58 protein-coding genes and 1 tRNA gene (1 of these 59 running past the window's edge) are annotated in these 57671 nt (G+C 40.4%); 3 read left to right on the plus strand and 56 right to left on the minus strand.

Annotated features, from left to right (window positions below):
• Positions 1–97: 97 nt before the first annotated feature.
• The 20 genes from ACTQXY_RS05790 to mgtE all read right to left on the minus strand — a co-directional run bounded on the left by ACTQXY_RS05790 (position 98) and on the right by mgtE (position 20867).
• Positions 98–1036, minus strand: a complete 939-nt coding sequence (locus tag ACTQXY_RS05790) for an ABC transporter permease (protein ID WP_441658697.1) — start codon at positions 1034–1036, stop codon at positions 98–100.
• Positions 1033–2370: an efflux RND transporter periplasmic adaptor subunit gene (locus tag ACTQXY_RS05795; RefSeq protein ID WP_441658698.1), complete on the minus strand. Its 1338-nt coding sequence runs from the start codon at positions 2368–2370 to the stop codon at positions 1033–1035. The genes ACTQXY_RS05790 and ACTQXY_RS05795 overlap by 4 nt, the downstream gene beginning before the upstream one ends.
• A 4-nt stretch (positions 2371–2374) precedes the next feature.
• Positions 2375–3214 carry an ABC transporter permease subunit gene (locus ACTQXY_RS05800; protein WP_441658699.1) on the minus strand — a complete coding sequence of 280 codons (840 nt, stop codon included), beginning with the start codon at positions 3212–3214 and terminating at the stop codon, positions 2375–2377.
• Entirely contained in the window at positions 3211–4053 is an 843-nt protein-coding gene (locus ACTQXY_RS05805; protein WP_441658700.1) for an ABC transporter permease subunit, read from the minus strand. The genes ACTQXY_RS05800 and ACTQXY_RS05805 overlap by 4 nt, the downstream gene beginning before the upstream one ends.
• Before the next feature lie 3 nt (positions 4054–4056).
• The gene (locus tag ACTQXY_RS05810; RefSeq protein WP_441658701.1) at positions 4057–5400 is read right to left on the minus strand and encodes an extracellular solute-binding protein; all 1344 of its coding nucleotides are present in this window, start codon (positions 5398–5400) and stop codon (positions 4057–4059) included.
• A gap of 105 nt (positions 5401–5505) precedes the next feature.
• Positions 5506–5784: an accessory gene regulator B family protein gene (locus ACTQXY_RS05815; RefSeq protein ID WP_441658702.1), complete on the minus strand. Its 279-nt coding sequence runs from the start codon at positions 5782–5784 to the stop codon at positions 5506–5508.
• A gap of 92 nt (positions 5785–5876) precedes the next feature.
• A complete protein-coding gene (locus ACTQXY_RS05820; protein ID WP_441658703.1) occupies positions 5877–7175 on the minus strand; it encodes a GHKL domain-containing protein in 1299 nt (432 codons plus the stop codon).
• Positions 7176–7177: 2 nt separating this feature from the next.
• On the minus strand, positions 7178–7897 hold the full coding sequence (locus tag ACTQXY_RS05825) for a LytTR family transcriptional regulator DNA-binding domain-containing protein (RefSeq protein WP_441658704.1): 720 nt from the start codon (positions 7895–7897) through the stop codon (positions 7178–7180).
• Positions 7898–7910: 13 nt separating this feature from the next.
• Positions 7911–8387, minus strand: coding sequence for a DUF1653 domain-containing protein (locus ACTQXY_RS05830; RefSeq protein ID WP_441658705.1), 477 nt, complete (start codon positions 8385–8387; stop codon positions 7911–7913).
• 24 nt (positions 8388–8411) lie between these two features.
• Positions 8412–9626, minus strand: a complete 1215-nt coding sequence (gene ilvA, locus ACTQXY_RS05835; protein ID WP_441658706.1) for a threonine ammonia-lyase — start codon at positions 9624–9626, stop codon at positions 8412–8414.
• A 26-nt stretch (positions 9627–9652) separates the two neighbouring features.
• Positions 9653–10585 carry a signal recognition particle-docking protein FtsY gene (ftsY, locus tag ACTQXY_RS05840; RefSeq protein WP_441658707.1) on the minus strand — a complete coding sequence of 311 codons (933 nt, stop codon included), beginning with the start codon at positions 10583–10585 and terminating at the stop codon, positions 9653–9655.
• 8 nt (positions 10586–10593) lie between these two features.
• Positions 10594–14154: a chromosome segregation protein SMC gene (gene smc / locus ACTQXY_RS05845; RefSeq protein ID WP_441658708.1), complete on the minus strand. Its 3561-nt coding sequence runs from the start codon at positions 14152–14154 to the stop codon at positions 10594–10596.
• Between the two features lie 7 nt (positions 14155–14161).
• Entirely contained in the window at positions 14162–14857 is a 696-nt protein-coding gene (gene rnc, locus ACTQXY_RS05850; protein WP_441658709.1) for a ribonuclease III, read from the minus strand.
• 56 nt (positions 14858–14913) lie between these two features.
• Positions 14914–15144: an acyl carrier protein gene (gene acpP, locus ACTQXY_RS05855; RefSeq protein ID WP_441658710.1), complete on the minus strand. Its 231-nt coding sequence runs from the start codon at positions 15142–15144 to the stop codon at positions 14914–14916.
• A gap of 29 nt (positions 15145–15173) precedes the next feature.
• Positions 15174–16199, minus strand: a complete 1026-nt coding sequence (gene plsX / locus ACTQXY_RS05860) for a phosphate acyltransferase PlsX (RefSeq protein ID WP_441658711.1) — start codon at positions 16197–16199, stop codon at positions 15174–15176.
• A 189-nt stretch (positions 16200–16388) separates the two neighbouring features.
• Positions 16389–16568 carry a 50S ribosomal protein L32 gene (gene rpmF / locus ACTQXY_RS05865; protein ID WP_004612498.1) on the minus strand — a complete coding sequence of 60 codons (180 nt, stop codon included), beginning with the start codon at positions 16566–16568 and terminating at the stop codon, positions 16389–16391.
• A 3-nt stretch (positions 16569–16571) separates the two neighbouring features.
• Positions 16572–17099: a YceD family protein gene (locus ACTQXY_RS05870; protein ID WP_441658712.1), complete on the minus strand. Its 528-nt coding sequence runs from the start codon at positions 17097–17099 to the stop codon at positions 16572–16574.
• A gap of 77 nt (positions 17100–17176) precedes the next feature.
• Positions 17177–18367 carry an acetate kinase gene (locus ACTQXY_RS05875; RefSeq protein WP_441658713.1) on the minus strand — a complete coding sequence of 397 codons (1191 nt, stop codon included), beginning with the start codon at positions 18365–18367 and terminating at the stop codon, positions 17177–17179.
• A gap of 24 nt (positions 18368–18391) precedes the next feature.
• The gene (pta, locus tag ACTQXY_RS05880) at positions 18392–19387 is read right to left on the minus strand and encodes a phosphate acetyltransferase (protein WP_441658714.1); all 996 of its coding nucleotides are present in this window, start codon (positions 19385–19387) and stop codon (positions 18392–18394) included.
• A 148-nt stretch (positions 19388–19535) separates the two neighbouring features.
• Positions 19536–20867: a magnesium transporter gene (gene mgtE / locus ACTQXY_RS05885; RefSeq protein WP_441658715.1), complete on the minus strand. Its 1332-nt coding sequence runs from the start codon at positions 20865–20867 to the stop codon at positions 19536–19538.
• A 144-nt stretch (positions 20868–21011) separates the two neighbouring features.
• Here mgtE and ACTQXY_RS05890 point away from each other — a divergent pair, with 144 nt between their 5' ends.
• Positions 21012–22238, plus strand: coding sequence for a nucleotidyltransferase (locus ACTQXY_RS05890; RefSeq protein WP_441658716.1), 1227 nt, complete (start codon positions 21012–21014; stop codon positions 22236–22238).
• 26 nt (positions 22239–22264) lie between these two features.
• Here ACTQXY_RS05890 and ACTQXY_RS05895 read toward each other — a convergent pair whose 3' ends face one another.
• From ACTQXY_RS05895 to gpr, 35 genes are all read right to left on the minus strand, one after another.
• A complete protein-coding gene (locus ACTQXY_RS05895) occupies positions 22265–23122 on the minus strand; it encodes a DegV family protein (protein ID WP_441658717.1) in 858 nt (285 codons plus the stop codon).
• A gap of 19 nt (positions 23123–23141) precedes the next feature.
• On the minus strand, positions 23142–24506 hold the full coding sequence (locus tag ACTQXY_RS05900; RefSeq protein WP_441658718.1) for a DUF711 family protein: 1365 nt from the start codon (positions 24504–24506) through the stop codon (positions 23142–23144).
• Between the two features lie 30 nt (positions 24507–24536).
• Positions 24537–24809 carry an ACT domain-containing protein gene (locus tag ACTQXY_RS05905; protein WP_004612488.1) on the minus strand — a complete coding sequence of 91 codons (273 nt, stop codon included), beginning with the start codon at positions 24807–24809 and terminating at the stop codon, positions 24537–24539.
• Positions 24810–24825: 16 nt separating this feature from the next.
• A complete protein-coding gene (locus ACTQXY_RS05910; protein ID WP_441658719.1) occupies positions 24826–25623 on the minus strand; it encodes an MBL fold metallo-hydrolase in 798 nt (265 codons plus the stop codon).
• Complete coding sequence (coaE, locus tag ACTQXY_RS05915; RefSeq protein ID WP_441658720.1) at positions 25620–26222, minus strand: dephospho-CoA kinase; 603 nt, start codon at positions 26220–26222, stop codon at positions 25620–25622. Before coaE ends, ACTQXY_RS05910 begins: the two co-directional genes overlap by 4 nt.
• The gene (gene polA / locus ACTQXY_RS05920) at positions 26222–28840 is read right to left on the minus strand and encodes a DNA polymerase I (RefSeq protein ID WP_441658721.1); all 2619 of its coding nucleotides are present in this window, start codon (positions 28838–28840) and stop codon (positions 26222–26224) included. The genes coaE and polA overlap by 1 nt, the downstream gene beginning before the upstream one ends.
• A gap of 41 nt (positions 28841–28881) precedes the next feature.
• A complete protein-coding gene (locus ACTQXY_RS05925) occupies positions 28882–29334 on the minus strand; it encodes a DUF1893 domain-containing protein (RefSeq protein WP_071143959.1) in 453 nt (150 codons plus the stop codon).
• Positions 29324–29869: an ECF transporter S component gene (locus ACTQXY_RS05930; RefSeq protein ID WP_071143958.1), complete on the minus strand. Its 546-nt coding sequence runs from the start codon at positions 29867–29869 to the stop codon at positions 29324–29326. Before ACTQXY_RS05930 ends, ACTQXY_RS05925 begins: the two co-directional genes overlap by 11 nt.
• Before the next feature lie 17 nt (positions 29870–29886).
• Positions 29887–30990: an aldo/keto reductase gene (locus tag ACTQXY_RS05935; RefSeq protein WP_441658722.1), complete on the minus strand. Its 1104-nt coding sequence runs from the start codon at positions 30988–30990 to the stop codon at positions 29887–29889.
• 63 nt (positions 30991–31053) lie between these two features.
• Positions 31054–32769 carry an asparagine synthase (glutamine-hydrolyzing) gene (gene asnB / locus ACTQXY_RS05940; RefSeq protein ID WP_441658723.1) on the minus strand — a complete coding sequence of 572 codons (1716 nt, stop codon included), beginning with the start codon at positions 32767–32769 and terminating at the stop codon, positions 31054–31056.
• Positions 32770–32990: 221 nt separating this feature from the next.
• The gene (locus ACTQXY_RS05945; protein ID WP_441658724.1) at positions 32991–33248 is read right to left on the minus strand and encodes an AAA family ATPase; all 258 of its coding nucleotides are present in this window, start codon (positions 33246–33248) and stop codon (positions 32991–32993) included.
• 187 nt (positions 33249–33435) lie between these two features.
• Complete coding sequence (locus ACTQXY_RS05950) at positions 33436–34053, minus strand: DUF5028 domain-containing protein (protein ID WP_441658725.1); 618 nt, start codon at positions 34051–34053, stop codon at positions 33436–33438.
• A gap of 16 nt (positions 34054–34069) precedes the next feature.
• On the minus strand, positions 34070–34717 hold the full coding sequence (locus ACTQXY_RS05955) for an ATP-binding cassette domain-containing protein (protein WP_441658726.1): 648 nt from the start codon (positions 34715–34717) through the stop codon (positions 34070–34072).
• A 2-nt stretch (positions 34718–34719) separates the two neighbouring features.
• Positions 34720–35256: a hypothetical protein gene (locus ACTQXY_RS05960; protein ID WP_441658727.1), complete on the minus strand. Its 537-nt coding sequence runs from the start codon at positions 35254–35256 to the stop codon at positions 34720–34722.
• A gap of 12 nt (positions 35257–35268) precedes the next feature.
• Complete coding sequence (locus tag ACTQXY_RS05965) at positions 35269–35550, minus strand: hypothetical protein (RefSeq protein WP_441658728.1); 282 nt, start codon at positions 35548–35550, stop codon at positions 35269–35271.
• Positions 35537–36400, minus strand: coding sequence for a hypothetical protein (locus tag ACTQXY_RS05970; protein ID WP_441658729.1), 864 nt, complete (start codon positions 36398–36400; stop codon positions 35537–35539). Before ACTQXY_RS05970 ends, ACTQXY_RS05965 begins: the two co-directional genes overlap by 14 nt.
• A 16-nt stretch (positions 36401–36416) precedes the next feature.
• The gene (locus tag ACTQXY_RS05975) at positions 36417–36905 is read right to left on the minus strand and encodes a DUF5027 family lipoprotein (RefSeq protein ID WP_441658730.1); all 489 of its coding nucleotides are present in this window, start codon (positions 36903–36905) and stop codon (positions 36417–36419) included.
• A gap of 385 nt (positions 36906–37290) precedes the next feature.
• Positions 37291–38538: a GHKL domain-containing protein gene (locus tag ACTQXY_RS05980; RefSeq protein WP_441658731.1), complete on the minus strand. Its 1248-nt coding sequence runs from the start codon at positions 38536–38538 to the stop codon at positions 37291–37293.
• 4 nt (positions 38539–38542) lie between these two features.
• The gene (locus ACTQXY_RS05985) at positions 38543–39247 is read right to left on the minus strand and encodes a LytTR family transcriptional regulator DNA-binding domain-containing protein (RefSeq protein ID WP_441658732.1); all 705 of its coding nucleotides are present in this window, start codon (positions 39245–39247) and stop codon (positions 38543–38545) included.
• 71 nt (positions 39248–39318) lie between these two features.
• Positions 39319–39401, minus strand: a tRNA-Leu gene (locus ACTQXY_RS05990).
• 182 nt (positions 39402–39583) lie between these two features.
• On the minus strand, positions 39584–40852 hold the full coding sequence (locus ACTQXY_RS05995; protein WP_441658733.1) for a diaminopimelate decarboxylase: 1269 nt from the start codon (positions 40850–40852) through the stop codon (positions 39584–39586).
• 159 nt (positions 40853–41011) lie between these two features.
• The gene (gene rpsO, locus ACTQXY_RS06000; protein ID WP_004612466.1) at positions 41012–41278 is read right to left on the minus strand and encodes a 30S ribosomal protein S15; all 267 of its coding nucleotides are present in this window, start codon (positions 41276–41278) and stop codon (positions 41012–41014) included.
• 134 nt (positions 41279–41412) lie between these two features.
• A complete protein-coding gene (locus ACTQXY_RS06005; protein ID WP_441658734.1) occupies positions 41413–42348 on the minus strand; it encodes a bifunctional riboflavin kinase/FAD synthetase in 936 nt (311 codons plus the stop codon).
• Positions 42349–42365: 17 nt separating this feature from the next.
• Positions 42366–43277: a tRNA pseudouridine(55) synthase TruB gene (truB, locus tag ACTQXY_RS06010; protein WP_441658735.1), complete on the minus strand. Its 912-nt coding sequence runs from the start codon at positions 43275–43277 to the stop codon at positions 42366–42368.
• Positions 43278–43290: 13 nt separating this feature from the next.
• On the minus strand, positions 43291–44232 hold the full coding sequence (locus ACTQXY_RS06015; RefSeq protein WP_441658736.1) for a DHH family phosphoesterase: 942 nt from the start codon (positions 44230–44232) through the stop codon (positions 43291–43293).
• Between the two features lies 1 nt (position 44233).
• A complete protein-coding gene (gene rbfA / locus ACTQXY_RS06020) occupies positions 44234–44605 on the minus strand; it encodes a 30S ribosome-binding factor RbfA (protein ID WP_441658737.1) in 372 nt (123 codons plus the stop codon).
• A 16-nt stretch (positions 44606–44621) separates the two neighbouring features.
• The gene (gene infB / locus ACTQXY_RS06025) at positions 44622–47102 is read right to left on the minus strand and encodes a translation initiation factor IF-2 (protein ID WP_441658738.1); all 2481 of its coding nucleotides are present in this window, start codon (positions 47100–47102) and stop codon (positions 44622–44624) included.
• A 14-nt stretch (positions 47103–47116) separates the two neighbouring features.
• Positions 47117–47446, minus strand: coding sequence for a L7Ae/L30e/S12e/Gadd45 family ribosomal protein (locus ACTQXY_RS06030; protein WP_004612460.1), 330 nt, complete (start codon positions 47444–47446; stop codon positions 47117–47119).
• On the minus strand, positions 47427–47681 hold the full coding sequence (gene rnpM, locus ACTQXY_RS06035; protein WP_004612459.1) for an RNase P modulator RnpM: 255 nt from the start codon (positions 47679–47681) through the stop codon (positions 47427–47429). Before rnpM ends, ACTQXY_RS06030 begins: the two co-directional genes overlap by 20 nt.
• Before the next feature lie 38 nt (positions 47682–47719).
• Positions 47720–48841 carry a transcription termination factor NusA gene (gene nusA, locus ACTQXY_RS06040; RefSeq protein WP_373206905.1) on the minus strand — a complete coding sequence of 374 codons (1122 nt, stop codon included), beginning with the start codon at positions 48839–48841 and terminating at the stop codon, positions 47720–47722.
• Between the two features lie 18 nt (positions 48842–48859).
• Positions 48860–49327: a ribosome maturation factor RimP gene (gene rimP / locus ACTQXY_RS06045; RefSeq protein WP_044987108.1), complete on the minus strand. Its 468-nt coding sequence runs from the start codon at positions 49325–49327 to the stop codon at positions 48860–48862.
• A gap of 141 nt (positions 49328–49468) precedes the next feature.
• Positions 49469–51703, minus strand: coding sequence for a DNA topoisomerase (ATP-hydrolyzing) (locus ACTQXY_RS06050; protein WP_441658739.1), 2235 nt, complete (start codon positions 51701–51703; stop codon positions 49469–49471).
• A gap of 13 nt (positions 51704–51716) precedes the next feature.
• On the minus strand, positions 51717–53639 hold the full coding sequence (locus ACTQXY_RS06055; RefSeq protein ID WP_441658740.1) for a DNA gyrase/topoisomerase IV subunit B: 1923 nt from the start codon (positions 53637–53639) through the stop codon (positions 51717–51719).
• A gap of 73 nt (positions 53640–53712) precedes the next feature.
• Positions 53713–54894 carry a stage II sporulation protein P gene (locus ACTQXY_RS06060; RefSeq protein ID WP_441658741.1) on the minus strand — a complete coding sequence of 394 codons (1182 nt, stop codon included), beginning with the start codon at positions 54892–54894 and terminating at the stop codon, positions 53713–53715.
• Positions 54895–54951: 57 nt separating this feature from the next.
• Complete coding sequence (gpr, locus tag ACTQXY_RS06065) at positions 54952–55920, minus strand: GPR endopeptidase (RefSeq protein ID WP_004612453.1); 969 nt, start codon at positions 55918–55920, stop codon at positions 54952–54954.
• A 176-nt stretch (positions 55921–56096) separates the two neighbouring features.
• On the opposite strand from gpr, the gene rpsT reads away from it, so the two are divergent.
• Positions 56097–56360 carry a 30S ribosomal protein S20 gene (rpsT, locus tag ACTQXY_RS06070; protein WP_022250056.1) on the plus strand — a complete coding sequence of 88 codons (264 nt, stop codon included), beginning with the start codon at positions 56097–56099 and terminating at the stop codon, positions 56358–56360.
• Between the two features lie 111 nt (positions 56361–56471).
• On the plus strand, positions 56472–56972 hold the full coding sequence (locus tag ACTQXY_RS06075) for a DNA-deoxyinosine glycosylase (RefSeq protein WP_441658742.1): 501 nt from the start codon (positions 56472–56474) through the stop codon (positions 56970–56972).
• Positions 56973–57013: 41 nt separating this feature from the next.
• Here the strand turns inward: ACTQXY_RS06075 and ilvC are convergent, their stop codons facing one another.
• On the minus strand, positions 57014–57671 hold the 3' portion of the coding sequence (gene ilvC / locus ACTQXY_RS06080) for a ketol-acid reductoisomerase (protein ID WP_004612450.1). It continues 359 nt past the right edge of the window; 658 of the gene's 1017 nt are visible here — the last part of the coding sequence; the start codon falls outside the window, past its right edge — the gene reads right to left on this strand; it ends in the stop codon at positions 57014–57016.

Genomic DNA, 57671 nt, shown 5'->3' on the forward strand with positions numbered 1-57671 from the left:
GTTAGTTCGTAACGTCTTGACATAATATCAGCCCCTTTTTCTTTATTTTACCATGAAAGAAGGGCTATAAACAAATATTTTGTGCACTTTTTAATTTTCAAACACGCTCTAATATATTATATCCTATTACACGCTTTATTTCGGACGATATCCTTGTATCCAATATTGTCTTTTGTATTGTACTCAGTCTATTGAAATTGTCCTTTTGTTCTTTCATATAATCTGTCCAAAATTCAAAATTAGACCATCGTTCTGGAATCATATCCGCTGGAATCTGAATCTGTTTTAAACAGCAGAACAATACAATCACGCCCACTATGAAAAAAACTCCAAACCAAATATATCTTTCTATTCTAGCGCCACTTCCTCTTGCCTCATTCCACACTAGTTTTAACAATAATATTGCCATAAGGACCGGAATCCCTAAAAGGAATGATTCTAAAGTAAACATAATCAGAGTGTAGTCAATTACGTTTCCATTGCCATACTTCATTTGCAGAGACTCTTCCTGCATTTTCACAGAGTTTTCTCCACTTATATCAAATGCTACCCTATGAAAAGAAACAATATTTTCCTTTAAAGGCTCATATACAAAAAGCTTTTCTTTATGGTCAATTACACCGACGATCTTATAAGAAGCTTCCTGATATTTAATCGAAAGTCCTTCGACATTTGTATCACCAAATAACTCATATGCTAAGGAAGAGCTAATCAGACAACTATTATTGCTTTGTGCATCAAGCACCGGAGCATCTGAAAATAACAAATCACTTCGACCATGCAATGCCAGTACAGAGGCATCTGTAACTCGTGAAAGCGCCGTATTTTCTACTGTCATTCCTGCATATTCCGACCAAAACGTACATCGATTGTCTTCTGTCTCAGACATTGGAAATCCTGCTTCTCCAACATTTACAAAAGACAATATCTGTGTGTATTCCTCTAGCCTCTGCATATGATGTGTTGCCAATATATAAGAGCAGATTGTCAAAAATGCAACAATCCCAAAAACAATCTGCTTTTTATGCGCTCTCACTGTTTCTGCGGTTTTACACGACCGCCTTCTTGAATCTGTTTTGTGGAAGATATGATAAATTTTTGTTCGACTCCCAAACCTTCTAATGCCACATAGCGTTCTCCCTTATATTTTACGTTCACATTTACGCGTTGTGCAACAGATTCTGTCCCAAGAATTGTTTTCTTTTCATCAATTGCATAGACATAATATTGCTCATCTTCTCCTTGATGCAGCGCCTCTAATGGAACACATTGCGCATAATTTTCCTTTTTAGTATTAATTTTAACCTCAATAGCAGTTCCAATTGATAACGTATTTTTCGGAATCAAAATACTTGCTTCTATTTCATTTCCGTTCTCTACATTCTCCTGTACTGCCATAATCTCAAGTTCTCCAACTGCTTGAATCTCCTTTTCCATAAGCGCGTCGGATACCAATTCCACCTCTGTACCATTTGTGATATATTCCTTGTACTCTGCCGGAAATGGTATTTTGAGTATCATATCTGCCGATGCATCTGCAATCATGACATCTGCTGTTCCGGTGGTCATCCCGCCTGTCTGAATATTCACCGCTGAGACGACTCCGTTAATGGGAGATGTCACTTTTCCTTCCATTGTTTGAAGCTCTTTCAAAACCGAAAGCTGCTTTTCTATATTTTTCTTCATCAGCTCTGTCTGTTCAACAGTAGTATCCTTTGCTTCTGGTAAATTTGCGGAATCAATCGCTTTTTGTGCCTGATAAAGAGACTCATCCTTTGCTGCAATTGCCGCCTCATATGATTTCTTCGCTTCCTGAAGGCTCTGCAAAAGCTCTTGTTCCGTTTTTTCTGGGTATAGCGAAGGATCATTCTGAAATTTTCTATACTCATTTTCTGCTGTTGTCCAATCTGCTTCTGCCGCAGCAATCTCTCTGTCTGCAATCTGTGCCGCTCGTTCGTAATCTGCCACAGCCTGTGACTGCGCGGCTTGTTTGGACTGCTTCGTCACTGCCTGCACACTTTTTGCTGATTCAATCTGTAGTTCAATCCCTTTTAACTCATTTTCTTTTTCTTCTATCTCTTTTCCAAGCTTCTCTAAATTCAATTCATACAGTGTATCTCCAATTTTCACTGCCTGTCCTGCCAATACGTGAACCTTTTTGATAATCTTCTGTTCTTCTGTAGATACCGGAACAATTTCTCGCGCTTCCACAACACCACTTCCGCTAATATCCGGTCCCAGCTCCATTTCTTCTGCTTTTCCAAGCATTACTTTTGGAGTGCTTATATTGTATGCTGCTCTTGATAAAATCGTAAAGGCAGCCATAACTCCAAAGAAAATTGCAATTACTTTTATTAGTTTTTCTTTCATCTGTCTACTCCTTCATGCTCATATAAGAAATTCCTTTTTCCAAATACTCCTGTCCTAAAAAGAAAACAAGCATTGTTGGAATTAGGGAAATTACAGATGTTACAAATGCAATTCCTGCATTGTCCGCCTCAATCACCGGCAAAAATATGGACATAGGCCACAACGTCTTGTCTTTTAGAAAAGTAAGTGGTTGTTCAATCAGATTCCAGCACTCCAAAAAACTCAGAACCATCGCCGAAAAGACGCCCGATTTCCCAAGCGGTATCCCAATTTTAAAGAAAATGCAAAATTCTGTTGCCCCATCAATCCTTCCAGCCTCAATCACTTCATTCGGAATCTCTCGAAATGAATTATACATAATAAAAACCGGAAAGGTCGAAAATATACTTGGCAAAATCAATGCCCAAAGTGTATCCAAAAGCTGTAATTTGTCCAATACTAAATAATTGGACAGCATCATCACTTGGAACGGCATCATCATCAGAATAATATACAGCATAAACAGACTCCTGCGGAATGGGAATTTATACTTTGCAAATCCCCATGCGGCAGGTACTGCAAATAATAGCTGTCCAATCAAACTACCCAATGTAATTTTTACAGTATTCCAAAATGTTACAAAAAATTCTGGAGTATCTAGAAGCATTGCAATCCAAGAGCGTAACGTTGGCTCTGTTGGAAGCAGATGCCATTTTGCATATCCACCTGTTCCGTCTATAAGTGGCGAAAGCAGCTCTGTAAGTTCTGCATTCCCCATAAAAGAACCTATACATACAAAAACAATTGGATAGCAGCAAAAAAAGATCAATACAAGCAGTATCGTCTTTGACAATATTCCTTTCATTCCTGCTTTCCTCCTATTTTCCAAAGGCTCAATATCAAAATTATCATAATAACCGATAAGCTGACAGCTCCGGCAGCCATCTTATCTAATTCCAAATCCCGAAACCAGTTATTAAACAAATGTTGTAATAGGTACATACTTCGGTTTGGATAATCTCCTGCGACCAAATATGCTTCCCGAAAAACCTTGAAAGAATTAATAATAGACAATACAAGTACTGTAAAGAATGTACTTTTCAGATTGGGCAACGTGATGCGAAGAAAACACTGCCACTCTCCTGCCCCATCCACCTTTGACGCCTCGTAAATCTCATTTGGAATCATGGCAATTCCCGCCAGCCAAAGGATAATACAGTATCCTAAATTTTTCCAAATGTAACTGAACACCAATACATAAAAGGCGCAAGAATCATTCATCCAATCCACGCTATCCATTCCAAAAATGTGTAATATTCCATTTACAAATCCGGCTTTATCAAACAAAAATTGCCACAAAATCACAACGGATGCAACCGGAATTACCATTGGTATCAAAAAACCAGTTTTAAAAAACTTTGTGTGAGCAGTCTTTTTTGCGAGCAGTACCCCAATCCCCAATGATAGAACAAGTAGAATTGGAATACAAATTCCGACAAACCGTCCGGTATTTGCTATCGCCAAAAGAAATGCCTTATTCTGAAAAATATTCACAAAATTCAAAGCTCCCACAAACTTTCCAGAAGCCGTCTGCATAAAAGCCCTCTTCAAAACATCCATATATGGAATCAATACAAATACCAATACACCAATAAAACTAGGGAGGATAAATAAATATCCCACCCATTTTTTTTTCTTTTTCATAAGTTACTCCGCCTGATAAATCTCTACTTTTTCAATAATTGCATTGACTACTTGGTCTAACGCTTCCTCCCCATAAACATATTTTTTTGCCTGTGTCAGAATTTCCTCAAACACCGTCAGCTCCACAGAAGGCATCGTGTCTGCTTCACTTAAGAAGTTTACAAACTCCTCTGCCTCATCCGCGTTCAGCTTATTAATACGAATCCCTTCCGTGCTGTCCTGTTCTGGATACATGGTTGTCAACTGTTCCTTTGTCTCTGATATTGGGAGTGTATTCATAAAACTTGTCTTATTCACACTGAACGTCCAATCATACCGATCCATATTCTCAGAAGATAAAAAGTACGATACAAAGGCTTTCGCAGCCTCTTTATTTTCGCTAGATGCAGTTACACCAAATATCCACTTCGGAATAAATTGTTTTCCATTTTCTTTATTCAGATATTCGTAGAACACAGGCGTATTTGCACTCACACTTTTCAATTGAGCCAATATCTGCCCCATACCTAACACATCTACAGAAATGACATTCTGCTGAAATGCCATAGTCAAACCGCCGTCTCCAAAATAGTTTGGATATGTATCTATCATTTCTTTAAACGGAGGTACTTCTTGGTAATATGGTAATTCCAAATCAATATTGGATGCATCAAAAAGTATTTTTGTTTCCTCCAAGAATGTCACCAAAGCCTCTTTATTGACTGCGTTTTCTTTTGTAATAATATCATTCCACGACGTCATCAGAAGTAACGGAATACTTTGTGTTGCATTACACGCAATTCCTTTAATCTGTTCCTCTGTCCGTGTCTGAATTGTTCCTGAGATGTCCGCCACTTCCTCTGATGTCACTGCATCCTCTCTTCCCATGATAATTGGTACTGAGAAAAGCGATGGTACTGCATACAATTTATCTTTCTTTGCATATGCCTGAAGTATATTCTCAAACAAGTCTTCTCCGCTTTCTTCTACTGTTTTTATCGTGTCACTCAAATCCTCCAATACACCTTTTTCTATATAATCGTTGACTGGAAGACCGTCCATTAAAATAATATCAGGACCATTTCCCGCCATAATCTCTGTATTCAGACTGCGAACCGCATCTGAAACGGTCATTCCGTCTTCGCCACTCATTCCAACTTCTAAAACCGCATTGTAATCTCGAAACTTTTCATTAAACAGTGTAATACTTTGTTTAAGATTTTCATTTTCCCGCAGTGTATACAATCGAACTACATCAGATTTTTTGTTTCCCTGATTATGCTTATCCGCCTTGTCTTTTGTTTCCCCATTTGCACAGCCAGATAAGACCATTGCAAATAAAATAAGTATGCCTATTAATCGTTTCATTATTATTTATTCTCCTCCGCTTTTTTATTATTGTCCCAAATATTATCTCGTTCAGCAAGTTTCTCTTGTTTTGTTAGAATTCCCTTATCCATTTCGTATACCTGCTCACACAAAACACAAATAAATTGATACCAAAATACATTGAAGCGGTGTCTTTGCATGGTATCCTCCGCTTTCCTTTCGTAAAATCTGAAAATTCGATAAATATAGCAGCACTTGAATTGGAGTGACAATGAGACACCCAATAAGACATAATACCGTGTAACTTCCAATATTCAATATCCATTTTTGAAATAAATAGATACACCATTCTATATCGTCTTTCTGTATTATTTTCTTATCCCACAAAAAAAATGCCATTCTTTCTGTTACTTTTAGAAGCATATGTATTTCTCCTTTGTAACTTTAGAATAACATTTTTTTTATTTTTATCAATAATTTTGTTCCCAATGGACAATTTTTGTTCCCAACGGATATCAATTCCAAATAGCAGTAAATTGAAAGATTCCATTTTCACATGCAATCTCACCTGTTCCCCCACTGTCTTCTACCGCCTGCAGTGCATTTTTTAAGCCATATCCATGAAGCAGCCTATCTTCCTTGGTTGATGCAAATTGTTCAAAATGACTCTGTTTTTCCCCATTTGTTGCATTTTGAATAGATAAGATCGTTTCAAGATTGTCTGACAAAAATTTCACCTTGATATATCGCCCCATCTCCTGCTTTCGGCATGCTTCAATCGCATTATCTAAAATATTAGATAAAATTACAACTATTTTTTCCTGCTTAATATCAAATGTATGCAGATCATTCAATTCAAAAAAAACCGGAATCTGTTCCCTTTTACAGACATTGTATTTTTGATTCAGTAACGCGTCGATAATGGGATTCTTTGTATAAACTGCCTGCATTTTTTCCTCACTTTTTTCTGTTAATTGCCCAATATATGCCCTTGCCTCTTCTGTATGCTTAGGATTTTTCAATAACTCTTGAAGTGTATATAGATGATTTTGAAAATCATGTGTCAATTTTCTTTGCTCCTGCAAATGATTCCGTACTAATTCTGCCTGCTTCTCTTCTGCCTGTATTTGCTGAGTGAGAATTAGATTACTAATTTCTATCTGTTTCTTTTTCTCCAATTCTGTCTCTAAATATGCATAAATAAATGTTCCTGCAAGTAATAACACAATATCCAAAAATAGTATAAATGTAATCTCATTGTTCTTTATAAGGTCATACACGACAACTGTCAAATTCAAAATCATACAAATCGGAACAACCAAAATCTGTCCCCACTTCAAAACAGAAAATTTCTCATCCTTCCGCCTGTTTTCCACTATCTTAGAAAAGATAATACAACTGTAAATCAACATGATTTTTGATAAGAGAGCAACTATGATATATGCAAGTTTGCTGTTATATAATGTGCCTATATCCGTATTTAAAATTAGTAAACTTCCTGCCATCCCCAAATAATCCACTGCGTACAAAAGAATGTAATACATTGCAACTAAAAACAGTTTCTTTAGTTTTTCTCCCTGATAAAGCAATTGAAGAAAGAAAAAGAAATTGAATATAGCTAACACAGATTTTATCGTTGTTGTTCCAACAAAATTAAAAAAGAGACCTAACATTTCAAAAAAAATAATACCGCCGATGATGGCAATAATCATTACCTTTTTCCCATGGAATCTTTTTTCAAAATAAACATTTGCAACTATTAAAAATCCGATTAATTCCATAAAAACAAAGATACAATCCAAAAGTAGTACCATTTCTACCGCCCTTTCCACATCACATACTGATGTACAATTTCTGAATACCGCTCTTTGCTGCACGGCAGTTCATTTCCATTGTCTAAAAAAAGTATCCGATTTTTAATCTTTATTACATGCTCCAAATTGACAAGATAACTCTTATGACTTCGCAAAAATCCTTTTTCACAAAGCATTTTCTCCATATCTGATATCTTACCATACTGCTTATATTCGTCTTTTTTTGTATGTATCAGCAGATACCGTTTATAACTTTCTACATATACAATATCTGAAAGCCGCAATTCTATCTGCACATTTTCAGTTCGTACTTCTATTGTCTCCATATGAAGTTTCAACTCTCTCATTACATCATTCATAGCTAAATAAAATGTCTGTTCCAAATCTTGTTTCAATAAATAGCGAAACGCATTAACCACGTATCCATAAGGCGCCATTTCTATATGGGCAGAAATATAGATAATCGGTGTGTCTATTCCCTGTCCTCGAAGTTCCTTCGCCACTTCAACTCCATTTTTCTCCACCATATTCATATCTAGAAAGATTAAATCGTATACCGATATATCACTTTGCAAAAATGACTCCGCATTTTCATAACAGTGTACTTCTACCGTCATATCTCTGTCCATATAATAGTCCGTGGTCAGCTGTTGTATCTTGTCTAAAAACACAGTCTCATCATCACAGACTGCAATTTTCCATATTTTTGTCTTTGCTCCCATTTTTCTCCCTAGCCTACCTTAATCTCCCGCTCTCGTACCGCATCACAGTCCGCAGATATTGCATCACCGCCGCATACCGTTCTTCCAATTCCCCATCATTCTCTACAAAATCAAGGCTCTGCGCTACGATTCCGATAAATTCTTCCGTAATCTCGGATTTTCTCTTTTGCAAAAAATCTATTTTTTCTTTTGTCGAAGACAAATCTAAAAACTCCCAGATAAGGGAACGGTCATCCTCTCTCCTGCCTTCCTCATCTGTTTCTAATTCAAACCGATATTCTTGCTCTATTTCTGGATATTTTTCTTTATCCACTTTGCTTGTGAACATCTCTAGCGGTCTTACATACAATTCCTGTTCGCCATATAATTGCCTGTACACAACCATCTCTTCCATCGTCTCCGAATGCTTTGCGATTCCAATAACCTGATACCGTCTTCCTTTAAAGTGTCGATAGCATTCCCCTTCTTTTGGTCTTCTATTATACTCCATATATCTTTCCTTTCCGGATGATTTCTAATACAATTTTGCACTGATGCTTTTCGGATTATATCCATTGTCTTCCAGTGCCTTTAGGATTTCTTTCTTGTGCTCTGTACCAAATGATTCCATCGTAATACGAAGCTCCACTGCTGCATTACGGTTTGTGCTGACAAACTGATTGTGTTCCAGTTTGATAACATTTCCCTGCGCTTTTGCGATTGTGTCTGCGACACGTACCAATTCTCCCGGCTTATCCGGAAGCAATACTGATACAGAGAAGATTCTGTCTCTTTGGATCAGACCGTGCTGCACAATAGACGACATTGTGATGACATCCATATTTCCGCCGCTTAGAATCGATACGACTTTCTTTCCTTTCAAATCAAGCTGCTTTAAAGCGGCAACAGACAACAATCCTGAATTTTCTACGATCATCTTATGATTTTCAACCATATCCAAGAATGCTCCAATTAATTCATCATCCTCCACAGTCACAATCTGATCTACATTTTCTTTCACATATTCTAATGTATTTTCACCGACTGTTTTTACAGCAGTACCATCCGCAATTGTATTTGCACTTGGCAGCGTCACAACATGTCCGGCTTTGAGCGCCGCTTTCATACTTGCCGCCTCCGCAGGTTCTACACCGATGACTTTAATCTTTGGATTCAGCATTTTCGCAAGTGTTGACACACCTGTGATCAGACCGCCGCCGCCGATTGGTGCCAAAATATAGTCAACCGTCGGAAGTTCCTGAATAATCTCCATTGTGATTGTGCCCTGACCGGTTGCAACGTCCAAATCATCAAACGGATGTACAAATGTATATCCGTGTTCTTCTGCCAGTTCATATGCTTTTGCACAGGCGTCGTCATATACATCCCCATGTAAAATCACTTCTGCTCCATAGCTTTTTGTACGATTCACCTTGATAAGTGGTGTCACAGTCGGCATAACAATTGTCGCTTTGCAGCCAAATGCTTTCGCCGCATATGCGACGCCCTGTGCATGGTTCCCGGCAGAAGCTGTGATCAGACCTTTTGCTCTTTCTTCTTCAGACAAGGTGCTGATTTTATAATATGCACCGCGCAGCTTATATGCTCCGGTATATTGCATATTTTCCGGTTTTAAATACACTTTTCCGCCTGTCTGCTGACTTAAGTAGTCACTGTATACCAGCTTTGTTGGATTCGTTACTCGTTTTACAATTTCACTTGCCTGCTCAAATTTTTCTAATGTCAACATATGGATTCCTTCTTTCTTTATTTTTATTACTCTTTGGTGAGAAACAGTGCATCTACAAAGTCATCGGAGTTAAATTTCTGCAAATCATCAATACTTTCCCCGACACCGATGTATTTTACAGGGATACCAAGTTCTGATTGAATGGCTACTGCAATTCCGCCTTTGGCTGTTCCGTCCATCTTTGTCAGCACGATACCTGTGATATCTGCAACATCTTTAAATTCTTTTGCCTGTGCTAACGCATTTTGACCGGTTGTTCCATCCAACACAACCAATGTCTCACGATACGCATCTGGATATTCTCTCTCCAAGACACGGTTAATTTTTCGAAGTTCTTCCATCAGGTTCTTTTTATTATGAAGACGTCCTGCCGTGTCCACCAAAAGAACATCTGCTTTTCGTGCCTTAGCCGCTGCAACCGCATCATATACAACCGAAGCCGGGTCAGATCCTTCCTGACCGCCAATCAATTCTGCCTCGGCACGGTTTGCCCATTCTTTAAGCTGCTCTCCTGCTGCCGCACGGAATGTATCTGCTGCTGCAAGTACGACTTTCTTATTCTGTGCCCGTAGTTTTCCGGCAAGTTTTCCGATGGTCGTCGTCTTTCCGACACCATTTACCCCAATGATTAATACAACCGATGTACGATTCTCGAACTCATATGCGGCTTCCCCGACATCCATCTGTTCTTTGATACTGTCAATTAAAAACTGCTTACAGTCTGCTGGCTCCTTAATATGGTTTTCTTTGACTTTTTTCTTCAGATCCTCAATAACTTCCATTGTCGCATGGACGCCCAAATCTCCCATAATAAGAATCTCTTCGAGCTCTTCATAAAAGTCGTCGTCGATGTTTGAAAATCCATTAAAAATACTGTCAATTCCGGATACAATATTATCCCTTGTCTTTGTAAGTCCGGCTACCAATCGTTTAAAAAATCCTTTTTTTTCTTCTCCCATAACTCCTCCTAATTCGTCAATTCTTTATCTAGTAAATCTACAGATACAAGGGTCGATACCCCTTTTTCCTGCATCGTAATTCCATATAGTCTATCTGCCGCAGTCATCGTTCCTCTACGATGCGTAATCACAATAAACTGCGTGTTTTTTGTCAGTTTATGCAAATATCTCGCATAACGGTCGACGTTCGAGTCATCCAGTGCAGCCTCAATCTCATCAAGCAGGCAGAACGGGGATGGTTTCAAATTCTGAATTGCAAACAACAGCGAAATGGCTGTCAATGCTTTTTCGCCACCCGAAAGCTGCATCATATTCTGCAGTTTCTTTCCAGGAGGCTGTGCAATGATGCGGATTCCCGCCTCCAGAATATCTTCTTCCTCCTGAAGTTCCAATGTCCCTTTTCCGCCTCCGAATAGCTGCTTGAACACCTTATCGAATTCCACACAGATTTCCGCAAAACGTTCCCTGAACTGTTTTCGCATGGCTGCATCCAGCTCCTCGATAATCTGTTTTAATGTCGCTTCCGCCTCAATCAAGTCATCATGCTGATTCTTTAAAAATGCATATCTCTCTGATACTTCCTTAAAATCCTCAATCGCATTAACATTGACATTTCCAAGTAAACGAATCTCATTTTTCAAAGCCTGTATCTGTTTTTTGATAAACGTAAGATCCGTCAGGTTCTCATCTTTGATCTTCAACGCCATATTGTAAGTCAGCTCATATTCTTCCCACATATAGTTGATCTGCTTTTCTGAAGCCTGCTCAAATGCTTCTTTCTGACTGTTCAAACGAAATGCTTCTTTGTCCAGATCTGACATGTGTTTGGAAAGTGCTTCTCGCTCTGCAAGAAATGCTTTATGTTTCTTTGTGAGTTCTTCTTTCTGACTGCTATAAGACGCAATCTCTTTTTGAATCTCCTCAAACAATTCTTTCGAATTTGCAATCGTCAGCCGAATGTCTTCAATCTGGGTCTCTTTTTTCCTAATCTCTTCGGATGCATCCCCTTTATTAGCACGAAGTGCAGACAATTCCTCGTTGAATTTCGTGATCTCCTCCTGAATACGCTGCTCATTTTCTAACAGGAACTGATATTTCTGTTCCATTGCAGCATAAGCGAGATGCACTTTCTCAGATTCCAAAAGCTGTTTACTTTCTCGTTCACGTTCCTGATCTAACTCTTTTTGATAGCTTGCAATCTGTTCCGTCAATTCTTGTTCTAATTTTTCGGAAGTTTCCAATTCTACCTGAATCGATGCATGATTTTCTCGAATTTCCTTTATCTGCCGTTCCAACTCAGCTCCTTCTTCATGAATCTTGCTTGAAACCGCCTTCGCATCTGCTTTCTTTGCCTTAACCTGCTCTGCATTCATCTTTGCCGTATTCTGGATGACATAAGCCTTCTGAAGTTGCTGCTTGATAACCTCTATCTTACTGTAGTAGTCCGCTCTCACCTCTTTTTCGTGTTCCACTTCCTGCTCCATCTGATCCATCTCGCTTTTCAGCTTTTCGACAGTCTTTTCAAATTCTTCAATCTCACGACGTCTGCTCAAAAGATTGCTGGAATTGCGGAAGGCTCCACCGGTCATTGCTCCGCCTGGATTAATCAACTCTCCTTCTAAAGTGACAATGCGAAGTGTCTGCTTATATTTTTTTGCCAGCGCCACCCCGTGGTCAATATGCTTTACAACAACTGTTCTTCCAAGCAAATGATCGGCAAGCCCTCTGTATATTTCTTCCACCTTGACAAGTGTATTCGCAAGCCCGATCACCCCCTCCTCTTGAAGAGCCTCGTTTTGTCGAATACCGGCAGTTCCATTGATACTCGTCAGCGGGAGAAATGTCGCCCGACCGAATTTATTCTGCTTCAAAAACGTAATCATCCGCTTTGCCGTCTCTTCATTATCTGTTACGATGTTCTGGATACTTCCTCCAAGGGCAGTCTCCACCGCAATCTCATACGCTTTGTCCACTTTGATCAGATCTGCAACAACACCTAAGAGTCCTTTTTCCTGCTCTTTCTTTTCCATGACTTTTCGGATGCTGTTCCCATATCCGTCATAGCGCTCTGTAATATTCTTTAACGACTCTAATCTAGATTGTTCCCGGTGAAATGCAGTCTGTCCGATACGCAGCTGTTCGTTCTTTTTGGCAATCGTCTGCTGCAGGGCGGCTATCTTTTCTTCATATGTTTTATTCTCTGTGACATATCCGGAAATCGTCTGTGCAATTTCCTGAAGCTCTGCCTCGAACTTTGCAATGAGCTCATCGTGCTCGGATGCCTCGCTTTCCACGGCAATTAATTTTTGATGCATCTCCGAACGGCGCACCTGAATCTGTTCCATCATCGAGTCATAGCGCTGTTTCTTTACCTTCGTAGCTGTGCGATTATTCAGAATCTCCATAATCTGATTCTGATTCTCATCAATTGCCCCTGTAAGTTCCGCACTCTTTGTTTGAATTTTCAAAAGCTGTTGCTGTGCTGCCTTCTCCTGTTCCTCCTGCTCTGACAACTTTTCCTGAATCTGAAACTTATCTTTTCCCATCGCCGAAAGATTCTTTTCCCTCTCAGACATTTCGTTATAAATCGTCTTAGAGCGCTGTTCAATGTGCTCATCATTCATTCGTGCCGTGTTAATCTGCTCTTTCAGGACCTCAATCTGACCTTCCAGCTGCTGCTTTAATAATGTGGTCTCATTCAACTGACTCTTAGCCTTCTCCATCGCAGCGTCAATCTCATCGGTCTTTAGTTCAATCGCCTCATATTCTGTCTTCGTATTTTCATATCGTGTCGTTGCCTCTGCAAGCTCTTTTGTTGCATTCGTAAGCTTCTCAGCTACTCCTGCAATTTCTTTTTTAAGTCTCTCAGTTTCCAGCAAAAACAGGTTGATATCATATGTTTTCAAAGATTCTTTCTTTTTCAGATATTCTCTAGCCACTTCAGATTGTTTTTCCAAAGGTCCGATCTGTTTTTCCAGTTCGGCAAGAATATCATTTACACGAACGAGATTCTGCCTTTCTTCCTCCAACTTCTTCACAGACATATTTTTTCGCTTTTTGAATTTTACAATTCCGGCAGCTTCGTCAAACAGCTCTCTTCGTTCCTCAGGCTTTCCACTTAAAATCTTATCGATCTGCCCCTGCCCGATAATTGAGTATCCTTCTTTTCCAATTCCGGTGTCATAGAACAATTCATTGACATCCTTCAATCGGCAAGGACTTCCGTTGATCAGATATTCACTCTCACCGGAGCGGTAAATCTTACGAGCAACTGTCACTTCCTCAAAATCAATCGCAAGCTGATGATCTGAATTGTCCAGAGTGATTGCAACAGATGCATAGCTTAATGGTTTTCGATTCTCAGTGCCTGAGAAAATAACATCCTGCATGTTCCCACCTCGAAGCTGCTTTGCGCGCTGTTCACCAAGCACCCAGCGCACGGCATCTGCGACATTACTCTTTCCACTTCCATTCGGTCCTACAATCCCGGTAATTCCATTATGGAACTCGAATAAAATCTTATTTGCAAAGGACTTAAAGCCCTGTACTTCAATACTTTTTAAATACATCCTACACCTACTTTATGTTCTTCTCATGCAACTTTAAAATCGCATGGTATGCCGCTTCCTGTTCTGCTGCTTTCTTTGTCCTTCCAGTTCCCTCTCCATAACACTCCTCGCCAATATGAACAGCAACCGTAAACGATTTATTATGATCCGGTCCCTCCTCTTTTATAAGATGATACACCACTCCATATGGGAAATGCGCCTGCACAATCTCCTGCAGGATAGTCTTGCTATCATAAAAGAGTTTCTTATGCTCCAGATCATTCAAGACAAATTTTAAGATAAACTCTTTTGCATTAGCAAAACCACCATCTAAATAAATTGCACCGATGAGTGCTTCCAGTGCATCGGATGTGATGGAGTCCCGCTCTCTTCCTCCTGTATTCTCTTCTCCTCGTCCCATAAACAAATATTGGCCAAGCTCAAGCTCTCTTGCACAGAACGCAAGGGAAGGCTCGCAGACCATGCTTGCTCTCGTCTTTGTCAATTCTCCCTCAGGCATCTTTTGATCTGCAAAGAACAAAAATTCGCTGGATACAAGCTCTAGTACCGCATCTCCCAAGAATTCCAGACGTTCATTACACTTATATTTCGGCAAATGTGTTTCATTCGTATAAGAGCTGTGCATCAATGCTGATTTTAACAACTCCTGTCTGTGGAAAGTATATCCGATTCTTTCCTGTAACTCTCTCATTGTCTGTTCCATAAAATCTTCCTTTCTAAACGCGAAAAAGCCCTACGCAGGGCTTTTTCATGATTTGATTAGTTAATCGCATTCTTAATCTGTTCTACTGCGTCACCAACTGTAACGATCTTTTCAGCTTCCTCATTGTCGATCTCAATGTCAAAGGTTTCTTCAATTCCCATAATAATCTGGAAAATATCTAACGAGTCTGCGCCCAGATCATCCACAAATGTTGTATCCATTGTGATATCTTCTGCTCCTACATTTAATACATCCACAATAATTTCTTGTAATTTTTCAAATTCCATTTCTTTCTCTCCCTTTGTCTCAGAATCTTTTATTCCTGATTCTCATTTTCTTGTTTTTGTATACGTTCTTTTATTTTTTCATTAATTCCCTGCTCTTTGAACGTTACACATTGAATAATTGAGTTGGATACCTCTTTTGCCTTGGAACTTCCATGTGTCTTTACTACAAGTCCATTCAAACCAAGCAACGGTGCACCACCGTGTTCACTTGCATCAAAGCTTTTTAATGTCTCTTTCAGTGCTGGTTTCACTAGCAAAGCACCTATCTTACTTCGAAGCGAAGTCATCATACCTTTTTTCACTTTGCTGATTAGCACTGCACCGACTCCTTCATAAAGTTTTAAGATAACGTTTCCGACAAATGCCTCACATACAATTACATCTGCCATTCCATGTGGAATCTCGCGTGCTTCAATGCTTCCTATAAAGTTGATATCCTCACATTCTTTTAGCAGCGGGAATGTCTCTTTTACAAGTGCGTTCCCTTTTTCCTCTTCTGCACCAATATTCACAATCGCAACCTTCGGATTCTTCACACCCACAACATGTTCCATATAGATCGAACCCATCTTTGCAAATTGTACCAAGTGAGAAGGTCTTGCATCTACATTAGCGCCACAGTCAATTAGCAATGAAACACCTTTTTCTGTCGGCAATAATGGTGCAAGCGGTGGTCTCTCCACGCCTTTGATACGACCGACTAAAAGCTGTCCTCCGACAAGAATCGCTCCTGAACTTCCGGCAGAGACAAATGCATCCGCCTCTCCTTTTTTTACCATATTCATCGCGACTACGATTGATGATTGTTTTTTCTTACGAATTGCCATGACCGGCGGTTCTGCTGTCTCGATCACTTCTGGCGCATCTATAACTTCAATCTGTTCCCTATCGTAAGTATATTTTTCTAATTCTTTTTGTACAATATTCTCCTGACCTACAAGAAAGATCTTAATATCTTTTCTCTTGCTGATGGCATCCATTGCACCTTTTACAATCTCTACGGGTGCGTTATCTCCACCCATGACATCTAATGCTACTTTTGTAATTTCTGACATGCTATTACCTCCTGCACTGCTAACAGTAATTTTACTAGACATCACTCTAAAAATCAATATAAACTTTTTTGGAGTTTCCATAGTTTTTTTCGACAATCACTCATTTGCCGCCGGATTTATAGGCAACTTTCAAAATCCTTTCTAATGAAAAGAAGGTTATCAACAGATAACCTTCTCCTACGCTTTTCATTAGTCAACGCTAACAATCTCTTTTTTATTGTAAGATCCGCAAGCTTTGCATACTCTGTGTGGCATCATTAATTCTCCACATTTGCTGCATTTTACTAAATTTGGAGCGCTCATTTTCCAGTTTGCTCTTCTTTTATCTCTTCTAGCTTTAGAAGATTTATTCTTTGGACAGATTGACATAGATTACACCTCCTTAAAATTCTTAAAAACATCGCGGATAACTGACATTCTAGGGTCAAGGCTTGTATCTTCACAGTCACAAGTTCCCTTATTTAGGTTTTGACCACACATGTTGCAAATTCCTTTACAGTCTTCGCGACATAGAATTTTCATCGGCCATCCTATCAAAATCTCATTATAGAGTAATTTGTCTACGTCAAGATTATATCCGTCAATATAATTTTTTTCATCTAATTCCATCGCCTGTTCTTCATTTGACTCATCCAAGTCTACATTCTTCGTAAATTCCAAAACAAATTCTGTTGGAACCGTCTCTAAACAACGATCACACGGAATCTCCAACACAAGTCTGCTCTCTCCTGTAATCATGAGTTCGCGATTCTTCACATGTTTCACAACGATGTGAACATCCTCTTTCTCAAGAACCGAAAAGCATCCGAATTCTGAATGAAATTCTGTCATCTCCACCGAAGTAGTCTTATCAATTGTCTTATGATGTTCAGACAATACGTCTGATAGGTTTATTAACATATTGTTACTCCTATTCATACCTAAACTATTATAGCATGTAAATGATATTTGTCAACACTTTTATCAGAAAATTCCATTTACACTAAAGCAACTGTCTCACGTGCAATGGCAAGCTCTTCATTTGTAGGAACGACCATCACTTTTACTTTTGAATCCGGTGTAGAGATTGTAATTTCTTCTCCTCTTATAGCGTTTGCTTCTTTATTAAGCTCCACACCTAAATATCCTAAGTAAGCACATACTTTTTCTCTTACAATGCAGACATTTTCACCGATACCTGCTGTAAATGCAATTGCATCTACACCATTCATCGCTGCAACATAGCTTCCTACATATTTTGCCACACGGTAACAAAATACGTCCAAGGCGATCTGTGCTGGTCTGTTTCCGTCTGCTGCTCCTGCTGTCAAATCTCTGAAATCGCTTGACAAATTGTTAGAAAGACCATACACACCTGATTTTTTGTTTAACATTGTCATCAGTCCGTCAATATCAAGATTCTCTTTTTTCGCAAGAAACTCAAGGATTGCAGGATCAATGTCACCAGAACGTGTTCCCATTACAAGGCCTTCCAACGGAGTGAGTCCCATAGAAGTATCTACAGATTTTCCATTTTCTACAGCGCAGATACTTGCACCATTTCCTAAGTGGCAGACAATCGTCTTTGTTTCTTCATATGGTCTGTTTAACAATTCTGCTGTTCTTTTTGACACAAAGCTGTGGCTTGTCCCATGAAAACCATAGCGTCTTACTTTATATTTTTCATAATATTCATATGGAAGTCCATACATATATGCTTTTTCTGGCATTGTCTGGTGAAATGCAGTGTCAAACACACCTACCATCGGTGTCTCAGGCATCAATTTCTGACATGCTCGAACGCCAATCAAGTTCGCAGGATTGTGAAGCGGTGCAAGGTCATTGCACTCTTCTACTGCCTTGATCATCTCTTCTGTAATCACTGCTGAACTTGCAAATTTTTCCCCACCATGCACTAGGCGGTGTCCCACGGCTCCAATCTCATCAAGACTCTTCACAACACCGCTGTCAGCATCTGTCAATGCATCGATCACAAACTGAATTGCCTCTGTGTGTGTTGGCATTGCCTTATCTTCTGTTTTCTTTTCTCCGCCTGCCGGCTGATAAGTAAGACTTCCGTCAATTCCGATTCTCTCGCAAAGTCCTTTTGCCAAAACCGCTTCTGTATCTGAGTTAATTAACTGGAATTTCAAAGATGAACTTCCACAATTGATTACTAAAACATTCATGTTTCCTTCCTCCGTACTTGTTTATTATTGAGCCTGCGCTTGAACAGCTGTGATTGCTACTACACCTTCGATATCAGCAGCACTGCAGCCACGTGACAAATCGTTAACCGGTTTTGCAATTCCCTGTGTCAAAGGTCCGTACGCTTCCGCCTTTCCAAGTCTCTGTACTAATTTGTATCCGATATTTCCTGCATCCAAGTCAGGGAAAATCAGTACGTTAGCATGTCCTGCAACCTTGCTTCCAGGAGCTTTTGATTGTCCGATCTCCGGAACGATTGCAGCATCTAACTGAAGCTCTCCATCTAACTGAAGTTCCGGTGCCATCTCTTTTGCAAGACGTGTAGCCTCTACCACTTTATCGACATCTGCATGTTTTGCACTTCCTTTTGTAGAGTGAGAAAGCATAGCAACTTTTGGTTCTTCTCCAACTAACAATTTAAATGATTCCGCTGAAGAAAGCGCAATTGCAGCTAATTTTTCCGGATCTGGATTTTGCTCTAATCCTGAATCACCAAAGATAAATGTTCCGTTTGCTCCCATATCGCAATCCGGTACTACCATCACAAAGAATGCAGATACTAATTTTGTTCCCGGCTTTGTTTTTAAAATCTGTAAGCATGGTCTCAATGTATCTGCTGTTGAATGACACGCTCCAGATACCATACCATCAGCATCTCCCATTTTTACCATCATAACCCCATAATACAGATAGTTTGTAAGCAGCAATTCTCTTGCCTGCTCTTCTGTCATTCCTTTTTTCTGTCTCAACTCTACTAATTTTGCAATATATGCTTCTGTTTTTTCATATGTTGCTGGATCAACAATCGTTGCTCCGCTGATATCAAATCCCGCTCCGTTTTTCTCAATTTCTTCTTTGCTTCCCACGAGAACAAGATTAGCTGTACCTTCTTTGAGCACTGCCTCTGCTGCCTCGTAAGTTCTCTTGTCTTCTGTCTCCGGAAGTACAATTGTTTTTTTGTCTGCTTTCGCTTTTTCTTTAATTACATCAATAAATCCCATGATTTAAAGACTCCTTTCCATCTTTCCATTTTTCTCACATATTTGTATTATAACGCAAACGTATTTTGTATACAAGAGGGTTTCATGTCTCTTTTTAAGTACAATACAAAGACAGGCAGTCACCGCACCGGATAACTGCCTGCTGTCATTATATATGAAAAATTCTCGTCACAATCGTAAAGTATACGAAAATTGTTCCGGTATCCACAAGTGTTGTGATCAGAGGTGCTGCCATAATCGCCGGGTCAAGACCGCATTTCTTCGCAATCAACGGAAGTGAACATCCGATTGTCTTTGATAAAATCACGGTGCACATCAAGGTGAGTCCTACTGCAAATGCAAGCATTGGATCTTTGTACATTAAAACAATACGAATTCCATTCACAATCGCAAGTAAAAATCCCGCCAATAAAGCAATCCGAATCTCTTTAAACAACACTTTAAAAATATCGCCAAACTCAATCTCATCCACCGCAAGACCGCGAATAATCAATGTCGAACTCTGCGAACCGCAGTTTCCCCCAGTTCCGGTAAGCATCGGAACAAATGTATTTAAAATTGGCATCACTGCCAGTGCTCCTTCATAATGTCCGAGCAAAAGACCTGTCATTGTTGCTGACAACATCAAAAACAAAAGCCATGGGAAACGGTTCCTCACATGCTTCCAAACGGAGGTCCCAAAGTAAGAGTCCTCACTTGGTGCGATACCAGCCATCATGCTCATATCTTCAGTAGCCTCTTCCTGCAGGACTGCCATGGCATCGTCTACGGTTACAATACCGACCATACACATCTCATAATCCACAACCGGAATCGCGATCAAACCATATTTATTAATCAGACTTGCCACTTCTTCCTGGTCATCATGTGTATTGACGTAGAGCATGTTCGTCTCCATGATCTCTTCAATCAAACGATTCTCACCGGTTGTCAACAAATCTTTCACATCGACAACACCGATCAGTTTTCGCTTTTCCGTCACATAGCATGTGTAAATTGTCTCACGATTGATACCAACCTGACGGATCTTTAATATCGCATCTGCGACTGTCATCTCTTTTCGCAGGGCAATATACTCCACATTCATGATGCTTCCAGCGCTATCTTCCGGATACTGCAAAAGCTCATTGATCTGCTTGCGTGTCTCCTCATCTGTCACCATCAAAAGCCTGTCTACCACATTGGCAGGCATCTCTTCCAGCACATCAACTGTATCATCCAGATACATCTCATCCATCACTTCTTTGATCTCCGAATCCGTCAAAGCATTGATGAGCACTTCTCGCATATCACTATTCAGATACGTAAAGGTATCCGCCGCAGATTCTTTTGACAAAAGACGAAATACGATGATTCGCTGTTTCTCGTCAAATTCTTCCAGCAACTCAGCCAAATCGACGGGATACATTTTCTCTAATTCTATTTTTAATTCTTTATACTGTCTGTTTTCAAGCATTTCTAAAATCTGCTCTTCATTCATCGGTAATTGCCTCCCGTCTTTAAACACTATTTTTAGTTTAACCTTTTTTCATTCTTTTTGTCAAATAAAATAACAGAATATTTTGCGATTTTTTTGATTGTATAGTATAATACATCTACAAAATCTGATTGTGGGGAATTTTTTATGAAAATCACAGGATTAATTACAGAATATAATCCATTTCACAATGGGCATCAGTACCATATTGAAAAAGCAAAAAAATTGACAGGCGCAGACAAGGTGGTTGTCGTTATGAGTGGCAATTTTGTACAGCGCGGTGCCCCTGCACTGCTTCCAAAACATCTTCGTGCAGAGATGGCTTTAAAATCAGGCGCAGATTTGGTTATTGAGTTGCCTGTCTTTTATGCCTGTGCCAGTGCCGAATATTTTGCATATGGTGCTGTCTCACTCCTTCATGCCCTCCACTGTGTGGACAGCATCTGTTTCGGAAGTGAATGTGGAGACCTTACACTTTTGCAAAAAGCGGCAAATATTATGGCAGAGGAACCAGACGCATACAAACACAGTCTTCAGTCCTACCTTAGGGAAGGCTATCGTTTCCCTCTTGCACGGCAAAAAGCCTTTCAGGACTTCACGAAAGAAGAAAGGATTGCGTCTATTTTGGAGCAACCAAACAATATTTTGGGTATTGAATATTTAAAGGCACTCTCTAGCTTAAACAGTCCAATTCAACCATTTGCAATCTCACGAATCGGTTCTGGCTACCATGAGACAGACCTTCACAAAATATACAGTTCTGCCTCAGCCATCCGAAAGACAGTGTCAACAACAAAAGAACTGGAATCTCTTTCCGGACATGTTCCTGATTCGGCCCTTACTCTTTTAAAAGAAAATTATCAGGTTCGTTTTCCGGTATTTTTAAATGATTTTTCTCTATTGCTGAAATATCGTCTGTTAAATGAGAGTGCTGATACACTCACGCAATATCTCGATGTCTCTGTCGAGCTTGCCCATCGGATCATCCGATGTCGCAATCAATTTCAAAGCTTTGAGCAATTTTGTCATCTTCTGAATACGAAGGAATCAACGTATGCAAGGGTCAGTAGGGCACTCATGCACATTCTGCTGCAGATTCAAAAGGATGATTTTTCTTTGTGCACTGCCAAAGCTCCTTTTTACCTTCGTATATTAGGATTCCGAAAAGAAAGTGCTGCTGTTTTGTCAGAGATCAAAAAATGTGCCAACGTTCCACTCCTGACCAAACTCACCGCAAAAGATACCCTTTCTTTACTTGGACAGAAGCTGCTTAATGCTGACTTATTTGCAGCAGATCTATATGAATCTGTCATTACAGAAAAATTCGATACACCATTTCAAAACGAATATGAGCAGCAGATTGTACGCATCTAGTACATCTGCTGCTCATATCTATGTTTCTATAAGTCTACTTCTTTTGCACACGCTACCGCCAATGCTCCCGATCCGATGTGGCACGCCACACTCAGCGATAACGGATCCATGTCGATTGTATAATTCGGAAAACGCTCCTCCAATTCTTCTTTCCAGCTTCTTGCTTCCTCGGCACTGCATGTGTAAGCGGCAAGCAAGGCCATCTTTTTACTGCCAAAACGATGCAGCAGATCTTTTTCCATCGCATCCAACATCGTCTTTTTCGCCTGCTTCCAACCTCTCACTTTAGCAAATGCATCCAGCTTTTCTCCCTGAATCTGAAGCACCGGCTTTAGATTGAGTACCGTTCCGATTGCAGCCGCAGCCGGTGTGATTCGCCCGCCCTTTTTCAGATATTTTAAAGTATCAACAGTAATATAGATACTGGATTCCAGCTTCTCCGCTTCCAGAATCTCTTTAATCTCCAATGCACTTTTTCCTGCTTTTGCCAGTCTCACAGCATCCATCACAGAAGTTTTCTGCGTCACAGAAATCCTCTGGTTATCTACCACTTCTACTTTCCCGTCATAGTCCTTTGACAGCATAATTGCCGTCTCGCAGGTGCTGCTCAGTCCACTTGACATCGGAATATGCACAATCTCATCGTATTCTTTCAACAGTTTGTCCCAAAATTCCATCACCTCTCCCGGAGCCGGCTGAGAAGTACTGATCTCACAGTCACTGGCAAGTTTTTCATAAAATGCTTCCTGTGTCAGCGTGATATCCTCCAAAAACAATTCGCCATCAATATAAAACGGCATCGGAATGACATGAACACCTAGTTCTTTTCCTTTTTCCTGTGTAATTCCACTATTGCTGTCTGTTACTACCGCTATCTTTCCCATATTGCTTTTTACTCTCTTTCTAATTCTTAAAGCTGTGAATCGGAGCCGGAATTCTTCCTTTGCGATTCACAAAATCACTACAGTCAAATTCATTCACCGGCATAATCGGTGCATAGCCGAGCAGACCACCAAATTCAGCTACTTCTCCAACATCTTTTCCAATGACCGGAATCACTCTCACTGCTGTTGTCTTTTGGTTCACCATACCGATTGCCATCTCATCTGCTATGATTCCTGAGATTGTTGTCGCCTTTGTCTTTCCTGGAATCGCAATCATATCAAGTCCGACCGAACATACGCAGGTCATCGCTTCTAATTTTTCAAGTGTCAGCGAACCGACATTCACAGCATCAATCATTCTCTGATCCTCGCTGACCGGAATAAATGCACCACTTAATCCTCCTACATAAGAAGATGCCATGACACCGCCTTTTTTCACCTGGTCATTCAACATGGCAAGTGCCGCTGTCGTACCCGGAGCCCCGACTCTCTCTAAACCAATCTCTTCTAAAATCTCAGCTACGCTGTCTCCCACTGCCGGAGTCGGAGCAAGTGACAAATCAATAATACCAAATGGAATTCCAAGACGTTTGGATGCTTCGCCTGCGACAAGCTGTCCGACACGAGTCACCTTAAACGCCGTCTTTTTAATCGTCTCGCAGAGCACTTCAAATCCTTCTCCACGCACTTGTTCGATTGCATGTTTCACAACACCCGGTCCACTGACTCCTACATTAATCACCGCATCTGCCTCTGTCACTCCCAAAAATGCACCTGCCATGAATGGATTATCATCCGGCGCATTACAGAAAATCACGAGCTTTGCACAGCCCAGCGAATCATTCTCTTTTGTCGCTTCTGCCGTCTCTTTTACAATCTCTCCACAAAGTCTGACTGCGTCCATATTAATTCCTGTCTTCGTAGAACCTACATTCACAGAACTACAGATACGTTCTGTCACAGAAAGCGCCTCTGGAATGGAACGGATCAGATTTTCCTCACTCTTTGTCATTCCTTTTGACACCAAAGCAGAATAACCGCCGATAAAATTCACACCCACTTCTTTTGCAGCTCTGTCAAGCGTTTTTGCAATTGTAACAAAATCTTCCGGTGCCTTGCAGGCAGCTGCACCGATCAGGGAAATTGGTGTAATAGAAATACGTTTGTTTACAATCGGGATACCAAATTCATGCTCAATCTCGTCCCCTGTCGATACGAGATTTTTTGCCATTGTCGTAATCTTGTTATAAATCTTTTCATTCAGTTTTTGCAGATCGGAATCGATACAGTCCATCAGGCTGATACCAAGCGTAATCGTACGCACATCTAAATTCTCCTCTGCAATCATCTGATTCGTCTCGGTTACTTCATAAATATTAATCATTGTATTCTTTCGCCTTTCTATTTCTAAAAATTACAGTCTGTGCATCTTTTCAAAAATCTCAGATCGCTGGCAACGAATAGTAACACCGATTTCCTCACCGATTTTATTCAGTTCCTCAGAAACTTCTCTGAATTCCTCTTTCGCCTCATTCATGTCCACAATCATCATCATATTGAAATATCCCTGGACGATTGTCTGGGAAATATCCAAAATATTGATATTGTTCTCTGCAAGGTATGTACACACCTTTGCTGTAATTCCTACGGTATCTTTTCCTACAACTGTTATAATGCTCTTCTTCATCTTCTACCTCCTGTGATTAAATCTGTAATATATTTGAAATAGTATCTCTATTTGCAACCATAAGAGGAATATCTTCCCCTCTGTATGGATTGTCACCCATTGTCACTTCCAGCTTTACGGTCTCATAGGCAAGTTCTTCATAATTATTCTCCTTACTTAAGTGCCCGAGCACGATATATTTCATATTGTCATGTAGTATATCACAAAGCAGGCGTCCTGACAATTCATTCGATAAATGCCCCCGATTTCCAAGCACACGTTGTTTTAAATAATACGGATACACTCCCACTTCCAGCATATGTACATCATGGTTTGCCTCAAGCAGTATCGCATCCAGCCCTTTTAAATTCTCGACTGTATACGCATCATAAATGCCAAGATCTGTCGCAACAGCCAATGATTTCCCCTCATGTTCAATTCGAAATCCGGATGGTTCATTCGCATCATGCGAGATTGCAAACGGTCTGATATCAAGATTTCCGATGGAAAACATCTGATCCACTGTAATCTCTTTCAGGAGACCTTCCGGCATTTTCCCAATTCCTTTATATGCCTTGATTCCCTCTATAGTTCCTCTCGTCGCATAAATCGGAATTTCGTATTTTCTGCTAAACACTCCAAGCCCCTGAATGTGGTCTGAGTGTTCATGGGTAATCAAAATACCTCCAAGTTCTTCCCCCTTGATTCCAATCTCATGTAGCCCTTCCTCAATCCTCTTTTTGCTGATTCCTGTATCAATCAGCAAATGTGTCTCATCACTTCCTGCGTAAATACAGTTTCCACTGCTGCCGCTGGCTATGCTGCATAATCTCATTTTCTCTTCTCCTGCCTGTTCATTGCTTTTTCAATCTCTCTTTGTGTCATCTCAAACGAGTTGCTGTTGTTAATCAGAACCTGACACTTCTGCCGGAACACATTCTCCGGCATCTGCGAGGCTATCATCGCTGATATCTTTTCATCGCTGTATCCTCTGGATTGTTTCAGGCGAATTCGCCGAATGGATTCTTCCGTATAAATATACCAGAGTTCATGACAGATTTCATCATAGTGATCTTCCAATAAAAGCGCCGCTTCCAACACAAAACATGATGTTCCTATCTTTTTTTCTGTCGCTATTTGTTCTTTGATATATGCTTTCACTTCTGGATGCACAATGCCATTTAGCACTGCCATTTCTTCAGCATTTCCAAATACGATTTCACCTAGAATCCCTCGGTTAATCGTCCTATCTTCCCGCAAAATTTCTGTCCCGAAATGTGCGACAATTTTTTCATAGCAGACGCATCCCGGCTCCTGCAATTTCCATGCCACTTGATCTGCCTGACAGATAACAGCGCCATATCGCTCTTTCATAAAGGAGAGCACCTGACTTTTTCCAGACCCCACTCCTCCTGTAATTCCAATGATTCTCATTATTTTGCCTCGTACCAGTTCTTTCCTGTATGCATGTCCACTTCCAATGGCACATGAAGTTTTGCCGCATGCACCATCTCATGGGAAAGAATCTCCTTTACATCTTCCAACTCTTCCTCATATGCCTCAATCAGAAGTTCATCATGCACCTGCAATACCAGTTTTGATTTCATATTGTTTTCTTTCAGTCGTCTGTTCACACCATTCATGGCAATCTTCATAATATCCGCTGCTGTTCCCTGAATCGGAGCATTCATAGCGACACGTTCCCCGAACGAGCGCTGCATAAAATTGCTGGAAGATAACTCCGGCACCGGTCTTCGTCTGCCAAACACCGTTGTCACATACCCGTTTTCTTTTGCATGTTCTACCGCATCGTCCAAAAATCCCTTGATGCTCGGATATGTCTCAAAATAACTTTCGATATACTGGGCTGCCTCTTTTTTTGTGATGCTCAAATCCTGACTCAATCCAAACGAACTGATTCCATATACAATTCCAAAATTGACCGCCTTGGCATTTCTTCTCTGAAGCTCAGTCACTTCCTCAAACGGGGTGTGAAACACCTGAGCGGCGGTAATTCTGTGAATATCTCTCGCCTCTTTGTAAGCATTGATCAGTTGCTCATCGCCGGAACAATGTGCCAATACGCGAAGTTCAATTTGCGAGTAGTCCGCATCCACAAACACATAGCCGTCTTCCGGAATAAATACTTTTCGAATCAGACGCCCCAGTTCCATGCGGACCGGTATATTCTGTAAATTCGGCTCTGTACTGCTGATCCGTCCTGTCGCCGTGATCGTCTGATTGAATTTTCCGTGAATTCGTCCGTCTTCTTTAATATATCCCGCAAGTCCATCTGCATAGGTGGATTTCAGCTTTGTAAGCTGGCGATATTCCAAAATCTTAGATACGACCGGATACTCCGGCGCCAGTTTGTCCAAGATATCCGCAGAAGTCGAATATCCTGTCTTTGTCTTTTTGCCATGTGGCAGTCCAAGCTTTTCAAACAGAATCACGCCGAGCTGCTTTGGCGAATTGATATTAAATGTCTCTCCCGTCAGTTCGTAGATCTCTTTTTCCAGATCCACAATCTTTTGGCCCAATTGCTCTCCGTAGATATGAAGCGCCTCCGCCGCCACTTTCACGCCATTTTTCTCCATATCGTAAAGTGTAAACACAAGCGGCATCTCAACCTCATCAAAAAGCTGCTCCATTTCCGTCTCTTTAAGTCTCTCACGTAAAATACCGCTGGATGCATATGCCGTATACGCCTCATAACAACTTTTCTGCGCCTCATCAATCTGGTTTTCATCAATTAATATATCCAGATATTCTCTTGCAATGTCTGCAGACTCATAGTCGTTCTTCAACGGATTCAACAGATATGCCGCAACAATCGTATCAAAACAAACAGATTGATTCACATTCGGAATATACTGCATCGCATTCTTTACATCGGCGATTGCAAGCACATCTACCTCTTTTGAAAGCGCTTCCATCTGTTCTAGCAGCTCGGAAATCTCCATTCCCTGTTCTGTTGTAAACACATAGATATCTTCTTTCCCAAAGGCAAGCCCGACTCCGGTAAGCCCTGCCTCATTCACAAACAACGGCAGCACATTCTTCGTATCCTTATAAAAAGAAACACCGACACACGTTTGTTTCTTTGCCGTTTCAAATATCTTCTTCGCCTCATTTTGATCTGTAACAACCCGAAAGGCATCTTCGATACGATTTGCCGGCGCTGTCACCTCAAAGCGAGACAACAGATTTTTAAACTGCAAACGCTGAAAATACATATATGCTTCCTCCGTGTAAAGATCTCCAAGCTTTGCATCCGCAATCTCATACTCGAAATCTGCATTCACATGAATCGTTGCCAGCACCTTACTCATCTGTGCAAGATCATAATGCTCAGAAAGTGCTTTGCTTGCACGAGGCGGTTTTAACTCTGTCACATGTGCGTATGCATTCTCAATTGAACCATATTCTGTAATAATCTTTGTCGCAGTTTTTTCTCCGATACTTGGGACACCCGGAATATTATCCGACGTATCTCCCATCAGCGCTTTTAAATCAATAAACTCTTCCGGAGTGACCTGGTAACGCGCTTTGACATCTGCCGCATAATAATCTTCAATCTCTGTCTTCCCCTGCTTCGTCTTTGGAATTCGAATCTTTACATGCTCTGTCGCAAGCTGCAAAAGGTCGCGGTCTCCTGAGATCACAGACACTTCCATCCCCATCTCCTCACATCTTTTTGCAAGCGTTCCAAGTAAATCATCGGCTTCCAGACCCGCTTTTTCAATCGTCTTGACTCCCATTGCCTGCAGCACTTCTTTGATGACCGGAACCTGCTGACGCAGCTCATCCGCCATTGGTTTTCTGGTTCCTTTATACTCCGCGAACATCTCATGCCGGAATGTCGGCGCATGCACGTCAAACGCCACTGTCAGATACTCTGGTTTTTCTTCCTCTAAAATCTTGAACATAATATTCAAAAAACCATACACTGCATTCGTGTGAAGCCCCTCGGAATTCGTCAGATCCGGAACCCCGTAAAATGCCCGATTCAAAATACTATGTCCATCGATTAAAACGATTTTTTCACTCATTTCGTCTCTCCTGTCTGTTACATACTAAGCAATACTATACACTATTTCGCCGGTCTTTGGAAGTTCTTTCTCATCAGTCCTGCAATCGTTTCCTCCAACACTTCAAATGCTTTTTCTGGATCATCCACAGAAATCACCGACTCTTCCAATGGACATTGTCCCGTTTTTGTGCGGTTTTCAATGTAGGGAACCTTTTCTTCATAAGCGTATTCAATCCCATATATCTGTAGGATTTTTTCTGCACTTTCACTTAAAACCTGCCCGTAAACTGCCTTTGCACCACCTAAAATAGCCATAAGCGCCGCCGCTTTTCCTACAACCTTATCCGCGATCACGCCGTGCTCAAAGGCATGTCTTTCTTTTCGAAGTTCTTTCATCAGCGGTTTAATCCCGATTTCATCCGAAAGAATCGGTTCCTTTCCATCTATCCATATGACACAGCTCACTTGCTTTTCTTTTAAAAGTGCTACCGCCTGTTCTAATCTATCGTTCAAATGTCAGACCTCCTCGCTTTAACGTCAGGTACAATACCGGAAGAATCACAATCTGAATCAGCATTCCCGGTACTCCGGAGACAATCCCCGATAAAAATGCCGCCCGATTTAGGAAGGGCGCCTGTATATGCAAAAACTGCGCTCCCACGATTAAAGAAATACCATACGCCGCTCTCCCTAAAATCATTGCCGTAAGGAGACTTGCATATACATTTGTTTTCTTAATCATCCATCCGGTCACAATCCCGTATGCCATCAACTCCGCAAACATAAAATAGACCTTCGGCACCGGTGGCATCCCTGTCAGTACAGAACTGAAAAGAGGTACCAGAATTCCGATCAGTCCTCCATAATACGGTCCAAGCAACATCCCTGCAAACAGTACCGGAATCTGTATCGGTAAAAAAATCATTCCTGCATTCTGTCCGAAAATATGGAACGCCTGCGGCAGCAAAATTCCAAGTGCCACAAGCAGTCCGCCATACGCCAGTTTCAACACTCTGACATTCGCTTTTGTTCTCTCTTCTGTCATCATTCTTCTTCCTTTTGTCTTTATTTTGATGCAATCTCTTTCAATCGTTCAATGATTGGCAGATGCTGTGTGCATGCGCGCTCACATTTCCCACATGCGATACATTCGGCTGCGTTCTTTGCATCCAGTCCCCAGTGATTGTTCAGACGCTCTTTTGCCGCTGTCTCCTTTCCCGTCAAAATCTGCTGATTATAGGCGTCCATGAATTTTGGAATCTCGATTTCCTTCGGACAGCCTTTGCAGTAAGCGCATCCTGTGCAGAGATTGTTCAGTGCAACTCCCTTGTCCTCATACAATTTTACGATCTCTTTTGCCGGACGTTCCTCTAAGTTTTCTACCGCTTTTACTGCATCATCCACATGTGCTTTTGTCGTACATCCGGCAAGTGTAATCGTAATTTCCTTATGGGATGCCACAAACCGAAGCGCTGCCTGCGGTACAGTCAGATCAGTTCCTTCTGCCAGATACGAAAATGCTTCCGGATTCTGTGGAATCATTCCACCGCCAAGCGGATTCATCACGACAACCCCCATTCCTTTTGCATGTGCCGCCTCAATTCCACTCTGGCGGAATCGATAATTCAATGCATTATATCCTATCAGCATCCCTTTGAATTTTCCGGTCTCTACCACTTTCTCAATATCATTTCCCTCCATATGAGAAGAAAAAACAATATTTCGAATCAGTCCTTCCGCCTTTGCCTCCTCAAAAAATCGGTAGATCACTTCCATATGTCTCTCCCAGGATTCCAGATTCAACATACACCACATATGATAAAAATCAATGTAGTCTGTCTGAAGGCGTTGCAACGACATCTCCAGTCTTCTGCGGAAATCATCTCTCGTAGGGTTCTGACCAATCGTATTAAAATTCGTCTTAGATGTCACATAAACATCACTTCTTTTCACCTGAGAGAGTGCGATTCCCGTCACAATCTCACTTTTATCATCACAATAAAATGGTGCGGTATCCCAGTAGTTAATGCCCTTCTCAAATGCATACAACGGAATCTCCGCACACTTTTCCAGTCTTCCCGCAGCAATATCTTCCTCATCATAGCGCATCGTTCCAAGTCCGATTGCGGACACTTTCATATCAGTATTTCCATATTGTTTATAATACATGCTTTCTCCTCCGTTCTTCCAAACTCTCTTATCTTTTTTATTATAAACGATTTTCTGCTTAGGTTAAAGTTCTATTTTTATATGATATTTTTCAAGCCAGTAATTTACCTGAATGAGGTAGGCAATCATCTGTGGCGCCGCCATCAACTGACCATACCACGGTTTTCCATAATCAGATGGACTGGAAAGAAATCTTTCTACCTTTTTTGTATCCAAAAATTGACGGATTGGCGAGTCGGTCTCTGCCATAATTGCACGCATTTTCTGCACCAGGATTGCTTCATATGCTTTATCGTACGTCTTTGGATAAGGAGATTTCTTTCGGAATAAAATGTCATCCGGAAGCAATCCTCTTCCTGCCTCCCGAAGCACTCCCTTTACAACGCCTCCCTTTGCCTTCATCTCCCATGGTACATTCCACAAGTACTCCACAATCCGATAATCCGCAAACGGCACTCTCGCTGACAAACCATAACGCGTACTCGTTCCGCCCATTCTGTCTAAGAGTGTCTGCATAAACCATTTCTGATTCAGATAGGAAATCTCTCTTCTTCGCGTTTCCAAAGCTGACTCTCCTGCAAGCCTTGGTGTTTCAGCCACTGATTTTGCATAAGTCTCCTGCACATACGCATCCATTTTTAGCGTTTCCAAAAATTCATCGGAAAGCATTGCTTTTCTCGGTGCTAAATCCATCGTCCACGGAAATGTATGCGCCTCCAGACATTCTTTTTTATGGAACCACGGATATCCTCCAAAAATCTCGTCCGCGCATTCACCGGTCAGCGCCACTTTATATTCCTTTGCCACCTCCGAGCAAAAATAAAGAAGCGAAGAATCTACATCTGCCATTGCCGGCAATCCTTTCGCATCAATCGATGCATAAAGATAGTCTGCCTGTGTGCGAGAGTCACATTCTAAGTAGTGATGTTCTGAATCCAGAAAAGTTACCATTTTTTCCACATAGGGTCTGTCCTGTGATGGTTGAAACATATTCGCTTGAAAATTCTTGTCATTCCCCACAAAGTCAAACGAAAACGTGTGCAGTCTCTTTCCCTCCTTTCTCAACTCCCTCGCACAGATTGCGGATACAAGGCTGCTATCCAACCCTCCCGACAGAAAGGTGCAAACGGGTACACCTGAAACCATCTGATTCTTCACTGCATCCTCCAACAGAAACGCTGTTTTCTCAACAGTCTGTTCATATTTGTCCTCGTGTACCTTGCTTTCCAACTTCCAGTAGCAGTAATTTTTCATTTCTGTCCCCGTATAGCTTAACAGGTGCCCCGGAAGTACCTCATCAATCCCTTTAAATACACCGCAGCCATATGTCTTTGCCGGTCCGATACTGAATACTTCATTTAATCCCTTCCGATCCAGTACCGGTTTCACGCCCGAATTGGCTAATAGCGTCTCTATCTCCGATGCAAAAAAAATCGTCTCCCCCTGTCTTGTATAAAACAGCGGTTTGACTCCGATTCGATCTCGAAACAAATACAACGATTCCTCTGTTTCATCATAAAAGGCAAACGCAAATACCCCATTCATTTGTTTTACGAAATCCGTTCCGTATGTAAACAGTCCATTCAGAACAACTTCCATCTCACTTGTCGTCTCAAAATAATGCCCCCTCTCTTCCAACTCTCGCCTTAGTTCCCCGCAATTGTAAAGTTCTCCACTATATACAACCGTATATCTTTTTTCACCAAAAGTTCTTGTCATAGACTGCTCTCCGGCAAATCTTTTTTCATATGGATTATACCACCCAGAAATTCCTATCATTCTGTAACCTCCCGATATTTTACAACATAAAAAACTCTTATGCCCATATCTATCAATATAGTATATGAACCTAAGAGTTTTTCCGTGACAGAATTTCTATTTTCCTATCAAAACCTGTTTACCGCAAAAAGCAAATCCATACTTTCTATCATGGTAACACTTTTGAAAAATATCTTTTCTTCTTCCGTTAATAAATCTCCATCCTGCAAAAAATATGTTTATTATACAAATCCGTTAAATCTGATTAATCCTCTGCTTTGCCATTTGAAAAGTGTGTTCTTCTTATGTGTTATAGAAAAAAAATTCTCTATCATACTCATTGTCAGCGTCTTCCCAAAACGCCTTGGCCGAGTAATCAATGTGACATAATCTCTTCTCTCCCACCATTCCTTTATAAATAATGTCTTATCTACATAGAATAGGTCGTTTGATATAATGTCTGCAAATTCCTGATATCCGATCGATACCCTTCTTGACATAATACGAACCTCCTTGTCATCACTTTGGATTTATTATAACAGATTTCAACAGATGCGCCTATACCATAAAACATTTTTATATTTACAAAACTCCCGCGTTCATATCTATTCATATAGCACATGAACAGAAGAGTTCTCAATTGCTTCTAGTAACATTATAATTATATCAGAAAAGGCACTTTTGTCCTCAGTTTGTCTCAATTAATTTTTTAACCGGATAAGAAGTTATTTGAAACATTGGTGGATTTTCCTTCAATGTTTCATATGCCTTCTTTTCATTTGCTGCTATATTATCAGGAATAATTGCATAAGGTATAAGAACTTCCCTAGAGGTGCCTGGCAAAAGAGAAAACCCCAAACCTTTCGGCATATCCGGATTGATTAATTCATACGACATTTGATTAACCACAGCACTATAATCAGTCCCTACCAATGTCATGGCACTCAAGTTAACTCCCACTTTTTCCATATCTTCATTATCTTCGTTTGAAAATAACGCTTTCACTACATAATAATATTTTACAGCTGTGTCTTCCGCCAATTCTTCATCTTCTGAAACAAGATTATAATTCTTATAAAATTCTTTCATCGAGAAAAGCTCAGCACCTAACACTTTTACAGTATAGCCGTCAATAATACTATCCGAACTATTGTTAAAATCTCGACCAAACTCCACTGTCTCATTTACTTGAAAATATTCTTTTTTCTGTCTCTCAGCCTTCTTATTCAAAGCATAAATCCGAATTCCCGAGCCTATCAAAAGACATATCATTATACCTATCACTATTTTTTTCTTACTTATCATCTATTCACATCCTTATTTAAGCCCTACCTATGTGTTCAATTACTTTTCCGCTTTCCAATTTAATAATCTCATCTGACAATTCCTCCAAAACCGCAAGATCATGGCAGGAAATGATAACTAATGCACCTCTTTTTTTCTCCCCTCGAACAATTTCTTTTACTAATTCCACACCAGAAGTATCCAGGGCATTCGTCGGTTCATCCAATATCACTATATCTGGTTTTTCCATAATTGCTGCTGCAATTCCCAAACGTTGTTTCATGCCTAATGAATATTTTCGGTATTTCTTTTTTGCCGCCTCTTCATCCAAACCAACCAAACACAGAACTTTATTTATTTCTTCGTCAGATATTATTTTCTTTACAGATGCTAGCATCTTTAAATTTTGATATCCTGAATATCGATCTAAAAATGTCGGATTTTCTAACAAAAACCCTATACTTTTAGGAAATTCCAACTCTTTTCCCAATTCTTTTCCATCTATCAATACCTTTCCTGATGATGGATGAATTAATCCAATCAGCACTCTCATCAACATTGTCTTCCCTGATCCGTTAATGCCCTGTATTCCATAAATTTTCCCTGAGTGCATAGAGCAGCTTACTCGATCTAACACCGTATGTTTACGAATTACCTTTGATACTTCTATCACTTCCATTCTCATTTTTAGCCTTCCTCCTTATTCAAAATATCATATCTACGAAATTTCATAATTCCACATATGAATGCAATAAATAAAATTCCAAACGAAAACAGTAATCCTTTTTGATAACTAACGCCATTTTCTATTGCCCATTCATACCGAATTGGCATTGCGAAATTCCCTATCATTATATCGGATAAGAAATAAGCTGAAGACAGCATCATAATACATATTACCAAAAAACTGAACACAGGTTTTGTAAAAAGCAATAATACCATCTGCAATAAATTAATTGCAATCGACAATATCACTGGTGTTAGAATCACAGCGATTGGAATCACTCCACCCCCTCGAAACTCTGATACCCACAAGCCAAACATCGTTGCAATACTGTCTGCATGTGCTTCAAATGAGAGTGGTTCTTGAAAACAAATACATAGAATCACTAATACCAATAAAATAATTCCATGATACAAAACGGTAGATAAAACATTCCACAAACATTTTGATATCCACCATTTTGTTCGTCCTTGAACATGTACCAAAATCTGTGTTCCCATGTTTTGTAAATCTTACATCGGATAATTTAGAACAGCAAACGAACTAAACAAAAAAACAGCAATCCACATAGTTGGAAATTGAAACGGATTACCTGTAGTCGGTATATATTCTTTCATTCCGCCATACAAATACATCCAATAGTCTCCTAACGCCACTTCTGTTCCCCATATCGCAATTCTTCTATGCAACTCAAAAAAACCAACAATTGCAATAAATAACGGAAAAATATAACATGATACTCCTTTAAAATATCCGTTTTTCAAGTCAAACCACAATACTTTAATAAATTTCATTCCGATACTCCTTTATAACACCAATTAGAGAAATCACCAATAATCCAATTGCAAACAAAAGAATAATACTTCCTGAAAAAGAATACCTAACTTCTACACCTCGCAAAAAATATAATGGCGAAAGCTCCTTATATGCAACAGATGGATCACTATAAATATAATCTGCAATCACATGTACAAATAGCAACAACAAAAACGGGATAAGTACGACTCCCCACTTTTGTCGCACAATTCCAGATACTGCCATACAAATACAAACCAAAAAACCACAGTATACAAAGTCTATAAACAAATATATTGCCACATACAAAAAAGGTACTGTATAATATAATTCAGCTAAAAAAGAGCCTCCAAACACACCATAAAACATATTCATAGTCACATCAGGCAAAATAGCTGGAACAACCAGTAAAGTCATCCAAAAATTAAAAATCAGCGGAAGAACCATTGCAACTCCCCCCGATAAAAATACTGCTACATATTTTGCACAATAATATTTTTTCTTTCCTGTCTTTGCGATCATCATTCTTCGATATCCGCATTTCCTTTCTTCACTATATGACCAGCCATAAGGCAATGCTATCAACAACGGAAATACAAAGAAATAAATAGAACTTCCTAGTGAAAATGGTTCGCCTCCTATCCAGCAATTGAACACCGTATTAATCCCTATATGAGGATCGTATATGATATCCGTTGAATTACCAGATATAGCAGACATTCCCTCATAATACATATTTACCATATGTTCAAAACTCAACAAGGTAATAAGACACCCTAAAACAACAGATATCCAAAAAAATTTATTTTTGAAAGCTTTCTTAAGCTCTAATTTCAATACTGAACACATATTCTCACTCCCCACTTTACAATTTCAAATTCACATAAGAAGTATATTCTTCTCCTCCATTTAAATTATCTGTCAAATATATTTTCCCCAGGTCACAATCATCCGGATTAATATACCAACCAATTTTCATGTTTACACTCTGTGCCGGAAGCAACGGAAAATGATAATATTCAGGACTTTCCACATCTTTACCTTCCGAATAATAACACGGACTTCCAATCCATATAACTTCATTGTCTTTTCCTTTTTCAACTAATTGAAAAATAGATATATTGCAATCTTCAGAATTTACATTCGTCACCGTCACATCCAAAATCAACATAGGACTATTCATCGCCTCATCTACTGACACCAAAACTCCACTTTTGGGATATTCAATAATTGGCATAATCTCTTCTTTCTGCACACTCGCTTCTGTTGGATTATTATACAAAGTCGCCTGATTTACTGTATATCTTATCGAAATATTCTCTTCATTTCCCTGAAGAGGCTCCTTCTTCTCCACGATGTCCCCCAGTTGGAATTCCCGTTCTTGATTTACATAATATTTTTGTTCAATTGTTTTACCTTTCCCTTTTGATATTTTTGAACATCCTGTAATTGATATTAAAATTAAGGCAATGCAAAAAATAAAACTATAATTTCTATGGAACATCCCTTATACTCAACCTCCAACTCTCTTATATTATTAAGAAGGTCAGTGTTTCTTCTGACTTTCCCTTCTCTGTTTTTCTAAGTGCATCATATCACATAATTCTACTCTGTGCCGAAACATGTCATAATTCATATAGATTCTTGTCATAACTCGTGTTACTGCTCGCTCCGCAGCTCATAGTTTTCTATAAAGTAAAAGACACAGACCTCAAAAAGCCCATGTCTTCTCCATTTTTCTATATATACAACATCAATTTTACACAAAAATGTGCATCCTGTACTTTTATACGCATATCTCCATGATATTTTTCTACCATTCGTTTTACACTTTTTAACCCGATACCGTGGGACTCCGAATCTTTTTTCGTTGTAAGAAAATTGCCGTATTTATCTTTTTTTATTCTCTCTGGCAAAAAACTATTTTCTATCTCCAAAATAAGAATCCCATTTTTCAAAGAAAGTTCAACACCCAAAATTTTTTCTTCCGTCTCCATTGCGGCATCTATCGCATTTTGAAGCAAATTCCCAATGATGACATTCAAATCAAAGGAATGCTTCATCTCTTCCGGTATCGCAACTTTTACAGTTGTATTCAACTGCATCTCCCTTGCTTTCTGAAGCATATAATTCAGAACACTATCTACTTCCACATTGCCGGACGATACAATCTCATTCGGCTTCTCAAAAAATTCTTCCATAGCATTCAGATATCTTTGAAATTCTGAAAAATCCTTTCTCTCTGCCATAAATCTCAATTCCGTCAAATGATGTTTCATGTCATGCCGAAGCATCTTCATTTTTTCTACACTCCCTAGCATTACATCTATTTGATTTCTATATGCATTCATCTGATATTCTAGCAACTCCGCCTCATGCTTTTCTTCTGATAGTTTTAAAAACAAGCTGTAAAAATAAAGCATCAAAAAATTAATCAAAAATAACCCCAAACATGTAATGGTAATTCCTCTATAAGTGCTGCTTTTTGTATAAACCAATATAGTTATCAAGAAAATACTGCATAATGGTATACAAATCAAAGATAAATGATAAGTTCTTGTCATGTTTTTTCGCCCAGATACAATTTTTTCTACAACCAACTCACAAACAAAAATTAATAGTATTCCGATTGCCCCATACACCTGATTATACATATTTCCATCTTTATACGGCACAAATAAAAGTGTCACAAAAACATCACACAAAAGATTCGCCATATAAATTGAAACCGTCACAAAAATATTCTCTTTCCATACTTTTGTATACATTCTTACTAGCAAAGCAATGCCCACTAGATTGCACACAATATTTATCCAAACACGTTGAAACAATAAATACAATGCCGTATTCACGATCCAAAAGAGCAAATAGCACGCAACTTCTTTCACCCTGCTTAACTTTGTTTCTTCCAAAAAGATGCGGATAAATCGATACGTCACATACATGCGAAATAAATTCGCCCCCGCACACACAATGATATCCATCATATTTTTATAATTCCTTTAACAATTTTTCTCTGACCTGTTTTCGCTGTGCCTGACTGATCGTCAGTACTCTCCCATTGTCCAATTCCACAGTTTCATATGTATACCGTGCGATACGCTGCTTATTTACTACATACGATTTATGAATTACAAGAAAATCTTCCGGCAATTCCTTGATAATATTTTTCAGCTTTCCGTAAAATTCCTTTTCGCCGCTTGTAGTGAGCAATCTAACTTTTCGTCCATCACTCACAAAGCAAAGAATATCTCCATAAGGCACATAATAATACTCTTTACCCAATTGGAATTCAAAACGCTTTGTGTTTCGCCCGACAATCTTTAGTGCCAATGCAAGCGTCTCTTCAATCTTTTCTTCCTCAATCGGCTTTACAAGGAAATCCATCGGCTGCACCTTAAACAACTGCTGTGCATACGACTGTTTCCCCGATATATAGATAATCTGCATCGTATAGTTTTCCATCTGCTTTCGGATAAATATCCCCGCATCGATTCCACTCACTTCAAACAATTCGATATCCAAATACAGAATATCCAACTGTTTTCCCGTTTCTAAATAAGCACAAAGTTCTTCCCCGGAATTCCAGACTTGGATATCCATCTTTACATTTCTCTTTTTCCCATACTTCAAAACAACATCTTCTATAAAAGCACATGTATTTTTTCCATCATCACATATTCCAATCTGATACATTTCCCACCTCAAGTATATACACCCAAATTTGCAAAAAAACTCTTTAGAATTTTCTAAAGAGTTTACATCAATGCAGGTGGTGGGACTTGAACCCACACGAGGTTACCCCCGCAAGATTTTGAGTCTTGTGCGTCTGCCATTCCGCCACACCTGCTTACCCAAGAAGCATTTTCACTTCTTTTTATTAAGTTGTTGTCTCAACACAATATATATTACCATATGCTACTATAAAATACAAGCCTTTTTTTGAAATTTTTTCAATTTTTTTAACAGTTGCTACTGTTCACCCAAATAAGCATCTCTGCACACAGCAGTGAACAGCAGCTGACATTTCCCTTATTTCAATTTCTGACCAATCTCAAAGCAATCAAATGTTGCAAAGTAATCTGCCGGTGTTTCGGCTCTTCGAATCAGCTTCGGCGTACCGTCTTCCTGCAGTAAAATCTCTGCCGATTTCAATTTACCATTATAATTATATCCCATCGCAAATCCATGTGCTCCTGTGTCATGGATGACTAGCAGATCTCCGATATCAATCTTTGGAAGCATACGATCTACTGCAAATTTATCATTATTTTCACACAGTGAACCTGTGATGTCATATTTGTGGTCACAAGGTGCATCTTCTTTTCCCATAACTGTGATATGATGATACGCTCCGTACATCGCAGGACGCATTAAGTTTACCGCACATGCGTCACATCCGATATATTCTTTATACGTGTGCTTCTCATGAACTGCTTTTGTCACAAGGCAGCCGTAAGGTCCCATCATATAACGTCCAAGCTCTGTGTAGATTGCCACATCACCCATGCCAGCCGGAACAAGCACTTCCTCGTATACCTTTCTGACTCCTTCTCCGATTGCTCTGATATCATTCGGCTCCTGATCCGGTCGATACGGAATTCCCACGCCCCCTGACAGATTGATGAATTTAATGTGAGCTCCGGTCTCTTTTTGCAGCTTCACTGCAACTTCGAACAAAATCTTTGCGAGCATTGGATAATATTCATTTGTTACAGTATTACTTGCCAAAAACGCATGCAGTCCGAATTCTTTTGCCCCTTTTTCTTTCAGAATCTTAAATGCCTCAAACAACTGCTCCGTTGTCATCCCGTATTTGGCATCCCCAGGATTGTCCATGATGTCATTGCTGATTTTGAACAATCCGCCCGGATTATAACGGCAGCTGATCGTCTCCGGAATATGCCCGATTGCATTCTCCAAAAATTCAATATGTGTGAAGTCATCCAAATTGATAATTGCCCCCAGTTTGTCTGCATAGACAAACTCTTCTGCCGGAGTTGCATTGGAAGAGAACATGATATCTTTCCCTACTGCTCCAAGCGCCTCAGACAGCATCAATTCTGTATAAGATGAGCAGTCACAGCCACAGCCGTATTCTCTTAAAATATTAATCAAAAATGGATTCGGAGTTGCTTTTACTGCAAAATATTCTTTATAACCTTTATTCCATGCAAAAGCCTCTTTCAATGCTTTTACATTTTCACGAATTCCCTTTTCATCGTACAAGTGAAACGGTGTCGGGAATTCTTTTACAATCTCATCTAATTTTTCTTTTGTAACAAACGGTACTTTATTCATCAACGGCTCTCCCTTCATACGTCAAATTAGAATCACTATACCTTTTTTCTTTTTATTTGTCAAGAAAAAGGATACCCCCAACTTGCAGCTAAAAAAGGAACAGGCGATATTCGCCTGCCCCTTTGCATTGTTGTGTTGTGGTCTGTATAAAACTTTTAACTATTTTCTTAATCCTAATCTCTCGATTAATGTACGGTATCTTTCAATGTCAGTTTTCTTTAAGTAAGCAAGTAAACCTCTTCTCTGTCCTACCATTTTAAGAAGACCTCTTCTTGAATGATGATCCTTTGGATTAGCTTTGAAGTGTTCTGTCAACTCATTGATTCTTGCTGTTAATACAGCAATCTGAACTTCCGGTGAACCTGTGTCGCCTTCTGTTCTGGCATATTCTGCCATAATAGCCTGTTTCTTTTCTTTTGCGATCATGCTATGACCCTCCTGTTTTTCTTAAATTTAACACCTGACATTAAGTGACGGTTGGAGTATCCGGTCACCGAACATCGGTTTTTTCATACTTGATGAGTATATCATACTTTTACACCAGTGTAAACTACTTATTTTTAAAAATTACTGTCGAAACCTTGAAGCTGCTTACGCCCATATGCGATATCCTGTTCCACCTGCTCGCGAAGCATCTCTACAGAATCGAATTTTTTTTCCGGTCTCACATACTCGTAAAGCGCTACCTCAATTTTCTTTCCATAAGCGTCCCCGTGATAGTCAAATACAAATGTTTCAATTCCCATCTGTTCTTTCTCTGAAACTGTCGGTTTGCAGCCGATATTAGAGATTCCTCCATAAAGCATGCCATCAATCCGAATTGAACTGACATAGACTCCATTTGGCGGAAGCAGTTTCTCTTTTTCTGCAACAATGTTCATCGTGGGAAATCCAAGCTTTCTCCCAAGCTGCTTACCATATTGCACTTCTCCTGTGACGGCATACGGGTATCCAAGAAGCTGTGTAACCAGTTTCATATTCCCTTTTTTCACTTCTTCTTTAATGTAAGTGCTGCTGATTTCTCTATCTTCATAGCACTTCTTTTCAATCACTTCCACCTCATACCCGTATTCCCCACTATACTGCTGCAACATATGATAATCACCTTTTTTCTGATATCCAAAGTGAAAATCCGTGCCAACTACAATATACTTGGCATGAAATTGTTTCACCAAAATTTCTTTTATGAAAGTCTCCGCCTCGATTTTTGAAACTGCCTCGACAAATGGGCATTCCACCAGATAATCTACCCTGCCCAAAAGGCGTCCTGCGCGTTCTTCGTTCGTAATCAGACTTTCTTTTTTCTTTTTTAATTTTTCGTACAAGGGCGCCATGTCAAATGCAAACACAACGCTGTCTACACCGTCATTTTTCTGATGCGCAATGACCCGCTCGATCAATGTCTCATGTCCTCTGTGAAGACCATCAAATTTCCCCAATGTAATTGCAGTCTTTTTGTCATTTTGATAGAACTGCATTCCCTTGATATATTGCATGTTTTTTCCTCTTATCGTTACTCATTTTTATCAAAAAACATTTTGACTATTTTAAACATCTTTTGTTTCTGCTGATATGCGTAAATCGCAATGAACTGTCCGGAATTACTGTAAACTCTCACATACTCTCCGTCAACCAGGTCTTTTGACTCATTGATATGCTTTTCAAAAAACATATTTCCATTGCACACAAGCGCTTCATAAGGTGCTTTAAGTGTCACCGCCTCGTACTGCTCAAACATTTCATCAATCGGAACTAATATCTCTGAAAGTGTTCCCTCTTCCTTTTTCTGTCTGACTTCCTCCAATGTGTAGCTGTCTTCCAAAGTAAACCTGCTTACTTTTGTGCGGGTGAGTTCCTCCATGCAGCCACCACAGCCGAGTTTCTCTCCGATATCATGGCACAATGTACGGATATAGGTTCCTTTGGAGCAGGAGACTTCCATCCGCACGCGCGGAAGTGAAATGTCTTTGATCCGAATCTCATAGATGACAACCGGACGAGCTTTTCTCTCAACCTCAATTCCGGCTCGCGCCAGTTCATATAGTTTTTTCCCATTGACTTTTAACGCAGAATACATCGGCGGTACCTGTAAGTATTCTCCTACAAATTCCCCGATGCATCTTTCTACGGCATCATTGTCAATTCCATCCATCGCTTTTTCGGATAACACTGTTCCGGATATATCCTGAGTGTCCGTTGCCTTTCCAAGTAAAAGTACTGTCTCATATGTCTTATCCTTATCCGTCAGCATATCGCATAATTTTGTCGCTTTTCCAAGGCAGACCGGAAGAACGCCCGTCGCATCCGGATCCAATGTACCGGTATGCCCAATCTTTTTCTGTCCGAGAATCCCTCTTAGTTTTGCGACTACATCATGTGATGTAAATCCTTTTTCTTTACGTATATTAATGACTCCGTGTACCATATTTTCTTCCTTTTTATAGTTGTAAATGAATCTGTCCGGACAGATTGTTGATCACATCATGTACCGTTCCCTTCATCGTCACACCAGCCGCTTTTTTATGACCTCCTCCACCGAAATACTGTGCGATTCTGCTGACATCCACATCACCAGATGCACGCAGGCTCACTTTGTACTCATGCGGAGCAGTCTCATATAAAAGAACGGCAACTTCCACACCTTTCGTCACCCGAAGCTGGCTGACAATTCCTTCTAAATCTTTCGGTGTGACACCATGAAATTCCATCATACGCTGTGTAATATAGGATACAATACATTTTCCATCCATAAACAGAAAACTTTCAAACAATGCCCTCCCCAAAATCTGGTTCTGAGCAAACGTCTTTTCATAAAATGTCTTTTCGATGATCTCAGAGGCATTAATCCCTTTCCGCATCAGGTTCGCTGCCGCCTCCATCGTCTCCGGCGCCGTACATGAATACTGGAACACTCCTGTATCATGCACAATTCCAAGATACAGACATTCAGCCGTCTCTTTTGTGATCTTTTCTAAATCCAAAAGCCGGTATACAAGCTCCGAAGTAGAACTTGCTTCCGGGAAAATATAATTTTGATCTGCAAACGCAAGATTACTAATATGATGGTCTACGCAGAACGTCTCTTTTGCATGTTCAAAAAGCGCCTTTGAAAATCCGAGACGTTCTTTATCACCACAGTCAAGCACAATAAACAGATCGTATTCTTTTTTGTCCGACACCTCGTGACGAATCTCTTTCGCCGCCTTGATAAACTGAAAGCTATCCGGTATGTCTTCCAGATAGACATCCGCCTGAATCTCTTCATAGTTTTCTTTGATGTACTGATACAACCCAAGACAGGAGCCGACACAATCACCATCCGGACGCACATGACCGCCAATGGCAACTGTTTTTACATGTTTCAAGACTTCCTTTAACATCTTATTCTTCCTCTTCTTTTAAATCCTTTGTCACATCATCAATCATTTTCGACATTGCCACGCCATATGCGATAGACTGATCCATCACAAATTTTATTTCCGGCGTGTTTCTCATATTCAGCTTTCTTGCCAGTTCTCTTCGGATATATCCTTCTGCACTCTGAAGACCTTTGATGGTGTCTTCCTGCGCTTTCTCGTCACCGAGCACACTGATATATGCTTTGCATGTCTTCAAATCCGGTGCTACTTCCACCGCCACAACGGAAGTCATTGGTGCAACACGAGGGTCTTTGATGCCCCCGCGGATAATGTTGCTCAATTCTCTTTGCACCTCTCCGTTTACTCTTGTATTCTTAATACTGTTTTTTCTCAATTCTTTTCCTCTTTTCTTATCTTGGTATCTCTACCATCTTATAAGACTCTACTTGGTCGCCTTCTTTGACATCATTAAATTTCTCGAAGACAAACCCACATTCATAACCTGCTTTTACTTCTTTTACATCATCTTTAAAACGTTTCAGTGAAGCAAGACCGCCGTCAAAGATTACGACTCCGTCACGGACAATACGTGCAGAACATCCTCTCTCGAATGTACCGTCAAGCACATATGCGCCTGCAATCGTACCTACTCCTGAAGCCTTGAATGTCTGACGAACCTCTGCATGACCGAGTATTTTTTCCTCAAATACCGGATCCAGCATACCTTTCATAGCAGCTTCCACATCTTCGATCGCATTGTAGATGACACGATATAATCTTACATCCACTCCTTCACGGTCTGCAATCTCTTTTGCAGTTGCGTCTGGACGTACATTAAATCCTATGATGATCGCATTGGATGCAGATGCAAGTGTCACGTCAGATTCATTGATTGCACCGACACCACCGTGGATAATCTTTACAACGACCTCGTCATTTGATAATTTCAAAAGACTCTGTTTCACCGCTTCCACAGAACCCTGTACGTCTGCTTTTACAACGATACCAAGTTCTTTTACATTTCCTGCCTGAATCTGGCTAAACAGATCATCTAAGGACATCTTCGATTTTGTATCGTCTAACAGCTTCATTCTTCCCTGTGAAATAAATGTCTCTGCAAAGTTTCTTGCCTCTTTATCATTGCCGCATCCGACAAATACTTCTCCAGCATTTGGTACATCATTCAGACCAAGGATCTCTACCGGAGTAGAAGGTCCTGCCTCTTTGACTCTTCTTCCTTTGTCATCCATCATTGCTCTTACTTTACCGTAAGCCGAACCTGCTGCGATGGCATCTCCGACACGAAGTGTACCTTTCTGTACCAATACTGTCGCCACAGAACCTTTTCCTTTATCAAGCTCTGCCTCGACCACAAGACCTCTTGCGCGACGGTTTGGATTGGCTTTTAATTCCAATACTTCCGCTGTCAGAAGGATCATCTCCATCAAGTCTTCGATTCCTTCTCCTGTCTTTGCAGAAACCGGTACAAAGATTGTGCTTCCACCCCAGTCCTCTGCAATCAGTTCATACTCTGTCAATTCCTGTTTTACACGGTCGATATTCGCACTAGGCTTATCAATCTTATTCACTGCAACAATGATTTCAATTCCAGCTGCTTTCGCATGGTTGATCGCCTCTACAGTCTGAGGCATTACGCCGTCATCTGCCGCAACAACAAGAATCGCAATATCTGTGGAATTAGCGCCACGCATACGCATTGCTGTAAACGCCTCATGTCCAGGTGTATCTAAGAATGTAATCTTCTCTCCATTCACTGTCGCCACATATGCACCAATATGCTGTGTGATACCACCTGCTTCACGGTCAATCACATTTGTATTACGGATTGCATCCAGAAGGGAAGTTTTACCATGATCAACGTGTCCCATAACACACACAACTGGCGGACGTTTCTTCATCTTGCTTTCGTCTTCTTCATCTTCTTTTAACAATTCTTCAATGACATCTATCACTTCTTCTTTTTCACAGAGTACTTCGAATTCCATTGCAATTTCTTCTGCTGTATCATAATCGATCTCCTGATTGACAGTTACGATTTTTCCCTGTAAGAATAATTTTTTCACAATTACAGATGGCTGAATCTTCATCGCATCTGCAAGTTCTTTGATTGTAAGTACTTCCGGAATCGTGATCATCTTAATCTTTTCTTCCACTTTTTCCTCTACCTTTGGCTGCGGCTTTGGCTGCAACGGCACATTCTTTGCTTTTTTCCCTTTCGGCACTCTTTCCTCATGGTCATCTTTGCGATAATCTTTCTTCTTATTAAAATTATCTTTTTGTTTTTGACGCTGTGGCTTCTGCTCCGAAACCACCGGTGCCGGAATAGAAGGTGTGCTCTTTCTGTTATCATTTCTTCTGTCGTTTCTTCTATTATCATCTCTGCGGTCGTCTCTTCTGTCATCACGTCTGTTATCATCCCGCTTTTGGCTCTGATAATTGTTGTTCGGTCTTTGATTATTATTTGCTCTCTGGGCATTATTATTCTGTCTCTGTCCCTGACCGGCATTATTGTTTTTCTGACCTTGGTTATTGTTATGTGGTCTCTGACCATTCTGTCTCTGCCCCTGATTGTTTCCGCTTCTTTGTCCCTGATTGTTGCTCTGTCCATCTCGTCTCTGCGTCGGACGATTGCCCTGACGGGAACCATTTTGGGAATTCTGTGGTCTGAACACCTGCACAATATTTTTCTTCTTCGGCTCTTCTTTTGTCTCTCCGCCGCCTAAACTGCTCTTTACAAGCCCAATCTGCTCATCGCTCAATGAACTCATATGACTCGTTACCTCTATATTTTTTGCCCTAAGAACATCAAGCACTTCTTTGTTTGTTTTATTTAGCTCTTTTGCTAATTCATGCACTCTCACTTTTGTCATACTAACTACCTCCTCTATGCAATCGTATATCCTTCTGTTTCCAAGTGTTTCACAATTCCTTTTGCAAATCCTGCATCTGTCACTGCAACCATTGCCCGAAATTCTTTTCCCATTGCATGCCCCAAGGTATCTTTATCTCCATAAAAATAAATTGGCACTTCATAGAAATTACACATATTTTTAAACTTCTTTTTTGTATTGTCTGACGCATCCTCTGCCACAATCACAAGCTCCGCCATACCGGTCTTCACTTCCTTTTCGGTACAGAACTCGCCACTTGCTGTCTTTCCTGCTTTTGTGGCAAGACTGACTAACGATAATGCTTTACTCGATTTCAAGCGCATTCATCTCCTTTTCCAGTTTTTCATAAACTTCTTTTGGAATTGCCTGCTTAAAAGATCGCTCTAACCCTTTGTTTTTCACCGCTTTTTCAAAACATTCTTTTGAAAAACAAAGATATGCTCCGCGCCCATTTTTCTTTCCTGTCGCATCCAGTTCAAATGTATCTTCTGAAGTTTTTAAAACACGCATCATTTCTTTTTTACTTTTCATCTCTTGACATCCTACACATTTTCGCATAGGAACCTTTTTGTTATTACTCAACAAATCACTCCTGACTACACTAATTCATCTGGTATCTCTTCATCTGCTTCCTCAGATACTTCTGTGGAAAGATTCATATAATTTTCCGGCAGTTCACCAGCTTCAATCGCCTGTGTCTCGCTCTTGATATCAATCTTGTATCCTGTCAGACGTGCAGCCAGTCTGGCATTCTGTCCTTCTTTTCCGATTGCAAGTGACAACTGATAATCCGGCACAATTACACTTGCTGTCTTTTCATCCGGATCAGCCATTACAGAGATGACTTTTGCCGGGCTAAGAGCATTCTCGATCAAGATTGCAGGATTCTCACTCCAGTTGATGATGTCAATCTTTTCTCCGCGAAGTTCACTTACGATCGCATTGACTCTCGCACCGTTCATGCCTACACATGCTCCAACCGGATCTACATCCGGGTCATTTGACCACACTGCAATCTTTGTACGAGAACCGGCTTCTCTTGAGATACTCTTAATCTCAACAATGCCTTCTTTTACTTCTGCAACCTCAGACTCAAACAGACGTTTTACCAGTTCCGGATGTGTACGAGAAACTAAAATCTTTGGTCCTTTTGTTGTGTTTTTCACTTCTACGATATAGAGTTTGATACGTTCTGTAGGTTTAAACACTTCACCTTTTACCTGCTCATTCTCAGTCAGCATTGCATCTGCTTTTCCAAGGTTAATACTTACATTCTTGCCAACATAACGCTGCACGATACCAGTCACGATATCTTTCTCTTTTTCAAAATACTGATCATATACAACTTTTCTTTCTTCTTCACGAATTTTCTGAAGAATTAAGTTCTTTGCATTCTGTGTTGCAATACGCCCAAATTCCTTTGATTCCACCGGAATCTGAACAATATCGCCAAGCTCAAATTTAGAGTCGATCATCTTTGCATTTGCAAGGCTAATCTCCATCACATCGTCTTCCACTTCTTCTACAACTGTCTTTTCCGCAAATACAGAGTAGTCACAAGTCTCACGATTCATCACTACTTTGATGTTATCTGCTTTTCCAAAATGATTTTTACATGCGTTAATCAGAGAATTCTCAATTGCATCTAATAAAGTCTCTTTACTGATATCCTTTTCCTGCTCAAGAATTGTCAACGCTTCTAATAATTCTGTGTTCATTTTTTCTTTCCTCCTGATTTAAAAATCCAATGCCAAACGAATCAAAGCAATCTCACTTCGTTCAAATGTCTTTGTTGTCTCATCTTCATATTCAATCGTCACGGTATCCTGATCGTATTCTTTTAGAATCCCGATAAATTCTTTCTGTCTGTCAATCGCACGGTAAGTACGGATCTCCACTTCTTCTCCGATACTTCTTGCAAAGTCTTTTTCTTTCTTCAAAGGTCTTCCAAGTCCCGGAGAACTCACTTCAAAGATATACGTATCTTCGATATAGTCTTTCTCATCCAGAATATCTGAAAACGCTCTGCTTACCACTTCACAATCGTCTACCGAAATTCCTCCCGGTTTATCAATATATGCCCGAAGATACCAGTTTCCTCCCTCTTTTACATACTCAACGTCCACCAACTCAAATCCATTGCTTTCAACGATTGGTAATAGAAGTTCTTCTGTTTTTTGTTCGTATACTTCTCTTTTAGACACTGTCAACCTTCCTTTCTTATACCAACAAATAAGAGTGAACATTACGTCCACTCTTCTGCCGATTTCTTATGTAACTATCATACACTATAGCACTCATTCTCAATAAATGCAAGGGTATTTTCAAAATTTCTCATTTCAGGGTTATCGTTTTGTTCCGATTCCATCCCGTCTTGCCAGTTTCAGACGGTTCAATGTCACTTCTTTTTCTTTATATAGAACCTTTTGCTCAACTCCTTCTTCAAGCAGATATACCTGTTCCAGTTCATCTTTTTTCTGCAGTTTGATTCCACGAACTCCGACGGCACCTTTTTTCTTTTCCGGCACCTCTGTCGACGCAAACCTCAGAAAATATCCATTCATTGTCTGAAGCACAACGCTTTGTCCATCTGTCACAACCTGTACGCAGATCACTTCATCCTCTTCTAAAAGCTTTGTCGCTGCGATGGTTCGTTTTGCCACCTGAAATTCACTTCCATCCACCTGCTTTAACATACCTTGTTTTGTCGCAAACAACAGCTTTGCCATAGAGAGACTTCCCTCGTCACATACAAACACAATCTGTTCTTCGGTGCTGTTATAATTACTCAAATTATCAATCGGAGTTCCTTTATCCCTGAATTTTCCATATGGAATATCAGGCACCTTTACCTGATGCATCTTTCCTGCATTCGTAAACAGACAGATTTTTCCAGTATTGATGCAAGAAACCACATATTTGTTCTCCGAGTCTGCCGCTTCCCTGTTTCTTTCATAGGTCGACATATCCACCGTTCTTGCATATCCAAAACGATCCATCAAAAATACAACTTCCTGCTCTTCGATCTTCTTTTCTTCAAACACTGCTTCTTCTGCATTTTCAACAACCGTCCGTCGTTTTCTTGCATATGCTTTCTTGATTACATCTAGATCTTCTATAATAACTTGCGCCATTGAATCGTAATTGTTCAAAATATCTTCATAGCGGACAATATTTTTGAGCGTCTGCTCATGTTCCGCCTGCAATGCTTCAATCTCTAACCCGATCAGTTTGTACAGGCGCATCTCTAAAATAGCTGTTGCCTGCCGCTCCGTAAATCGAAGCATCGAAGCCATTTTCTTTGAAATATTGGACTTGAATTTGATATTCTCTGTGACACCGTCCGTCAGACATGCTTTTGCCTCTTTGATCGACTTGCTGCCACGCAAAATTTCAATAATCAAATCAATGACATCACATGCCTTGATCAAACCCTCCTGAATCTCTTTTTTATCCAACTCTTTTGCAAGCAGTGTCTTGTATTTTCTCGTCGCAATGTCAAACTGGAAATCTACATGATGCTCGATAACTGATTTCAGTCCCATCGTCTCTGGTTTCCCATTGGCAACGGCAAGCATATTCACTCCAAATGTATCTTCCAGACGAGTCTTTTTGTAAAGCATGTTCTTTAAGTTTTCCACATCTGCATCTTTTCGAAGTTCCAGCACAATCCGAATTCCTTCTTTGGATGACTGATTGGAGATATCTGTGATGTCATTCGTCTTTTTGCTCTCCACAAGGGACGCCACATCGTTTAAAAATTTTCCGATTCCTGCACCGATCATTGTGTAAGGAATTTCTGAAATCACAAGACGTTTCTTTCCGCCTTTCAATTCCTCCACTTCCACTTTTCCGCGAATCTTAATCTTTCCGGCTCCCGTCTCATAAATGTTCAAAAGATCGTCTTTGTTGACTACGATACCGCCCGTCGGAAAATCCGGTCCTTTGATATGTTTCATCAACTGCTTTGTCGTGATCTCACTGTTTTTCATATATGCTTTCACCGCATCGATCACTTCGCCTAAATTGTGTGTCGGAATACTTGTCGCCATTCCGACCGCGATTCCCTCTGCACCATTCACCAAAAGATTTGGAATACGAACCGGAAGCACCTCCGGCTCTTTTTCTGTCTCGTCAAAGTTCGGAGCAAAGTCCACAACTCCTTTATCCAAGTCTGCAAGAAATACCTCCTGTGTCAGTTTTGCAAGACGAGCCTCCGTGTAACGCATCGCAGCAGCGCCGTCTCCCTCGATAGAGCCGAAGTTTCCATGTCCGTCCACAAGAATCATTCCTTTTTTGAATTCCTGCGCCATTACGACCAGCGATTCGTAGATGGAACTGTCTCCATGCGGGTGGTATTTACCCATCGTATCCCCGACGATACGCGCGCATTTTCGATATGGTTTATCATAGCGGATACCTAACTCATGCATATCGTAAAGTGTTCTTCTCTGCACCGGTTTCAGACCATCTCTGACATCCGGCAACGCTCTTGCCACAATGACACTCATCGCATAATCGATATATGATTTTTTCATGATATCCGAATATTCGGTTCTTATAATTTGTGAATCCTGCATCTTTTGTTGCCTCCTATATATCTAACTCTGCTTCTGTCGCATTTTCATAAATAAACGCACGTCTCGGAGGCACTTCACTTCCCATCAGCATCTCCGTCACGGAAGATGCCATTCTCGCATCTTCAATCTCGACAAGCTTTAGCATTCTCGTCTCCGGATTCAGCGTTGTCTCCCACAACTGGTCTGCATCCATCTCACCAAGACCTTTGTATCTTTGCAGCGTAAATGGTCCTTTCTGACGTTTGCGATAGCGCTCCAGTGCTTTGTCATCGTACAGATATTCCTCTTCCCCTTTTTTCGGCATCGCCTTGTAAAGCGGAGGCATCGCAATATAGACATGTCCTTCAAAAATCAATTCCGGCATAAACCGATAGAACAATGTCAATAATAATGTAGAAATGTGAGCGCCATCCACGTCCGCATCAGCCATAATAATAATCTTGTTATAGCGGAGTTTGGTGATGTCGAAATCATTACCATACCCTTCCGAAAATCCACAGCCAAAGGCATTGATCATCGTCTTGATCTCCGCATTGGCAAGTACCTTATCGATACTTGCTTTTTCCACGTTCAAAATCTTTCCGCGGATTGGCAGAATTGCCTGATAAGAGCGGTCTCTCGCCGTCTTTGCGGAACCTCCCGCAGAATCTCCCTCCACGATAAAAATCTCGCATTTGTTTGCATCTCTGCTCTCACAGTTTGCAAGCTTTCCATTGCTGTCAAACGAATATTTCTGCTTCGTCAACAGATTCGTCTTTGCCTTCTCCTCCGTCTTACGGATTTTTGCGGCCTTCTCCGCACAGCTGATTACTTTTTTAAGCGTATCCAGATTCCGGTCAAAATAGCGCACGATCTCCTCTCCGGTCACCTTTCCGGTCGCCTTTGATGCATCTGGATTGTCAAGCTTTGTCTTCGTCTGCCCTTCAAAACGCGGATCCGGATGCTTGATTGAAACAATCGCCGTCATTCCGTTGCGGATATCTGCTCCTGTAAAATTGCTGTCCTTCTCTTTTAAAATGCCAAGTTCTCTCGCGTACTGGTTCATCGCCGTCGTAAACGTCGTCTTAAATCCCGTCAAATGCGTTCCGCCCTCTGCATTGTAAATATTATTACAAAATCCGAGTACATTCTCATGGAACTCATTCACATACTGGAATACAACTTCCACTTCGATTCCTTCTGATTCTCCCTTAAAATAAATCGGATCATGTATCGCCTCTTTTTTCTGATTCAGATCACGGATAAATCCAAGGATTCCGTCTTCCTCATGATATTCAATATGTTCTGTCTGCGCTCCGCGTCTGTCCTCAAAAATAATCGTCAGATTCGGATTCAGATACGCAGTCTCATGGAGACGGCTTTTTACTTCCTCCGCCTTGAATCTCGTCTTCTCAAAAATCGTGTCGTCCGGCAGGAAATTCACTTCTGTACCCGTTTTTCTCGTCTTTCCAATAACCGGAAGCAACCCGTTTTCAAGCTCTACAACCGGAATCCCCCGCTCGTATCGGTCGTGATGAATTGCACCTTCCCTGCTGATCTTGACATCCATATAAATAGAAAGTGCATTTACAACCGAAGAGCCAACCCCGTGCAGCCCGCCACTTGTCTTATAAGCTGTATCATCAAATTTTCCGCCTGCGTGAAGTGTCGTATATACAATACGTGCTGCGGATACCCCTTTTTGGTGCATCCCGACAGGGACACCTCGCCCATTGTCGATCACCGTTGCAGAGCCATCTTTTTCCAGTATGACCTGAATCTTGTCACAGTACCCCGCAAGATGTTCATCTACCGCATTGTCCACAATCTCATAGATCAAATGATTGAGCCCCTTTGTAGACACACTTCCAATATACATTCCCGGTCTTTTTCTGACCGCTTCCAGTCCTTCTAATATAGAAATACTATCTGCATCATATGTATTTTGTTTCGCCATTTACTTAAAGTCCTCTCTTTTTCATACTGCACCCATCATAACACAAACAAAGGTTCGTTTCAAATAAATTCTTCTACCCTGCGATGACTTTTGTTAAAACGTCTGACAACAGCTCCATCGCATTTCGCATTTCCTCCACGGTGTTTGTCTGGGCACCTGCCTCGATCAAAAGGGATTTTGGCATCATGTGGAGACTGTAACGGTACCCTTTCAGATAGATTTTCCTTGCAAATCCCGGATACATACTCTCTGAGGCAAGCTGCATCTGCAAAGAAAACGACAGGTTATCCTGAATATAAGGATTCGGAAGATATGCGATATCTCCATTCGCCTTTGTTCTGCTAAGCCCATTGAAAAACATGATCTTTGCTGCCTGTTTTCCATTTGCCTCCGTCACCAGATGTGTATCATTGCCGACCCCATCACGATGCAGATCAATCACAACCTCAATACTTGGATTTTCTTCCAATATTTTTCTGACTCCCACTTCCGAAAATTCATACGCTTTACTTCGGTCTAATTTCCCGTCGATCAAATCATACACGCCGTCATGATGGATGGTGGAAATTCCCTTCGCATTCAAAAGCTCTGACAAATATGCTCCCATCCCGACGATACTGGTGCCGACATCTCCCTCCACAGAATCCACAAAAGTCTCCTGCGAGTGAGTATGAAAGATAAGTACTTTGGGTCCTTCCCCACTTGTGTCAATATGCATATCTTTTGCGAGAAGCTCATCCACATTTAACTGCTCCTGCCCGATCATCGTTGTGCTGTCCACCGTATAATAATGGCTCACCAGATAGTTAAAATCCCGCAGCTGATCTATCGATACAGTCACCGGTTCTGTTTTCACTTCCTTGGCATCTTTTTCTGCGTGACTTCCGTCCCCGTTGATCAGATTCCCATTCTCGTCCACCTCATTTTCATCTGCCGCCTGCCTTGCCATGATCATTTCATAGGTCGCAGTATCTTCAATTTCAGATTCATAAGTTCCTTTTCCTTCCACATAACTTCCAAGGGGAATCATCTGCATCGCTTTTTTTGCAATCCATGTATTCCAATCTGTCTTTTCTTCTTTTTCCGCATAGAAAAGTCCTGGCATAAAAGACCTTTCTGTCATTCTCACAAGATTTTCCCGCAGACTCCCCTTCCATTCTTCCGTAATCTGCGTTCCACCTTGAAATAATATATATATGCCAAGACAAAAGATCAAACTGCCCGACAATATTGCTAAACTCCTATTTTTTCTCATATTTCTCTCCTAACAGAATCTTTAGAGCTTTAACAATATATGTTGCTTTTTTGATAATTATGAGCATGTCCTCTCCGAAAACAAAATATTTAATCCCTCAGAAATCGTATATCCGATTCGTTTGATTGTCTCATCAATATCTTTCGGTGTCACAAACATTCCATTTAAATGCGGAGAGATCAGTTCTTTTATCAGTTCATATTTCTCCGTCGCATTATATCCCTGCAAAACGACCCCCACACCTTTTAGTGTCTCGGATGTCTCCAGTGCCGCAATCAAATTTTCCATCGTGTCATTGACAATTGTAGCTGCATCTACAACCGTCGGCACACCAATGGCAATGACCGGAACCCCGATTGTCTCTTCTGTAATTCCGTTTCTGTGATTCCCAACACCGGAGCCCGGATTAATTCCCGTATCTGCAATCTGAATGGTTCGATTCAGTCTCTTGCTGTTCCTTGCGGCAAGCGCATCCACTGCAATAACCAAATCCGGCTTTGTCTCTTTTACAATCCCTTTGATGATCTCTAATGTCTCCATACCGGTCTGCGCCATAACCCCTGGAACGATTGCACTTGTCATGTGCACAGCATCTTCCCCCATTGCGTATTTACCATACTCCTTTACAATATGTCTTGTAATTGCCAGATTATCCACTACATGTGGTCCTAATGCATCCGGTGTCACCTGACGGTTTCCAAGACCTGCCACCAATACAACATAGTCCTCTTTTTCGATTTTTATGAGCTCTTTGATATATTTTGCCAGTTCTTCTGAAATTTCCCTGTGATATTCCTCGTCTGGGACGGCCATATTCGGTGCTTCCATCGTAATATATGTGCCGACAGGTTTCCCCATCGCGCGAGCCCCTTTTTCCGTCTCAATCTTTACTTTCGTGATTCGTATCTCCCGCTCTTTGTCATACTCCTCTTCCAAGATAACTCCCTGAACTTCCACATGATCCGATTCAAATCGCTCTTTTTCCTCCAATGCTAAATCTGTATGAATACTATACTTTTCCAACATCTCAACTTCTCCTTGTAACTTTATTTTTTAGTTTTCACAAAAAAAAAGAGAATTATGTATTGACAAGCCACAATAGTTATTTTACAATGAATGAGTATGTTTCAGTAGAACGTTCCGTGTCCGGGTCTGCTGAACAAAAGATGAATTTTATATCACATATATTGGAGGTGTTCAGATTGGCTAACATTAAATCTGCAAAAAAAAGAATTTTAGTAAACGAAACAAAAGCTGCTAGAAATAAAGCAATTAAATCAAGAGTAAAGACTTCTATTAAAAAAGTAGATGCTGCTGTTGAAGCAAAAGATCAGGCTGTTGCTGTTGAAGCATTAAAAGCTGCTATCAAAGAGATCAACATGGCTGGAAGCAAAGGTGTTTACCACAAAAATACTTGTGCTAGAAAAGTTTCTCGTTTAACAAAAGCTGTTAACGGAATTGCTTAATTTTTATTAGGAAATATATTATAAGACAACCATACCGTCATATGGTTGTCTTTTTTTAGCAACAGTTCAGCCAGGTACAAAGTCACAAAAATCTGAGTGAAGGAGTTTTTTATGAACACTGTTTTTCACGAAATCGAACCGATTTTTAATAAGGACTCAAAAATATTGATTCTCGGCTCTTTCCCCTCTGTAAAGTCACGAGAAGGACACTTCTTCTACAATCACCCCCAAAATCGTTTTTGGAAGGTGCTCGCACAGGTCTTTAACTGTGAGGTTCCAAAGACAATCGAGGAGAAAAAGCCTTTCCTTCTGACCAATCAGATCGCAGTGTGGGATGTGATTGCTTCCTGCGAGATCAAAGGTTCCAGCGACAGCAGCATCAAAAACGTCGTTCCCAATGATCTGAATCGAATCTTGTCTGTCTCCCATATCGAGCAGATTTATACAAACGGCAACGCCGCATTCCAGCTTTATGAAAAATACTGCAAAAGTCAGACAAATATGGACGCAATAAAACTGCCATCCACAAGTCCCGCAAACGCAGTCTATTCACTGGAGAAACTTGTAGAGATTTGGAAAAGCATCACCCAATATACTGCACATAAAAAGTAGGTAGTGCATTTAATGCATCTACCTACTTTTCATTATAACGACTAGTTATTGATCAATTTATCCTCGTCGCTCCAGCTGTATAATTTACGGATTTCTTCTCCGACAATTTCTGATGGATGTTCTGCTGCAAGTTTTCTCATTGCTTTGAAGTGTACCTGGCTTCCTGCTGATGACATATCTAATAAGAAGTCTTTTGCAAATGTACCATCTTGAATATCTGATAAGATTTTCTTCATTGCTTTCTTTGTATCTTCTGTGATGATCTTTGGTCCTGTAATGTAATCACCGTATTCTGCTGTGTTTGAGATAGAGTATCTCATTCCGGCAAATCCACTCTGGTAAATCAAGTCTACGATTAATTTCATCTCGTGGATACATTCGAAGTAAGCATTTCTTGGATCATATCCTGCTTCTACCAATGTCTCATACCCTGCCTGCATCAATGCACAAACGCCACCACAAAGTACTGCCTGCTCACCGAAAAGGTCTGTCTCTGTCTCTGTACGGAATGTTGTCTCAAGCACACCTGCTCTTGCTCCACCGATTGCAAGTGCATATGCAAGTGCGATATCCTGTGCTTTTCCTGTCGCATCCTGTTCTACTGCCACAAGACAAGGAACACCTTTTCCTACTTGATATTCGCTTCTTACTGTGTGACCAGGTCCCTTTGGCGCTACCATTGTAACATCTACATTCTTT

The organism is Faecalimonas sp. LCP19S3_D12, from assembly GCF_052121495.1.
Lineage (GTDB): Bacteria > Bacillota > Clostridia > Lachnospirales > Lachnospiraceae > Faecalimonas.

Excerpts from the sequence above, each read along its gene's own strand:
- rnpM (WP_004612459.1), bottom strand. The coding sequence starts at position 47,681 with ATGCGAAAATGTGTAGGATGTCAAGAGATGAAAAGTAAAAAAGAAATG.
- ACTQXY_RS06005 (WP_441658734.1), bottom strand. The coding sequence starts at position 42,348 with ATGCAATATATCAAGGGAATGCAGTTCTATCAAAATGACAAAAAGACT.
- ACTQXY_RS05895 (WP_441658717.1), bottom strand. The coding sequence starts at position 23,122 with ATGGGAAAGATAGCGGTAGTAACAGACAGCAATAGTGGAATTACACAG.
- ACTQXY_RS05870 (WP_441658712.1), bottom strand. The coding sequence starts at position 17,099 with ATGTTAATAAACCTATCAGACGTATTGTCTGAACATCATAAGACAATT.
- ACTQXY_RS05950 (WP_441658725.1), bottom strand. The coding sequence starts at position 34,053 with ATGATAAGTAAGAAAAAAATAGTGATAGGTATAATGATATGTCTTTTG.
- infB (WP_441658738.1), bottom strand. The coding sequence starts at position 47,102 with ATGACAAAAGTGAGAGTGCATGAATTAGCAAAAGAGCTAAATAAAACA.
- ACTQXY_RS05985 (WP_441658732.1), bottom strand. The coding sequence starts at position 39,247 with ATGTATCAGATTGGAATATGTGATGATGGAAAAAATACATGTGCTTTT.
- ACTQXY_RS05815 (WP_441658702.1), bottom strand. The coding sequence starts at position 5,784 with ATGCTTCTAAAAGTAACAGAAAGAATGGCATTTTTTTTGTGGGATAAG.
- ACTQXY_RS05805 (WP_441658700.1), bottom strand. The coding sequence starts at position 4,053 with ATGAAAAAGAAAAAAAAATGGGTGGGATATTTATTTATCCTCCCTAGT.
- ACTQXY_RS05820 (WP_441658703.1), bottom strand. The coding sequence starts at position 7,175 with ATGGTACTACTTTTGGATTGTATCTTTGTTTTTATGGAATTAATCGGA.
- ACTQXY_RS05900 (WP_441658718.1), bottom strand. The coding sequence starts at position 24,506 with ATGATTAATATTTATGAAGTAACCGAGACGAATCAGATGATTGCAGAG.
- pta (WP_441658714.1), bottom strand. The coding sequence starts at position 19,387 with ATGGGATTTATTGATGTAATTAAAGAAAAAGCGAAAGCAGACAAAAAA.
- asnB (WP_441658723.1), bottom strand. The coding sequence starts at position 32,769 with ATGATAGGAATTTCTGGGTGGTATAATCCATATGAAAAAAGATTTGCC.
- ACTQXY_RS05795 (WP_441658698.1), bottom strand. The coding sequence starts at position 2,370 with ATGAAAGAAAAACTAATAAAAGTAATTGCAATTTTCTTTGGAGTTATG.
- ACTQXY_RS06055 (WP_441658740.1), bottom strand. The coding sequence starts at position 53,639 with ATGGCGAAACAAAATACATATGATGCAGATAGTATTTCTATATTAGAA.
- ACTQXY_RS05955 (WP_441658726.1), bottom strand. The coding sequence starts at position 34,717 with ATGAGAATGGAAGTGATAGAAGTATCAAAGGTAATTCGTAAACATACG.
- mgtE (WP_441658715.1), bottom strand. The coding sequence starts at position 20,867 with ATGAATGAAGAGCAGATTTTAGAAATGCTTGAAAACAGACAGTATAAA.
- acpP (WP_441658710.1), bottom strand. The coding sequence starts at position 15,144 with ATGGAATTTGAAAAATTACAAGAAATTATTGTGGATGTATTAAATGTA.
- ACTQXY_RS05830 (WP_441658705.1), bottom strand. The coding sequence starts at position 8,387 with ATGGAGTATAATAGAAGACCAAAAGAAGGGGAATGCTATCGACACTTT.
- ACTQXY_RS05800 (WP_441658699.1), bottom strand. The coding sequence starts at position 3,214 with ATGAAAGGAATATTGTCAAAGACGATACTGCTTGTATTGATCTTTTTT.
- rnc (WP_441658709.1), bottom strand. The coding sequence starts at position 14,857 with ATGGAACAGACAATGAGAGAGTTACAGGAAAGAATCGGATATACTTTC.
- ACTQXY_RS05965 (WP_441658728.1), bottom strand. The coding sequence starts at position 35,550 with ATGAAATTTATTAAAGTATTGTGGTTTGACTTGAAAAACGGATATTTT.
- coaE (WP_441658720.1), bottom strand. The coding sequence starts at position 26,222 with ATGAGAATCATTGGAATTACAGGAGGAGTGGGGTCTGGAAAAAGTCAG.
- ACTQXY_RS05930 (WP_071143958.1), bottom strand. The coding sequence starts at position 29,869 with ATGATGACAGAAGAGAGAACAAAAGCGAATGTCAGAGTGTTGAAACTG.
- rpsO (WP_004612466.1), bottom strand. The coding sequence starts at position 41,278 with ATGATCGCAAAAGAAAAGAAACAGGCTATTATGGCAGAATATGCCAGA.
- ACTQXY_RS05810 (WP_441658701.1), bottom strand. The coding sequence starts at position 5,400 with ATGAAACGATTAATAGGCATACTTATTTTATTTGCAATGGTCTTATCT.
- ACTQXY_RS05890 (WP_441658716.1), top strand. The coding sequence starts at position 21,012 with ATGAAAATCACAGGATTAATTACAGAATATAATCCATTTCACAATGGG.
- ACTQXY_RS05825 (WP_441658704.1), bottom strand. The coding sequence starts at position 7,897 with ATGGGAGCAAAGACAAAAATATGGAAAATTGCAGTCTGTGATGATGAG.
- ACTQXY_RS05980 (WP_441658731.1), bottom strand. The coding sequence starts at position 38,538 with ATGATGGATATCATTGTGTGTGCGGGGGCGAATTTATTTCGCATGTAT.
- ACTQXY_RS06060 (WP_441658741.1), bottom strand. The coding sequence starts at position 54,894 with ATGAGAAAAAATAGGAGTTTAGCAATATTGTCGGGCAGTTTGATCTTT.
- ACTQXY_RS05945 (WP_441658724.1), bottom strand. The coding sequence starts at position 33,248 with ATGTCAAGAAGGGTATCGATCGGATATCAGGAATTTGCAGACATTATA.
- ilvA (WP_441658706.1), bottom strand. The coding sequence starts at position 9,626 with ATGTTGACATTAGAAAAATTTGAGCAGGCAAGTGAAATTGTAAAACGA.
- ACTQXY_RS06075 (WP_441658742.1), top strand. The coding sequence starts at position 56,472 with ATGAACACTGTTTTTCACGAAATCGAACCGATTTTTAATAAGGACTCA.
- ACTQXY_RS05970 (WP_441658729.1), bottom strand. The coding sequence starts at position 36,400 with ATGTGTTCAGTATTGAAATTAGAGCTTAAGAAAGCTTTCAAAAATAAA.
- ACTQXY_RS05935 (WP_441658722.1), bottom strand. The coding sequence starts at position 30,990 with ATGTATTATAAACAATATGGAAATACTGATATGAAAGTGTCCGCAATC.
- ACTQXY_RS05960 (WP_441658727.1), bottom strand. The coding sequence starts at position 35,256 with ATGGGAACACAGATTTTGGTACATGTTCAAGGACGAACAAAATGGTGG.
- nusA (WP_373206905.1), bottom strand. The coding sequence starts at position 48,841 with ATGAACACAGAATTATTAGAAGCGTTGACAATTCTTGAGCAGGAAAAG.
- ACTQXY_RS05875 (WP_441658713.1), bottom strand. The coding sequence starts at position 18,367 with ATGAATGTTTTAGTAATCAATTGTGGAAGTTCATCTTTGAAATTCCAG.
- ACTQXY_RS06030 (WP_004612460.1), bottom strand. The coding sequence starts at position 47,446 with ATGCGCTTGAAATCGAGTAAAGCATTATCGTTAGTCAGTCTTGCCACA.
- ACTQXY_RS05910 (WP_441658719.1), bottom strand. The coding sequence starts at position 25,623 with ATGAGATTATGCAGCATAGCCAGCGGCAGCAGTGGAAACTGTATTTAC.
- gpr (WP_004612453.1), bottom strand. The coding sequence starts at position 55,920 with ATGTTGGAAAAGTATAGTATTCATACAGATTTAGCATTGGAGGAAAAA.
- ACTQXY_RS05905 (WP_004612488.1), bottom strand. The coding sequence starts at position 24,809 with ATGAAGAAGAGCATTATAACAGTTGTAGGAAAAGATACCGTAGGAATT.
- truB (WP_441658735.1), bottom strand. The coding sequence starts at position 43,277 with ATGGTACACGGAGTCATTAATATACGTAAAGAAAAAGGATTTACATCA.
- smc (WP_441658708.1), bottom strand. The coding sequence starts at position 14,154 with ATGTATTTAAAAAGTATTGAAGTACAGGGCTTTAAGTCCTTTGCAAAT.
- rpmF (WP_004612498.1), bottom strand. The coding sequence starts at position 16,568 with ATGTCAATCTGTCCAAAGAATAAATCTTCTAAAGCTAGAAGAGATAAA.
- ftsY (WP_441658707.1), bottom strand. The coding sequence starts at position 10,585 with ATGGGAGAAGAAAAAAAAGGATTTTTTAAACGATTGGTAGCCGGACTT.
- ACTQXY_RS06050 (WP_441658739.1), bottom strand. The coding sequence starts at position 51,703 with ATGCAGGATTCACAAATTATAAGAACCGAATATTCGGATATCATGAAA.
- ACTQXY_RS05995 (WP_441658733.1), bottom strand. The coding sequence starts at position 40,852 with ATGAATAAAGTACCGTTTGTTACAAAAGAAAAATTAGATGAGATTGTA.
- polA (WP_441658721.1), bottom strand. The coding sequence starts at position 28,840 with ATGAGTGAAAAAATCGTTTTAATCGATGGACATAGTATTTTGAATCGG.
- ACTQXY_RS06015 (WP_441658736.1), bottom strand. The coding sequence starts at position 44,232 with ATGTTAAAGGAAGTCTTGAAACATGTAAAAACAGTTGCCATTGGCGGT.
- plsX (WP_441658711.1), bottom strand. The coding sequence starts at position 16,199 with ATGTCAGAAATTACAAAAGTAGCATTAGATGTCATGGGTGGAGATAAC.